Origin of the sequence: Tenacibaculum litopenaei, from assembly GCF_964514025.1 — a bacterium.
Classification (GTDB): Bacteria; Bacteroidota; Bacteroidia; order Flavobacteriales; family Flavobacteriaceae; genus Polaribacter; species Polaribacter litopenaei.
Window position 1 is genome coordinate 228,229 of record NZ_CAZEQT010000003.1, and the last position, 57,671, is coordinate 285,899.

A 57,671-nucleotide genomic window follows, 5' to 3' on the forward strand; every position below is an offset into this window, starting at 1 on the left:
GGATTCAAACCTGCAACCTCTTGAGCCGTAATCAAGTGCACTATTCAGTTATGCTACGAGGCCGTAATTGCGGATGCAAATATATAAAGTATTTTCAATTAATTGCAATAAAAAATGAAAAAACTCAAAGGTTTTTTGTAAGTGATTGATAGGTAGTTTTTTAAATTTTTGCTGCTTGGAGTGTTCTTCTCAAGACTACCGTAAATAAAGGTCGTGGAACTAGAAATTTTACAGGGGGTTTACTTTAATTCGTTTAAAAGAAGGATGTCGTGGGTAGCATAAACAAGGGAGGTTTAGGAAATGGCTATTTTTAATCCTAAGACGATCATGACTATGCCACTTAGTTTATTTAACCAATGCAGGTAGTAGGGGTTTTCTAAAAGTTTTTGATTAAAACTTCCGGCAAATAAGGTTAAAATAGAATACCATACGATTCCAATTATTGCATAAGTAAGTCCTAATACTAAAAATGGAATAGGCTTGTCTAATTCATTCGGAGCGACAAATTGAGGAAAGAACGCTAAAAAGAATAATGCAACTTTCGGATTTAATACATTGGTTATACATCCGCTCCAAAAATCGTTTTTAGTACTGTGTTTTGATGTTAAGGGTACTTTTTTAGTATGGGGGGTTCGATTGTTGTACTTCGTGTAGCCCAAATGTATCAAGTAGGCCGCTCCTAAAATTTTTATACAAGTAAAGATGAAGGTAGAGGCAGCCAAAAGAGTTGATAATCCGATAGCAGTAAATAGTGTATGTGCTATGATTCCTGTGTTTATACCTAGGGTGGCATAGAGTCCTGATTTTATTCCTTGGTTAATTGATTTGTCTAAAACGAAAAAAGTATCGATTCCTGGAGTCATGATAAAGAACAAAGCGGTAATCATAAAAGTAGTCAAATTATCGATATTCATGGTGTGGTATCATTTAGAATGGATAGAATGTTTTTGACAAAGGAACAGCTTTGTAGTCCTTTTTAAAATACATATTTTTGATAGACTAATGCTAAAATTGCATTAAATATGACAATACAACAGATACGCTATTTTTTAGTACTCAGTGAAGAACTCCATTTTTGGAATACAGCAGATAAGGTTTTTATTTCACAATCTTCCTTGAGTAGACAGATAAAAGCATTGGAAGACGAGCTGCAGATTCAGCTTTTTGAGCGAGATAAACGCAATGTGAAACTGACCAATGCAGGGAAGTTTTTTCAAGAGCATTGGTCAAATGTTTTAAAGGAGTTTGATCAGGTGCTGCAGCAAGGAAAAAAGATTGATGAGGGAAAAGCGGGGACTATTGCAATTACCTATCCTGGATCTATAGCCTATGATTTTTTACCTAGCTTTTTGGAGGTTTTACACAGTGAATTGCCAGAGTTGAAAATAGAACTCATCGAACCAACGGATGAGAGTCACGAAAAGCTACTGATAGATTTTAAAACAGACATCGCTTTGGGGAGGGAGAAGTTTGATAATGCAAATATTGAATCTCGGATATTGTATTCAGAGCCTATGTGCTTGGTGGTACCCAAAAATCATCGATTTAGTACCGGTGATTTCACAGGTATAGAGGATGAGAAGTTTATTATTTCGGGTTTACATCAAGCAACGTTTTTTGCCGCTTCCTTACGATCGTGGTTTTCGAAAAAGGGTTTTGAGCCTAAAACGGTTATTGAGTCAGACTTTGGAGGTATGATTATAAATCTGGTTTCTAAAGGGCTCGGTATTTCTGTATTGCCTTTGTCGTTTAAATCCTCTCAGTTAGAGAATGTAGTTTTTATAGAACTTGAAGAAACTATTGATTTGTTTATTAGCTGGCGAAAAAAAGAGTTGAATAATACGGTGAAGAAAGTAATCGAGTTAGCTGATAAAGCCTGTGAGTTAGGAGGCTATAGAAATTCATAAATACAAGAGTTGAGTTCTGTTGATTTATTCGTGACCTCGGCAAGGGCTGAATGTTCATTAGAGGTCTAGTAGACCTCTAATAATGAAGAGCCAGACGGTGCGTTGGAGAATCCTGCCGAAAGGTTAGTAATGGGTATGCAGGATTAACTAGGTTTTTCCTGACAAAGCTCTCTCTTGAAAATAGAAAGCCTGTCACTTCGTTGTTATTTTTCTTACTACTCCATCAGTAAAATAAATTTTCTGCTGTCTTCGTTTGAAAAATGCATCCTAACGGATGAGCTTTCTGCTTATTGAAAAATCTGTAGGATTAACCAGGTTTTTCCTAAGTGAATTTTCTTTTGAAAATAGAAAGCCTCTCACTTCGTTGTTATTTTTCTTACTACTCCATCAGTAAAATAAATTTTCTGCTGCCTTCGTTTGAAAAATGCATCCTAACGGATGAGCTTTCTGCTTATTGAAAATTCTGTCGGATTAACGTTATTTATCCTGACAAAGCTCCGCTTTGAAAATCAACAAAAGAATCTTCGTTTCACTCAAATAAAAAAGCAAGCTCTTTTATTTGAGCTTGCTTCAGATTCAACTTTTTGTTGATTTATTCGTGACCTCGGCAAGGGCTGAATGTTCATTAGAGGTCTAGTAGACCTCAAATAATGAAGAGCCAGGTGGTGCGATGGAGAATCCTGCCGAAAGGTTGGTAATGGGTATGCAGGATTGGCTTTGCCTTTCCTGGTTGAGCTCTCTCTTGAAAATAGAAAGTCCCTTACGCGTAGCGTAATTTTTTTAAGTTATTACACTTTATCCAAAACTAAGGTTTTGCATTCGCTTTCTAATATAAAAAAAATCCATCCTAAAAAGGATGGACTTTCTGCTTGTTGTGACCTCGGCAAGGGCAGAATGTTCATTCGAGGTCTAGTAGACCTCAAATAATGAAGAGCCAGGTGGTGCGTTGGGGAATCCTGCCGAAAGGTTGGTAATGGGTATGCAGGATTAACTAGGTTTTTCCTGACAAAGCTCTCTCTTGAAAATAGAAAGTCCCTTACGCGTAGCGTAATTTTTTTAAGTTATTACGCTCTATCCAAAACTAAGGTTTTGCATTCGCTTTATAACATAAAAAAAATCCATCCTAAAAAAGGATGGACTTTCTGTTTGTTGTGACCTCGGCAGGATTCAAACCTGCAACCTCTTGAGCCGTAATCAAGTGCACTATTCAGTTATGCTACGAGGCCGTGCTAATTGCGGGTGCAAATATAGAACTATTTTTTAGTTTGTGAAAATTATTTTGAGATTTCTTCTCTGAAATTTTCAATGATTTCGCTAGATTTCTCAATGTCAGTATGTAACACAAGTAGCTCTACGGAGGGTCCGGTGGTACCAAATCCTGCTAATCGTCCAGATTCTTTCTCGTCTTTCACCATGGTGGTGATATCTTGATCTTTTAATAAGTGGTTTAATCGGTTTACTAAGATTCCCGATCCAGTGAAAACTTTGATGTACTCTTCCATATTAATAGTTTTATTTTAGTGAATTCATGGTAACATAGGTCCTCCAGCCAATTAATGCTAATTGAATTTTGGTGGCCTTTGCAAGGTCAACTCTTCGTTTACTTAATGAAGGTAACATGAGCTTGTTTAGCTTTGCTAATAGGGTGAATAATTGTTTTTTCATTTTTTAATAGTTGATATATCAAAAATAGTGAAAATCAATTAAATACTTTTTTTAGCTTTCAGGCAGGATGCTGCAAACATCCTGCCGAGTACTTGCTTTTCTTTTAGTCGTAGTTAAAACGTTGACTTTTCTTTTTTAACAATTTTTATGACTCCTCTTTATTTGTTGATGTGTTGAGGTTTTTCTTTTTGATAGCTGTTCTTTCTCTTTTACTAGCTTTTTTATAGCAGTTTATTAGTTCATAGCGATACTTTTTCTTTTTCTAACTTTTTCATAGCATTTTATTGGTTCATAGCGGTTCTTTCTCTTCTTATAGCTTTTTCATAGCAGTTTATTAGTTTATAGCGGTTCTTTTTCCTTTTTTAGCTTTTTAATAGCAGTTTATAGTTCATAGCGGTTCTTTTTCTTTTTCTAACTTTTTCATAGTAGTTTATTAGTTCATAGCGGTTCTTTCTCTTTTACTAGCTTTTTCATAGCAGTTTATTAGTTCATAGCGATACTCTTTCTTTTTCTAACTTTTTCATAGTAGTTTATTAGTTCATAGCGGTTCTTTTTCTTTTACTAGTTTTTTCATAGCAGTTTATTAGTTCATAGCGATACTCTTTCTTTTTCTAACTTTTTCATAGCAGTTTATTAGTTCATAGCGGTTCTTTTTCTTTTTCTAGCTTTTTCATAGTAGTTTATTAGTTCATAGTGGTTCTTTTTCTTTTTCTAGCTTTTTCATAGCAGTTTATTAGTTCATAGCGGTTCTTTCTCTTTTATTAGCTTTTTCATAGCAGTTTATTAGTTTATAGCGGTTCTTTTTCTTTTACTAGCTATTTCATAGCAGTTTATGGGTTCATAGCTGGTTCTTTTTCTTTTTCTTTTTCTAGCTTTTTCATAGCAGTTTATTAGTTCATAGCGGTTCTTTCTCTTTTATTAGCTTTTTCATAGCAGTTTATTAGTTCATAGCGGTTCTTTCTCTTTTTCTAGCTATTTCATAGCAGTTTATGGGTTCATAGCTGGTTCTTTCTCTTTTTCCAGTAGCTTAACTTTTGTTACTTTTTCTTATCCATCATTTTCTTTGCTAGTTCAGCTCCGATTAATGATTGTAGCAAATTCCCACTGTTTCCTCCTTTACTTCCTTCTATATAGGTTGCTGGTAGTCGTAAATCCTTTAATTGCTTAGCGACTCCTACAGCTGTTTTATATTCCCATTCTGCGCGTTCTTGAGGTGTTAGTCCAGCGCTTACTAGTTTTGCGTTTTCATAGTATTGTGCGTCGGCAGCTACTTTTTTACTTTTTGCTTTAAATTGTTCAACCTCGTATTGTTTCTTTTCTTTTATTAAGTTGAACTCGGCAACCTTAGCCTCAGTTTCTGCAGCAATAGTTTGTTGAATTTGTGCTTTTTCTAATCGAGCACGTTCTTTGGCTTTTTCAGCCTCTCCCTTGGCTTTTTCTTTTTGCGCACGATAAAATTCACGTTCCGCTTGCTGCTTTTCTAACTGTGTTTGTGCTACCTCTTCCTTTTGTAACTGTAAGCGATTGTCAAATGTTTCTTCCCAATCAATTTCCGTAACTACGGCTTGAACAACAGTTAAACCATACGATTTTAGTGAGTTTCCACGTACACGAACAGGCTCGCCATCTTTCATTTTTATTCGAAATCTCTTTTGCCTCGATTCTTTATTAGGAATGGTGCGTACCACAGTGCTGTCACCAATAATCTCTGGTTTCTCAGAAGCTTTGAATTCTTCCAAAACATACATTCCGTTTTCAAGCTGATCTTGGAAATACCTGTCAAAATCTGCCGCTTGACCTGAAATATAGTCTTGAGCTGCCATGAGCTTACAGGTGTTTTTTATGGATTGATCAATGTTGGGAATAATACGTGAACGTATTAAGTTTTTTTCTGTTTTGTTCCTGTCCGCAACCGATAAAAATTGCTTTTCGTCAGAGATATCGATACTAATTACGATGGAGGTTGCAATTTCTCCTTTCACCGCATCGTTAAATTCCCATTGTCTAGCTTTGTCTACATAGGCATACCTACTTTGGTCTCCCAGTGCTCCTGATTTGTTTGGAATGACGTACTTGATTGGCATTTCAAACTGAATAGGAATGAGGCGTCCCCACATTTTTGTGTTAATCCCTTGTCTGAATACTCCTTTTTGAGTACCCCAAGGATATTGTACGGCGTAGGCTGTACCAGGTTCTGCGTAAAAGAACATGCCTGAAATAGTACTGAGGATGATTCCTAAGAGAGTTATTTGAAGGCTCTTTGCGGCGGTGAACCACTTTAAGTTTTTGTTGTCAGTGAAAATTCCCTTGAGTATGAGGGTGGCAATCCCTGCAATAATTAATAAAAATCCAATTACTGTTAGCATAGTATAGTGATGTTTAATGTTGATTAATTAAAAAAGTCTAAAATGATTGAGATGACAGACATGATAAATTCAATCAGTTTTAAAGCAATAGTGATCATTGGTTTTTGGTTGTTTTTTGGTTAATTATTTTTGGTTATTCCGGAATTGTTTTTCGAATATATGAGAAAGCAAATTCAGTGTCCAAACCTTTTGATAGGAATTAATTGAATTGGATGAATAGTTTTAGGTGAAAAAGTCGATATTGTTTGTTTTTGTAACTATGTATCCTTGGGTTTTGTTTTAAATTGTAGTCTTAAAGTTGTTTTATGGTGTGAAAGTGTAATTAACTAAAGGGGTGAATTTTGCCTGAATTAAAAACTAAAGGAAAATCAAGTGTCAAAAAGTAGTTTTTAGACGGTTTTGATTTTTTTTGTTTTGCTGCGAAGTGATTTTTCTTGCGATTGAAGCTCGCTGAAAAAGTCGTGTTCAGAGGTAGGACCATGAGGTATATTCTGTTCAAAATCCTATCTTCGCAAAAAAAACAAATTTTATGAGTGTTTTATATATCCTACTTGGATTAGTGTTGTTGGTTTTAGGGGGGAATTGGTTGCTGAAAGCAGCAGTTGGGCTTTCTTTAAAATTGAATATACCCAAAATAGTAATAGGAATGACAGTAGTGTCTTTTGCGACCTCTGCTCCCGAATTAATCGTCAGTGTTAAGTCGGCTTTAGATGGAGCAACGGGGTTGGCAGTAGGTAACGTTATTGGATCGAATATTGCAAATATTGCACTTGTATTAGCGGTAACTATCATTTTGTCGCCCATAGATGTGGAAAAGAGTTTTTACAAAACGGATTGGCCCGTGATGATGATTGCCTCGATTTTGTTGTACGTGTTTATCGCTTTTGATAAAACGATACAATCGTATGAAGGGGTGATTTTGTTCAGTACATTACTCGCCTTTCTCGTCTATTTATTGCGTTTTCAAAAGCAGGCTGTCGTTGATGAAATGCCTGAAGATGATGAGGACCTACCTTTGTTTAAAATAGCTTTGTTTTTAATTATTGGAGGACTTGGACTTTGGGGAGGATCTGAATTATTGATTGACGGAGCCAAAACACTTGCTAAAAGTATGGGGGTAAGTGATGCTGTTATTGGAGTAACCGTCGTTTCTGTCGGAACTAGTATTCCTGAATTAGCAGCTTCGATTATTGCCGTAATGAAAAAAGAAAAAGCCATTTCATTGGGGAATCTTATCGGTTCTAATGTATTTAATATTTTAGCAGTGCTGGGAATTACAGCCATGATTACGCCTGTAGAAGTGAAGGCAGATGCAGTAACCTTAATTACAAAAGATATTTTTTGGATGTTGGCAATCTCCTTTGTCATTTTGCCATTGGTGTTTATACCGAAAGGAATGCGTTTAGGATGGCGAGATGGTGTTTTACTACTTGCAGCTTATGTGTTCTTTGTTTACCAAACTATCGCATAAAAAAAATCCTCTGAATTTCTTCAGAGGATTTTTTTTGAGGATTAAAGAGTATTAAATATTAGCACTCTTTACTGTTTCGATAATCCTACCAGCTACCTTGTACGGATCAGCGTTAGAAGCAGGTCTTCTGTCTTCTAACCAACCTTTCCATCCTTGCTCCACTGTAATAATTGGGATACGGATAGAAGCCCCACGGTCAGATACTCCATAACTAAAGTCGTTGATAGAAGCTGTTTCGTGTAGTCCGGTTAATCGTTGGTCGTTAAACTCACCGTAAACGTCGATGTGTTCTTTTGCTACTGGGCGGAAAGCCTCACAAACTTTTTCGTAAGTTTCCTTACTACCGCAAGTTCGTAATAAAGTGTTTGAGAAGTTTGCATGCATCCCTGAACCATTCCAGTCTCCTTTTACTGGTTTTGGGTGGTACTCAATGTAGTAACCGTACTTTTCCGTTAAACGGTCTAATAAGTAACGAGCTACCCAAATTTCATCTCCTGCCTTCTTTGCACCTTTAGCAAACAATTGAAACTCCCATTGTCCTGAAGCTACTTCTTGGTTGATTCCCTCAAAAGTTAAACCAGCCTCGATACACAAGTCAGCGTGCTCTTCTACGAAATCTCTTCCGTGAGTATTTCTACCTCCTACAGAACAGTAGTACAAACCTTGTGGTCCAGGATATCCTCCGATAGGGAATCCTAAAGGAAGTTGAGTGTGTGTGTCCATGATGAAGTATTCTTGCTCAAATCCGAACCAAAAATCATTGTCATCATCGTCAATAGTTGCGCGTGCATTGGTAGGATGTGGCGTACCATCTGCATTTAAAACTTCAGTCATTACTAAAAAACCGTCTTTACGAGCAGGATCTGGATAAATAGCAACAGGTTTTAATAAACAGTCAGAATCTCCACCTTCTGCTTGCTTCGTTGATGAACCATCAAACGACCATACAGGGCAGTCTTCCAATTTCCCACTAAAGTCTTCTACTACTTTAGTTTTACTTCTCATGTTTTGAGTTGGATAGTAACCGTCTAACCAAATGTACTCTAATTTAGATCTTGTCATGAATTTTATTTTTTAATAATAAGCTATTGTTGTTGTGTTGTGTTGTTGATGCAAAAATGATTATTTTTTTAAATACCCCCAAATTTTTATGGGGTTATTTTTTTAAAAATACTTTTTTGGTTGATTACCCCTCTTTTTTTTGGGGTGTTACTTGTTATTTGTTATTTTTGACTGAAATTAAACTCCTTATATATATGTCAGCAGTTCGTTTTGGGGCTTTACAGGAAACTTTGAATAGAAAACCCATTGCAATTATCGAAGAGAAGAGAAGGTCAGCACTTTTTGCTGAAAATGTGTTCGATGAACGAGCCATGTTACAATACATGAGTAAAGAGGCTTATCAAAGTGTTCGTGATGCTATTGAGTTCGGAACGAAAATAGATAGGCGAATTGCTGATCAAATTGCCTTGGGGATGAAAGAATGGGCAGTGTCAAAAGGAGCAACGCACTATACGCATTGGTTTCAACCGTTGACCGGAGCAACCGCCGAAAAACACGATGCCTTTTTTGATACCTTATATAGTGGTGGCGCTATGGAGCGTTTTGACGGTAGTCAATTAGTACAACAAGAGCCAGATGCTTCTTCATTCCCGAATGGGGGAATTCGCAATACTTTTGAAGCACGTGGATATACTGCTTGGGATCCGACATCTCCAGCGTTTCTCTATGGAACCACCCTCTGTATTCCTACAGTATTTGTTGCCTATACAGGGGAGGCTTTGGATAATAAGGCCCCTTTGTTACGCGCTTTGCAGGCTGTTGATGAGGCGGCAACGGCCGTGTGTAAATACTTTGATAAAAATGTAACAAAGGTAAGTGCTACCCTCGGTTGGGAGCAGGAGTATTTCTTAATCGATAAGGCCTTAGCGGCATCACGTCCGGATATCATGTTGACCGGACGTACTTTGTTGGGGCATTCTTCCGCAAAAGGTCAGCAGTTAGACGATCACTATTTCGGGAGCATTCCCTCGCGAGTAATGAATTTTATGCGAGACCTCGAACAAGAGTGTATGTTGCTGGGAATTCCTGTAAAAACTAGGCATAATGAGGTGGCACCCAACCAATTTGAGTTAGCACCCATTTTTGAAGAGGCCAATTTAGCCGTCGATCACAATTCTTTGTTGATGGATTTGATGGAAAAGGTGTCGCAACGTCATCATTTTAAGGTGTTATTTCACGAAAAGCCATTTGCTGGTATCAACGGATCTGGAAAACACAATAATTGGGGCTTGTCTACAAATACAGGGGTTAATTTATTGAGTCCAGGGAAAACTCCTATGAAGAATTTGCAGTTTTTGACCTTCTTTGTGAATACGATTAAGGCGGTACACGATTATGAAGAGCTTATTCGTGCTTCTATCGCTAGTGCAAGTAATGACCACCGTTTAGGGGCCAATGAAGCACCGCCAGCAATTATGTCTGTATTTATTGGAACCCAATTGTCAGAGGTGTTAGACGAGTTGGAAAATGTAACGAAAGGAAAGTTATCGCCTCAAGAAAAGACAGACCTTAAACTGAATATCGTCGGGAAAATTCCGGAGATTTTATTAGATAATACAGACAGAAATAGAACCTCTCCCTTTGCTTTTACCGGAAATAAGTTTGAACTGCGAGCCGTGGGGTCCTGGTCTAATTGTGCTGGGCCAATGACAGTATTGAATACCATCATCGCAAAGCAATTAAAAGAGTTTAAAATTGCAGTTGACGGTCTTGTAGAATCTAAGAGTTTAAAAAAGGATGAGGCCGTTTTTAATGTACTTCGTGAGTACATTAAAGCATCTAAAAAAATTAGATTCGAAGGAGACGGTTATGGAGAAGCTTGGGAAAAGGAGGCCAAAAAACGTGGACTGAGTAATAATAAGACCACTCCAGAGGCACTAAAAGCTAAAGTTTCCAAGAAGTCGATTGCCTTATTCGAAGAAATGAAGGTGATGAATCAAGTAGAGGTAGAAGCGCGTCATGAAATTGAGTTGGAGGAGTACGTGAAGCGCATCCAAATAGAAAGTAGGGTGTTAGCAGATGTGGCCAGAAATCACGTAATACCCATCGCAATTCAGTACCAGAATACCTTGATAACGAATGTTAAAGGACTCAAAGAAATTTTTGAGGAGCACTACGAAACCTATGCTAGTGAGCAAATCAAGTTGATTAAGAAAATTTCCAGCCATATTGCGGAAATGAATTCAAAAATTGAATTGATGACCGAAGAGCGCAAGAGTGCCAATAAACTTAAAGGACAAAAAAATGCAGATGCGTATTGTTATAAGGTGCGTCCTTACTTTGAGGAAATACGCTATCATGCTGATAAATTAGAGTTATTGGTTGATGACAACCTATGGCCTTTAACTAAATACAGAGAATTATTATTTACTAGATAACTTATGAATACAGTACTTACACTTGTTAGAACAACAGCGACAGATCGAGATTTTATGGAATTGGTAGAAAAGTTAAATGCGTATTTGACTACCATTAACGGCAAGGAAGATGCATTTTTCCAGCAGCATAATACACTCGACGCTATTCAACATGTGGTACTGTGTTACAGTGATGATGAAGTGGTGGGCTGTGGAGCTTTTAAAGTCCTGAACAAAGAGACCATCGAAATTAAAAGGATGTATGTTGAGCGAGAACATCGCGGCCAGAATATCGGGACCTATATCTTGAAAGAATTAGAAAAATGGGCTCGAGAACTTCGCTTCGAACACATTATTTTGGAAACGAGTAAAACCATGGCTTCTGCGGTAAATTTGTATCGAAAAAATGAGTATGGGATTATCCCTAACTACGAGCCTTATAAGGAGGTGATGAGTAGTATTTGTTTTAAAAAAGATATAGGCTTGCAAATTCTCAGCTAATAACAAAACAAAAATGCCTACTCCTTTCGGAGTAGGCTCGCAAGATTTTGTGTAAGCTTATGTTTTCCCCTTAAGTATAAGCTGTCATAAAAGTACTATTTCGTTTTTGTTGAACACTAAGGAAAAACACCCTAATAAGTCTGTGTTTTTCTTGTAAGTGGTTAAATAGTAGTTGTTTGTGGTGATTGTTGGAGCTTTGCTTACCATGGGGTTTAGATCGTATTAGACCACTGATTTTCTGTATAATATTCATGCTATACTTTGATAGTTTGCCCTTTTTAAAGTAATTTCGCAAACAACATAACAACAACACAACGAATGAGTCAAGAAGTTTCAAAGCGCTACGCCCAACGCGGGGTGTCAGCTGCTAAAGAAGATGTACACAACGCAATCAAAAATATAGACAAAGGGCTATTCCCAAAGGCCTTTTGTAAAATTGTACCCGACTATTTAACAGGGGATGATGATTATTGCTTAATCATGCATGCCGACGGCGCAGGAACTAAAAGTTCTCTGGCGTATATGTATTGGAAAGAAACAGGTGATCTATCTGTTTGGAAAGGAATTGCGCAAGATGCCTTAATTATGAATATTGACGATTTGCTGTGTGTAGGTGCAACAGATCAGATTATGTTGTCATCGACCATCGGGCGTAATAAAAATTTAATTCCTGGTGAGGTGATTGCAGCCATTATTAATGGAACGGAAGAATTGATCGCTGAATTGAAAGAGTTCGGTGTAACCATTCATTCTACCGGAGGTGAAACGGCAGATGTCGGTGATCTCGTACGTACCATAATTGTCGATTCGACGGTGACTGCGAGAATGAAGCGTGACGCAGTTATCGATAACGCAAATATTCAAGCAGGTGATGTGATTGTAGGTTTGGAATCTTTCGGACAAGCCACTTACGAGAAAATGTATAATGGTGGTATGGGAAGTAATGGATTGACTTCTGCACGTCACGATGTTTTTCACAAATACTTGGCTGAAAAGTATCCGGAAAGTTTTGATGCTTCCGTACCTTCAGAATTAGTGTATTCAGGAAATACGAAGTTAACGGATGCAGTTGATAATGCGCCGATCGATGCTGGTAAATTGGTATTGTCTCCAACGAGAACCTATGCTCCAATTATCAAGGAGATTCTTTCGAAGTACGGATCTGATGATATTCACGGAATGGTACACTGTTCAGGAGGTGCACAAACGAAGATTTTACATTTTGTCAACGAGTTTCACATTGTAAAAGATAATATGTTTGAGGTTCCGCCATTATTCCAATTAATACAAGAGCAGTCTAAAACGGATTGGAAAGAAATGTATCAGGTATTTAATTGCGGACATCGAATGGAGTTGTATGTAAAGCCCGAAGTCGCTGAAGAACTCATCGCTATTTCAGAGTCTTTTAATGTGGCTGCTAAAATAATTGGTAGAGTAGAGGCTTCTGCAGAGAAAAAACTAACGATTACTAGTGAGTACGGAACTTTTGAGTACCAATAGACGAACTAAGATATAAGGTGTAAAACTCCTAAATCACTGTGATTTAGGAGTTTTTTTTATGTTTACAGGAGAAATCTGGAATTAAAATAGGGGTTTTAACTGCTTGTTTTTTAGTGGTTTGCTTAGTTGTTGGGCTGTTGGTTCACAGTAATTTAGCATCACTAACCAATCAAATCAAAGATTATGAAAAAACAAGTATTTTTAGTTTGGATAGCCTTGTGTTCTTTTGGAGCATTACAGGCACAAATATCTTTAGAAGAGGCTTTTAAGCTCCTTCAGGAAAAAGAACTCATTACCAATGAGTATGAACAGTGGGTTTATGCTGCTGAACGACCTCTCAAACAAGGAGAGGAAATCAAAGCATTCAATCAGGTTGTACGCGGGCCTAAGCAAGCTTCCTGGTTTTTCTTCTTAGACGACAATCCGTATGCGAATTGGCAACATCCCTGTCGTTATGTGTTTGTCGGTGTAGAAACAGGAGAGTTACAACTTGTAAAAGGAAGTACACCTCCCGATTGGATACACGAAATGAAGGTCCTTCGCAAAAAGACAAAAACCCCCGAACGCGTGTTGAAATTTATCAAGGAAAACAACATCGCCTGTGGTACCGCATCTAATAAGTACGCAGTAATTATCAGTGGTGGATGGAGTCAAGGAGCAAACCACATACGCTATTGGAATGACTGTTCTTTTGTGTATAGTACGCTTATTAATAAGTACGGATATGACGAGAATAACATATTCGTATTAATGTCAGACGGTTTGAATACGGCTGTAGATATTTCCAATGGAACAAATTCTAACCCCGATTTAGATGGTGATGGAGATAATGATATTCAGTTTTCAGCAACGCATGCAAATATTACTTCTGTGTTTAATACTTTGGGGGCTACTCTAAATGACGAAGATGAATTGTTCATTTTTACTACGGATCACGGTGGTGTTGACAATGCAGGAAGTTCTGCTTGGGATACCTTGTTGTATTTATGGGGAGAAACGATTACCGACGATGAGTTTGCCGTAGAGGTCGACAAGGTGAATGCAGGAAAAATATCTATAGTGATGGAGCAGTGTAATAGTGGTGGATTTATCGACGATCTTTCGGCACCGAACAGGGTAATTGCAACAGCAGCGAAACACACGGAATTGTCGTGGGCGGGACCAACCATCAATACGGACGAATTTGTGTACTATTGGACTTCTGCTGTCAACGAAGCGTTGCCAAATGGTACGGCGGTAGTGTCGGATAGTAACGGTGATACTGTTGTTTCAATGCGTGAAGCGTTTTTGTATGCAGAGACAAATGATTCGCAGAATGAAACACCTCAATACGATGAGAATCCTACAAATTTAGGAGAGCAACTTACGCTTAACGGAACGGGAGATTTGTACATCCGTGACAATGCAACACCTAATCATCCTGTAACTGATACAGGAGTAGAGCCCAATGCCTTTACTGGACCTATGTGGACCAGTCCTGATATTTGGGTACGTCAGAATATGGATAATGGAACCACCCACCAAAATCCAGAATACAAAAATACCAGTCCTAACGGTGTGTATATCCGTGTAAAAAACAGAGGTTGTGCTCCAATTACGGATGCTAAAATACGTTTGTATTATTCAAAGGCGTCAACAGGTTTGTCTTGGCCATTACACTGGGTTAATTTTTATGATTGGGCTAATGGGAATTATATTTTACACGGTGATGAAATTACTTCGGTTCCTGTAGATATTCCCGATGTAATGCCAAATGGAGAGGTGATCGTGGAAATTCCTTGGTACCCACCAAAACCTTCAAATTTTGAATCAGACATCCACCATTTTTGTTTAGTGGCACGAGTTATTTCCCAAATAGACCCTATCGGTACAGAAGGGAGCAGTGTAAATTGGAATACCAAACAAAATAATAATATAGCTTGGAAAAATGTTTCAGTGCACGATACAAATCCGAGTAATAATATCAGTACATCGGTATTTGTTAGAAATATTCACAAGCAGGAGGCGCTGATTAATTTGAGGTTGTTTGACGGCGGATTTGCAAATAAGAAAAGAGCCTTGTTCTTAGAGCACGGAACTATTCAAATGACGATGAGTCCTGAGTTGTTTGAGCGTTGGAAAGGAAATGGGTTTGCAGAAGGTGTAGAGGTTGTTAATGAAAATACTGTGCAGTTTTTAAAGCCAGAAGCGGTATTGGGAAGAATACCTTTAAAACCGGAAGAACGATTTGAGTTGAAATTAGCTTTTAAGTTGAAGAATACCGACATGGCTAAATACCCATTTTTAGTGGATATCATTCAGGAAGGAAAAGAAGGGTTCGAAGGAGGTGAGCGATTTGCACTGACCTATGAAGAAACTAAAAAGCAAGAAACAGATGATCAAGTTCAAATCGGTCAAGGAGTGAAGGGAGTGTACCCTAATCCTGCCAGCGAGTATCTTATTGCGAATTACTATTTGTTGAAGTCAGAGTATGTTCGAGTTACGGCTCAGTCACTGTTTTCGAGAAGAAGTACGACCTTGTACAGTGGGAAATCATCAAAAGGACAGCATCAAAAGCGTTTGGGCTTGAAACACTTGGCTAAAGGACATTATATCGTGACCATTACGGCAGGTGATAGCGTTATCTCAAAACAGCGCATCGTAAAAGAATAGTGTTACCGTTTGAGTATATATGACGGGTGATCTCTGAGGAGATTGCCTGTTCTTTTAAGTGAAAAACGATCACCTTTTGGTGATCGTTTTGTCGTTTATTCCTTGTTTAAAAATTGCTTTAATTCACGGTAATTACTTATGGGAATTGCAGATTTTTCTTTTGGTAAAACCGCTGCAATTTGCGGAGGTATGGCAACTTTGGTAGCCACAGTATGTTCCACAGTATCCAAAAATTTTACAGGATGCGCCGTTTCAAGAAAAACGCAGTAGTCTTCAGGATATTTTTGAAGGTGATCGACTGCGCCTAAATACCCCACTGCACCGTGAGGGTCACTAAGGTATTGGTGTTGGTTAAACAGTACTTTCATAGCTTCTCTTGTAGCATCGTCGCTGTACGAGTAGGATGAAAACTGCTGTTTTAAACGTTCGAAATTGTTGTCGAACAGTTTTTCAATGCGAATAAAATTACTCGGATTCCCTACATCCATGGCATTAGAAATAGTAGCAATTGATGGTTTAGGAGAATAAGTTCCGTGTTTCAAGTATTCGGTTACCGTGTTGTTGCTGTTTGCCGCCGCAACAAAATGTTTTATAGGAAGACCTAGTTTCTGTGCCATAATACCAGCACAGATATTTCCGTAGTTTCCTGACGGTACAGAGAATACGATATCTTCGTGTTGTTGGTACAGTTCTTTATAGGCAAAGAAAAAGTAAAACATCTGCGGTAGCCAACGCGCTATATTAATAGAGTTTGCAGAGGTTAAGGTCGGTTTAATGGCAGTGTCTAAAAATGCTTGTTTTACCATGTCCTGACAGTCGTCAAAAAAGCCGTCTACCTCTAGTGCTTGGATGTTTTGTCCGAGGGTTGTCAATTGCTTTTCTTGAATGTCACTGACTTTTCCGCTAGGGTATAGTATGACTACCTTGACACCTTTGACTCCTAAAAAACCGTGAGCCACAGCACCACCCGTATCACCAGAAGTAGCTACCAAAACAGTTACTTCATCTTCATTATCACGATTAAAATACCCAAGACAGCGAGCCATAAAACGTGCCCCAACGTCTTTAAAGGCCATAGTTGGACCGTGAAACAGTTCTAGGCTTGCTATAGCATTGGTAACCGGTACTACAGGGAAGTCAAAAGCCAATGTTTCTTTGATGATTTTCTGCAGTTCGTCTTTTGGAATTTCATTTCCAACAAACTGAGCAATGGCTCGGTAAGCGATTTCTTCACGACTATAATCGGCTAAATTGTCGATAAATTCTTTAGGAAGAGGACTAATGTCTTCCGGAAAATAGAGCCCTTTATCGGGGGCCAATCCTCGGATTACAGCTTCTTTAAAGCTGACCGCAGGAGCGTTTTGATGTAAACTGTAATATTTCATTGTTGTGTTGTTGTTATTCGTCTATGATTTGGACTCCTCGAGTGTTGATTTTCGAGCTGTATATTTTGTAGGCGATAGCTTTATTTGCATAGCTGGAATCGATAGCTTCGCGAACAGCTTCGGCCTTTTGCTCTCCTTCAACAAGTGCAAATATGGTTGGACCAGCACCTGAAATTCCCGCGCCTAAAGCACCCGCTTCTAAGGCAGCTGTTTTTACGTCCTCGAAATGTGGAATCAAATGTTTGCGCGCAGGTTCTACTATAATGTCTACGAGCGACTTTTGAATGAGCGAATAATCGTTCATAAACAAGCCACTTACCAGTCCGCCTACATTTGCCCACTGGGTTACGGCGTCTTTTAGTGGTACGGTTTCGGGCAATACTGCTCGAGCGTCTTTTGTTTTTACTTCTATTTGCGGATGTATGGCTACCAGGCGTAGACTTTCTGGTACGGGGAGTCGAACAATATCAAGGGGGCTGTAACTGCGAATTAAAACAAATCCACCGTACAGGGCAGCCGCGACATTATCGGCAATAGGACTCCCACATGCTGCTTGTTCTCCAAGCCTTGCGAATTCTGTGAGTTCGAGAATTGAAAAGGGTGCTTCCAAAAGTTGGTTGACACCATAAGCAGCACCCGCAGAGCTGGCAGCACTGCTACCGAGACCACTACCTGGAGTGAAGCCTTTATCGATGCTCATCCGAATCCCAAAAGTAGCTTTAGCGGCTTTTAACATTGCGAGCGCTACTACGCCAGCAGCATTTTCTGTCGCTGCAAGAGGAAGGTTTTCGGCACCGGTAATTTCGGTAATTTCAACGCCCAAAGTCTCCGTTTTTTCAAAATACATCGTATCACCTAAATTCTCAATGGCAAAGCCCATTGAGTCAAATCCGCATGAAACATTGGCTACGGTTGCTGGGGCAAATATTTTTATGTTATCCATGTTGTGTACCTCAATAATTAATTATTTCCTATTCGAATAACATCGGCAAAAATACCCGAAGCTGTTACGTCTGCTCCGGCTCCGGCTCCTTTAATTTGCAGGGGTTGTACCGGATAACGATCTGTGTAAAACAATACGATATTGTCACTTCCTTCCAAATTGTAAAAAGGATGATCAGGGGCTACTGCTTGCAGTCCAACCTTGGCTTTTCCTTCAGCGAACTCAGCGACGTACTTTAGCTTTTTGCCTGCCGTTTGCGCCGACTCGTACAACTTTTGAAAATCAGATTCACATGTTTGTAGGCTTTGGTAAAATGCTTCCAAATTGCTTGCTTCTAGGGCCTCGCTCGGTAAAAAAGAATCGTTTTCAATAGCTTCTAAATCTAATTTATACCCGCTTTCTCGTGCTAGGATTAGTATTTTTCGAGCAACGTCAATACCGCTAAGGTCTATCGTTGGGTCTGGCTCAGTATATCCTTCTTCTTGTGCTTGTTTTACCACATCGTGAAAACTAGTCTCGCCATTAAAATTGTTGAATACAAAATTTAAACTACCGGAAAGCACAGCCTGAATTTTTCGAACCTTGTCACCTGATGCAATCAAGTTTTTAAGTGTGTCGATAATTGGGAGTCCAGCACCTACGTTCGTTTCAAACAAAAACGGAGCATTGTATTTTTTGGATACGCGTTTAAGGGTTTCGTAGTTCTTGAGCTCTGATGCACAGGCAATCTTGTTACAGGTTACCACTGCGATATTGTTGCGGAGGTAACTTTCGTATATTTGAGATACCGATTCGTTGGCAGTATTGTCTATAAATACGGCATTGCGTAAGTTCAGGTCTTTGGCACGTGAGAAAAAGTCGTGGATGCTCGTTTTTTCTCCTTGTGCAAGCAGCGATTCCCAAACAGATAAATCAATTCCCTCTCGATCGAAAACCATGTGTTTAGAATTGGAGATCCCGATAACTCGCAGGTTCATTTTAAACTCTTCACGGAGGTAATTTTGCTGTTGTTGAAGTTGAGCTAAAAAGCGTTTTCCAACATTTCCTACCCCGGTAACAAACAAGTTGAGTTGCTTCATTCGGGCCTCAAAAAATTGTTCATGCAAGGTGTTGAGTCCTTTTTTGGCATCTTTACTATCAATCACAGCCGAGATGTTTTTTTGAGAGGCTCCTTGTGCAATGGCCCTTATGTTGACATTGTTTTTTCCTAAAGCACTAAACATTTGCCCGCTTAATCCTTGGTGGTTTTTCATTTGGTCTCCTACTAAGGCTAAAATTGCGAGGTCAGATTCTACCGAAACTGGTTGTATTTTGTGACGTTCAATCTCCACTTCAAAGGCAGTATTAATAGCGCTTTCAGCTGCGGGGGCATCTTCTTTATAGATCCCGATACATATAGAGTGCTCAGACGATGCTTGAGTGATAAGAACAACATTAATATCGTGGATGGATAAGGTTTCAAAAAGGCGTTTTGAAATGCCTGAAACACCAACCATGCCACTGCCTTCCAAGGTGAGTAGACTGATATTTTCGATGTAGCTAATTCCTTTAACGGGTTGTAGCGCATTGGTGGTTTCACTGATGAGTGTTCCGTGATGGTCCGGTTCAAAAGTATTTTTTATCCAAATAGGAATCTTCCTCTCTAAAACAGGTTGTATGGTTGGAGGGTAGATTACTTTGGCTCCAAAATGAGACAATTCCATGGCTTCTTGGTAGGAAATTTGAGGAATGGGAAATGCCTGCTTAACGATGCTTGGATTAGCGGTAAACATTCCGCTCACATCCGTCCATATCTGTAATTCTTTTGCCTGGACAGCCGCGGCATAGATCGCAGCACTGTAGTCAGACCCTCCTCTTCCTAAGGTGGTAGGAGTTCCTTGGCTAGATTTGGCTATAAAACCTGGAAGTACGGTAACTCTGTTGGGGTGCTTGTCAAAAAAAGCAACGCAATTGGCGTTGGTTTCTTTGAAATTTACCTGAGCTTTTTCAAAACCATTACTGGTAACAATGAGTTCACGACTGTCTTTATAACTCGCATCCATGGTGTTTTTAGCCACTTCAGAAATAATATACGATGATAGTAATTCACCAAATCCACTGATGGTAGCCATGGTTTTTGGAGTGACTTCCCTTAGTAAAAAACAGCCTTCTAGCAAGGTTTTTAATTGCTGGAACAGTTGCGTTACACCTCGGGTAGTTTCCGCTTTTCTGTCGGGCGCAACCAGATCGTCAACAACCTGTAAATGCAGTTGGGAAACGCGATCAAATAGGTCTAAATAATCAGGGTTTTGTGCAGTTGCTAAGCTCGCAGCTGCAATTAAATTGTTGGTCGTTTTTCCAAAAGCTGAAACAACTACAGCTACTTTTTCTTCGGCTGCTACTTTTTGTACGATTTGTACAACTCTTTGGATGTTTTGGCTATTGGCTACTGAAGAACCACCAAACTTTAGAACTTTCATGATAAAAGTGTTTAAGTAAAAAATTGATTTTAAATGTGTTGTAGGTTATTTGTCTATTTTCGAGTTATTCGAAAATACAAATAGGACGTATGATGATATGTATAAAAAGAACCCCCTAAAGGGTGATACCTGTTGTAGTAGTAATAATGGTGCCAACGAAAGTCACCCCGGTAAGGGTGATATCAATAGAGATGATATTTCTTTCGTTATGTATCATGGCGTCAAATATATAGAATTTATGAATTCATAAGCAAAAATTTTTCTTGAATTATTTTTGCGACCGGTTTATTTTGGATTTTACTCTCCAGCCAAGAGAGGATATCGAGGTATAAAAACGCTCGTTTCTCATACGGGTGGTGCTCAAAAACTTTTAGGCGGTCGTAAATTTTTCGAAACTCATTTTTTATTTGATGTGGGTATACATCGCCAAGAGCTTTAATTGACGAAATAAACTCTTTTTGTACTTCTTGAAGATTTTCCATTTTTAATAAAAAGCGATAGGTGTCTTTGAATTGTACTTCTAAATGATAGTCCAAGCCCGATTCGTAATGGGCTATGAGGCTTAATACGCGAGCAAAACACTGAAGGTCTTCTGCTACGTGCAAATTTTTTGATTTGATAATCTTGTTGAGGTAGCCAATACATTCCTTATTTTTCCCCATCCCAAAATACAAACAGGCAATTTTGTAATACATGACAACGATGTGGTGGTTGTCGAGTAGGTTTCTATAGGAATCTATTTTTTCTTCAATAATGGCCACTAAATATTCCCCTTCTTCAAAACTACCTTGCATATAGTGTTTGTGTAAGAGGTTTGCGTAATAATACTGGAAAATTAAAATTTCCGTATTGCTGTTTTTCGGAATTACCTGCTCGTGAATTTGCTGTTCAAACAGTAAAAATTCTTCTTCGAATTTCTGGTAGTGATTAATGAAAAAAAGGCTTTCTAAGAGGTAGTTGACCCCTTTTAAAAAGAAAACTGGATGTACGTTTATTTTTTTTGGATGGCACTTAAAAAGGTTTATCCATTTTTGGGCGTACTTGTAGCTCTGAAGAAAATCTTGTGTCAAAAAACTGTGCCATAAATTGGCTTTGTACAACCAGAGTTTTTCTCGAAATCCCAACAATTTAAAGTCGTATTTCGGAATTCTTGCATTGAAATAGTCATTGACCATTTTTAGTTCTTGATCATTGCGGACGTAGCCTTTTTTTAGTAGAATTCCATAGAGCTGAAGCGACAGGTTTGACAACTTGCTGGTGATTACGTTTTGCTGACTTAGCTCTTTCGCTTGGATGGTTAGTTGGTCGGCTCGTGTGTTAATACTTCTGGTGATGTATTGACTTTCGATAAGTTTTTCAAATTCAACAATTTCATAAGCCATATTCTTTTCTTCACTCTCTAAGGCCATGTTTTTGGCTTTTTCAAGGAGTTTCAAACTCTGTTTGTACAATCCTTTTTGATACAGTACGGTGGCAAAATCTAATTGTTCACGAATTTGAATGCGAATGTTTTTGTGCGATGGATTTAAACGCAAGCTCGTCAGAATTTGTTTGTAGAGATGGGCTTTTAAATTTGAAAGCTGTTGTTTGCTCACAATACCACTTTTGATAATGGCCTTTTCATCGTAGTTTTTTTGCTTTTCTAGCAGCTTAAACAGGGCGAAAAATTTAGCATCTACGTTTCCCTCAAGCCGTCCTATATATAAGTTGAACTGCCTCTTTTCTGATTTAGAAAGCGACTTGATCAAAATGAATAGGGTATCGTTTTGAAGGTTGGTTGATGTAATTGTGTTTCTCATAACTTACTGGTAATCAGTATTTTGTTTTGTTTATTGTTTTGTTAACTTTCGTAAATAGCACTAGCGGATTAGGCTACTTAGAAATTCCAATATATACATTTGATTTTATAATTAAGACAAAAGATTTATAGTTATGTCAAACGATAAAGTCCAAATTTTCGATACGACCTTGCGAGATGGTGAGCAGGTTCCTGGATGCAAATTAGATACGGATCAGAAACTAATTATAGCAGAAAGGTTAGATTTATTAGGAGTGGATGTAATAGAGGCTGGGTTTCCAGTGTCCAGTCCTGGTGATTTTACTTCGGTACATGAAATTGCCAAACTGGTAAAGCATGCGACTGTTTGTGGTTTGACCAGAGCTGTTGAAAACGATATAAATGTAGCAGCTGAAGCTTTAAAAGTAGCGAAAAAACCGCGTATACATACCGGAATTGGTACGAGTGATTCTCACATCAAATTCAAGTTTAACTCAACACAAGAGGCAGTAATTGAGCGCGCTAAGCGAGCCGTTGCCCATGCGAGAAACTTTGTAGGTGATGTCGAGTTCTATGCTGAAGATGCCGGAAGGACAGACAATGCTTTTTTGGCAAAGGTTTGTGAAGAAGTCATTAAGTCAGGAGCCACAGTTTTGAATATTCCCGATACTACGGGTTACTGTTTGCCGGAAGAGTACGGTGAAAAAATTAAGTATTTAAAAGAGCATGTAGCGGGTATTGATAAGGTTACTATTTCTTGTCATTGTCACAACGATTTAGGGTTAGCAACGGCAAACTCTATCGCAGGTGTCATTAATGGAGCAAGACAAATTGAATGTACCATTAACGGTATAGGTGAACGCGCCGGGAATACTGCCTTAGAGGAAGTTGTGATGATTTTAAAGCAACATCCGTATTTGAATCTTCAAACGGATATTGATACGACCCTATTGTACGATACCAGTATGATGGTACGCGAAAAAATGGGAATGATGGTACAAGCTAATAAGGCAATTGTCGGAGCCAATGCCTTTGCTCACAGTTCTGGAATTCACCAAGATGGAGTGATTAAGAATAGAGAAACCTATGAAATTATCAATCCAGCAGAAGTAGGAGTGACGGAAAGTGCTATCGTGTTGACGGCGCGAAGCGGTAGAGCTGCACTGGCCTACAGAGCAAAGAAAATTGGGTACGAATTGACAAAAGTACAATTAGACGCTGCTTACGGAACCTTCTTGAAGTTTGCGGACAAACAAAAAGAGGTGATCGATGATGATATCCATCGAATCATGAGTCAAGTTAATAAAATTTCAAAAATAGCAATAGCCTAATGGGGAAGACATTATTTGATAAAGTATGGGATGCACATGTGGTAGAAACCATTCCGGATGGACCGCAAATACTATACATTGATAAACACCTTATTCATGAGGTTACCAGTCCTCAGGCCTTTAACGAGTTGGAGGATCGAGGGATTCCGATTGCCCGACCTGATAAAATTGTGGCAACAGCCGATCATAATACACCAACAGTCGATCAGCATTTACCTGTAAAAGACGAGTTGTCGAGGAATCAGCTAGAGCAGTTGACAAAAAACTGTGAAAAAAATGGAATTACATTATATGGTTTAGGACATAAGTACAATGGAATCGTACATGTTATGGCTCCTGAATTAGGAATAACTCAGCCGGGAATGACCATGGTTTGTGGAGATAGTCATACTTCGACCCATGGAGCGTTCGGTACCATTGCATTTGGTATTGGAACCAGTCAGGTAGCACAGGTATTTGCAAGCCAGTGTTTACTGCTAGAAAAACCTAAGAGTTTACGAGTTCACGTGAATGGTACACTCAAAAAAGGAGTACTGCCCAAAGATGTGATACTCTATATTATTGCGCAACTCGGTACCAATTCAGGAACTGGATATTTTTGCGAATATGCCGGTAACGTTTTTGAAGAAATGTCGATGGAGGGTAGGATGACCGTGTGTAATATGAGTATTGAAATGGGGGCTCGTGGAGGAATGATTGCTCCAGATCAAACTACTTTTGACTATGTCGAAGGCAAAGAGTTTGCACCAAAAGGAGCTGCATTTAGTGAAAAAGTAGCCTATTGGAAAACCTTAAAAACAGACGATGATGCTGTTTTTGATAAGGAATATTATTTTGATGCAGCAGATATAGAACCTATGCTTACCTATGGGACCAACCCAGGAATGGGAATCAAAATCTCTGATCGAATTCCTGAGTTGAAAGATACATCTTTTGATAAGGCTTTGAATTATATGAACTTCCGAAAAGGAGAGAGTTTAGTGAATACGCCTATAAACTACGTGTTTATCGGAAGTTGTACCAACTCGAGAATTGAAGATTTTAGAGTCGCAGCCGATTATGTGAAAGGAAAGCAAAAAGCGGCCAACGTCAATGCTTGGTTAGTGCCGGGATCGCAGCAAGTGGTGGCGCAAATTAGAGAGGAAGGCCTACATGAGATTTTTGAAGAAGCTGGTTTTCAAATGCGTCAACCGGGGTGTTCCGCATGTTTGGCAATGAACGATGACAAAATTCCAGAAGGAGAATACTGCGTATCCACCTCGAATAGAAATTTTGAAGGACGTCAAGGGCAGGGAGCGAGAACCATTTTGGCAAGTCCACTTATGGCGGCAGCAACAGCCGTAGAAGGTAAAATTATTAACTTTACAAAACACCTCAATTGATGGAGAAATTTCTGAAACTTATTGACACTGCCATCCCTTTGGCAACAGAGAATATCGATACAGATCAAATTATTCCGGCTCGCTTTTTAAAGGCAACGGATAAAGATGGTTTTGGTGACAATGTATTTAGGGATTGGAGGTATACTAAAGAGGGAGATTTGAATACCAATTTTATCCTGAACAATCCCAAATACCAAGGAAGTATTTTAATTGCTGGTGATAATTTTGGTTGTGGTTCAAGCAGAGAACACGCAGCATGGGCTTTATACGGATATGGTTTTAGAGTAGTTATCAGTAGTTTCTTTGCTGATATTTTTAAAGGAAATGCCTTAAATAATGGAATTTTACCTATTCAAGTAAGTCCTGAATTTTTAGAACAACTGTTGGCTTTGATTACGGCCGATCCAACTTCAAGAATTATTGTGGATTTGGAGGAGCAACTGTTGCGTACCGTTGTTGGAAATGTAAAATTTGAAATAGATAGTTATAAAAAGACCTGTTTGTTAAACGGGTACGATGATATTGATTTTTTAGTGAGTAAGAAAAACGAAATCAAATCTTTTGAAGCAACACTTAGCTAAGGAGGATGTTAAAAAAATAGATAATGAAAGCAAATATAACTGTGATACCTGGTGACGGTATCGGACCAGAAGTTACTGCTCAAGCAAAGAAAGCATTGTTGGCAGTTGCAGATACCTTTGATCATACGTTCTTGTTTAAAGAAGCAGCAATGGGAGCCTGTGCCATCGATGCAACAGGAAACCCATTACCAGAGGAAACACTGAGTTTGTGTAGGGCTGGTGATGCCATTTTATTTGGAGCTATTGGTGATCCTAAGTACGACAATGACCCCAATGCCAAGGTGCGTCCGGAGCAGGGACTTTTAAGATTGCGTAAGGAACTTGGACTCTTTTGTAATGTTCGTCCTGTGAAGGCTTATGATGCGCTAATTGAGAATTCTCCTTTGAAAAGAGAGCGTATTGAAGGAACCGATATTAGCATTTATAGAGAATTGACAGGTGGTATTTATTTTGGGATAAAAGAACTTAGCGATGACGGAAAAATAGCCTTTGATGGATGTTCCTACACCGTAGAAGAAATTGAGCGCATTGCTCATTTAGCCTTTCAGGCAGCACAACAACGAAGAAAAAAGTTGACCTTAGTAGACAAGGCAAATGTTCTAGAGACGTCTAGGTTGTGGCGAAAAACAGTGACTGCGTTAGCAGGAAATTATCCGGATGTACAAGTTGATTTTTTGTTTGTTGATAACGCAGCCATGCAATTAATTTTACAACCGAACCAGTTTGATGTTATTTTAACGGAAAACCTATTTGGTGATATCATTTCGGATGAGGCCAGTGTGATTGGCGGATCTATTGGTTTATTGGCTTCGGCTTCTGTAGGGAAAGAGAATGCCTTATTTGAGCCTATTCACGGTTCTTTTCCGCAAGCAAAAGGGAAAGATATCGCAAATCCATTGGCATCAATATTGTCGGCTGCCATGCTATTACAACACCTTGGCCTAGAAAAGGAGGCAGCTGTAGTGGAACGCGCTGTTGAAAAATCGATCGAGTTGGGAATAACCACGGAAGACTTAAATAAGGAAAACCCATTTTCAACAAGTAAGGTCGGGGACTTTATTGCAGATTATATCCAAAATCAAGAGGATACGGATTTAAATTTTCAGAACATCCATATGGGACAAAGTACCATTATATAAATACCCTTCTTAAGAATTAGTTTAACTACAAACAGCGTTATTTCTGAATAGTATTCGGAAATAGCGCTGTTGTATTTCGTTTTGTTTGTTAAAATATTAATAGTCAGTGTTTTAAATTTTGTTTTTCCTGTTTAAAATTAACTTTATGTTGTAGAAATGTTAAAATATTTAAAATTTGTTGAAATCTCATAAAATTAACTTTTTATGTGTTTATAGTTTAAAAAGTTGTGATTTGTTTTCAATTTTATTATTAAATTCGTTCGATTTTAAACCCATTCTACTAATTTAAAGCTAATATTATGAAAGCTACAAAAATGGCCCTTCTATTGGGCTTATCTGTGAGTGTCCTATTCACAGCGTGTTCAAGGGACAATGAACCAACAAATGAACCAAACGCAGCAAACCAAGCAGAAACCCCATGGGTGAAGCCAATTCCACAAAGTGTGGTAGATGCAGCTGCGAAGTTAGAATTAAACGTGAACCATATACGGTATGACAAGTTCTATTTTCCTGATGGAACGTCAGAAGAGCGTTTGTTTTTAGAGGAAGATATTACCATGACTGAAGATCAGTTAATGAAACTTGCTGAATTGCAAGATGCGAGTCCTGGACGTCAATACGCAACAAATAGCCTAGTGTCGCAAGGACGTAATATCTCTATTATCGGGTACACCGGTGGAGGTGGTTTTGGACTGTCGTCGAAAGAGCAAACAGCTCTTCGTTGGGCAGTGGATAACTACAACCGATTGAGCGGTGTATCAATTAGTTTTACTTTGACTTTCGGAACTGACTACCAGAGTAAAGATATGGTAGTTTACCACAATCCTAATCAAAATGGTGCTGGTGGTTCAGCGGGATTCCCAAGTGGAGGAAAGCCTTACAAGTGGGTGCAAATTTACGGGTTGGCAAACTATACGACCAACGTAAATGAGCATGTTATTACCCATGAAATTGGTCACTCAGTAGGTTTTAGACACACAGATTGGTTTAGCCGTCAAAGCTGTGGTCAAAATGTAAACGAAGGATCAGCAGGTGTAGGAGCAAACCACGTGTCGGGTACTCCTACTGGGTACGATTCTACCTCTATAATGCTAGCTTGTTTTAGTTCAGGTGCAGATGGTGAGTTCAATACGAACGACATCAATGCATTGCGAGCAATGTATTAAAAACACAGAAATTGTAAAGAAGGAACCATCGAGTTGTACTCGATGGTTTTTTTATGTAGTCAATTGTTTCATTTTGTCGCGAATAGCGGGCAGGCATAGGTTGTCCTTGCTGCCGATGTGTTGGTGTTTTTTTGTGAGGTCAGGCGAGTAGGTGTCATTGGTGACCTGCGCACCGATACGTTGATAGGCCTCTCTGAAACTGATACCATTTGCTACCAAGGTGTTAATACTATCTACGGTATACAAGTGTTGGTAGGGTTCCTTTTTTAGGTCCGTCGTTTTAACGTGAATATGTTGTATACTGTAGTTGAAAATTTCAAGAACACTGTGCAAGTCGTCAATAGCTTTAAAAGAATTTTCTTTTAGGAGTTGAAAGTCACGATGGTATCCGCTAGGGAGGTTGTTGGTGATTAACAGTGTTTCTGAGTACTGTGCCTGAATTTTGTTACATTTTCCTCTGATAAGTTCGAATACATCTGGGTTTTTTTTGTGAGGCATAATACTACTTCCTGTAGTGAGCTTGTCTGGAAAGCTTATAAAACCAAAATTTTGACTTGTATAAAGGCAAATATCCATGGCAAATCGCGCTAAGGTATTTGCCATGCTACCGAGAACTAAGGCTAAGGTCCTTTCGTTTTTTCCCCTCCCAAGTTGTGCGGCCACCACGTTGTATTTCAAGGTAGCAAATTGTAGTTCATCTGTGGTGAAATTCCTATCTATCGGGAAGGAACTTCCATAACCAGCGGCAGAGCCTAAGGGATTTTGATCGATTATTTTTTTACAGGCTTCCAATAGTATTAAATCGTCGATGAGAATTTCTGCATACGCTGAAAACCACAAACCAAAAGAAGAAGGCATGGCCACCTGTAAGTGGGTGTACCCCGGAAGCGGATGGTCTTTGAACTGCTCAGCAAGTGTGAGTAGGGTGTCGAATAGTGTTTGAGCCTGTTCCTGAAGCAGACTGAGATGTTCTTTGTAATAGAGGTGTAATGCGACGAGCACCTGATCATTACGCGAACGGGCAGTGTGAATTTTTTTTCCAGCTTCACCACAGTGTAAGATAAGTTCGTGTTCTATTTTAGAATGAATATCCTCAAATTCGTCGGTAATGACAAGTGTTCCTTCAGAGAGTTGCTGTGTTAACTTGCCTAAGCCTTGGATCAATGAGTTGAGTTCATCCGTATTAATTAAACCTACTTTAGCGAGCATTCTTGCATGTGCGGCTGAGGCCTGTAAGTCGTATTTTGCAATTGTCAGGTCAATGGTTCTGTCGTTTCCTACAGTAAACTGTTCAATTTTATCATCTATAGTGATGCCTTTTTCCCAGAGTTTCATGAGTGGAATAATTAAATTACGTTGTTTAATAATTGTATGTATTGTTCAATGCCCGCCTCGATTTCACGCAGGTAAATAAATTCGTCAGCAGTATGCGAACGCGTGCTGTCACCAGGACCTAGTTTTAATGAGGGACAGTTCAATACGACCTGATCTGAAAGGGTCGGTGACCCATAGCTCGGCATTCCGAGTTTTTTTCCAGCGAGCACCAATTCGTGATGAGCTGGAATGGACGAGGCGTTGAGGTGTAGTCCCCTAGCAGTCATAGTACACGGAGCGTATTGTTGGAAATAGCGATCGATTTCTTCATTTTGATATCGGTCATTAACGCGAACGTCAACTACGAGGTTTACTTGTGAGGGAATGGCGTTGTGTTGCTTTCCCGCGTTTATTTGACTTACAGTAACTTTTACAGGGCCTAGTACTTCTGATTCTTTTTCGAATTGTACTTGTTGAAACCAACGCAGTACATCTACGGTCTTGTAAATGGGATTGTCGTCATTGGGATGCGCTGCATGACCTGGAGTTCCGCTCACTACAGCGTCGTACACGATTAACCCTTTTTCGGCGATGGCAAGTTTCATTTCTGTAGGTTCTCCTACGATAGCGACATCTATAGGAGGTAGGTTTTGCAGTAGGCTATTCAATCCGTTTGGTCCACTGCTTTCTTCTTCTGCCGTTCCGGCGAAAACCAAGTTGTATTTTAGGTTGGGTTGGGCGTAGAAATACGTGAAGGTTGCTAGTAATGATACCAAGCAGCCACCAGCATCGTTGCTCCCTAATCCGTAAAGCTTACCGTCTTCTCGGATTGCCTGAAAAGGATTTTTAGTATAGCCGTTGTTGGGCTTTACAGTGTCGTGATGTGAGTTTAACAGTAGTGTAGGCAAACTAGGGTTAAAGAATTTGTTCTTTGCCCAAACATTATTATTGATTCGTGTGTAAGCGATTTCGTGTGTTTTACACCAATGTTCTAATAAACTCGCTGTTGCCGATTCTTCAGATGAAAAAGAAGGGGTTTCGATGAGTTGTTCTAACAAGCCAATGGCTTTCGTAGTAAGTGTCTTTAGTGTCATAATTGAACAGTTGTATGTGGGATGTTAGAAAAAAGCATTGCTGGGATTCCAATTTTTACCGCAGTAACACCATGGGTTAAAGCCTCGAAACAGTTGTGTAGTTTAGGGATCATTCCACTAGCGATAATGCCTTCTTGCTGCAGTGAGGTAAAGTCGTCCAAACAGAGTGTTTCTAGCAGGCTTCCCTCGTCGTGAAGATCCTTTAAAACACCTTTTTTTTCGAAACAGTAATAGAGCATTACGTCGAATTCAGCGCTTAAACTACTGGCAATTGCCGCTGCTACGGTGTCGGCATTTGTGTTGAGGAGTTGCCCGTTTTTGTCGTGGGTAACAGCACAAAAGACAGGAGATAACTGCTGTTCTAACAGACTTAGTATTAGTTGAGTGTTTACTTTTGTAATGTCACCTGCAAATCCGTAATCAATATCGGTTACCGGGCGTTTTTGCGCCTCGATACAATTTGCGTCTGCACCGGTGAGTCCGATAGCATTACATTGGGCTCCTTGCAAGGTAGCTACGATATGTTTGTTTAACAATCCGGCGTATACCATGGTGGTTACTTTGAGCATTTCCTCGTCAGTGATTCTTCTCCCTTGATCCATTTTTACAGGAATGCCGAGGTTCTCCGCGAGCGTACTCGCAGTTTTACCTCCTCCATGGATTAGGATTTTTGGGGCGGCTAGTTGTGCGTACTGTTCTAAAAACTCCGTAAGCAGTTTAGGTGAATCGATGATGTGCCCTCCTATTTTTATGATTTTTAATGTTTTCATGAGTTGAGTAATAGTTCTTTAATGACTGCCTGTGCAGCGTAGGTTCTATTGTTTGCTTGTTGTATAACTAGTGACTTTTTACCGTCTAGCACAGCGTCTTCGGTAATTACATTTCTTCGTATGGGCAAGCAATGCATAAACTGTGCTTGATCAAGTTTTTGCTCAGTAAGCATCCAGGAACTGTCTTGGTTTGTAACCTGTCCGTACTGGTTAAAACTGCTCCAGTTTTTTGCGTACACAAAATCCGCTCCTTGAAGTGCTGCTTCCTGATTGTAACTGATAGGCGTGTTTTTAGTTATGTTCGGATCAAGCTCATACCCTTCAGGGTGACAAATGCTAAAGTCAACCGGTTGCTGTTGCATCATCTTGATAAATGAGTTTGCTACAGAGTGCGGAAGGGCTTTAGGGTGGGGTGCCCAAGTGAGTACAACTTTAGGTGTTGATTTTGTCGACATTTCTTTAATAGTGAGTGCATCAGCTAGTGCTTGTAACGGATGAGCTGTGGCACTTTCCATATTGATAATCGGTACTGAGGCGTGTGTTTTGAATCCGTTAATGAGCTGTTCACTGAGGTCTTTTTCCTTGTCAGTAAGACTGGGGAATGCTCGAATCGCTAGAATATCACAGTACTGAGATATTACCTGAGCAGCTTCTTTTACGTGCTCAGCTTTTTCCAGGTTCATGATGCTTCCGTCTTCGAATTCAATAGACCAGGCAGTAGAAATGTTTAAAATGCTCACGTGCATTCCCAGTTGTTCGGCGGCCTGTTGAGTGCTTAATCTCGTTCGTAAACTAGCGTTAAAGAACAGCATGATGAGTCTTTTGTTTTTTCCAATGGCAAGATCTTTAAACGGGTCGTTTTTGAGATTCATTGCCGACTTGATAAGTGATGTTGTAACCTCCTTATCAGGAATATCAATGTAGTTTTTCATGGTGTTAGAGATTTTTTAATTCACTTTTTAGTTTTTGGATAAACAGGTCAATTTCTTCATGCCCAATACAATATGGAGGGAGTATTCTCAGTAGATGAGGGTTTTTTGAACTTCCTGTAAATACTTGCTGATGCTCAATTAATTGTTTCCTTAATTTGCTAATCGGAAAATCAAATTCCAATCCTAACATAAGTCCTCGTCCTTTGATGTGTTTGACCTCAGGGATGGTTTGTACCTGGGCAATGAGGTAGTCCGACATTTTTTGGACCTGTGTTAGTAGGTTTTCAGAGGCCATAATTTCGAGTACGGCTAAACTAGCGGTGCAGGCTAAATGATTCCCTCCAAAGGTGGTTCCTAAGAGTCCATAACTCGCTTTGATTTCAGGACTGATTAGGACGCCGCCAACAGGGAATCCATTTCCCATACCCTTCGCTATGGTAATGATGTCGGGCGTGATCTGGTGTTTTTCAAAGGCAAAGAAATCACCAGTTCTTCCGAATCCCGATTGCACTTCATCTGCAATGAGTATGCTGTTGTGTTCTTTACACAGCGAGGCGAGGCGCTGATAAAAATCGCTAGTCGCTTCTTCTAAACCGCCTACTCCTTGAATGGTTTCAAAAATTACGGCACATATAGCGTGTTGATTGAAGGCTTCTTCTACTGCTGTTAGGTTGCCAAACTCGCAAAACACAACTTCTTGTTGTTGGTTTAAAGGGGCCGTAATTTTGGGATTGTCGGTAGCTGCAACTGCTGCTGAGGTTCTACCGTGAAATCCATTTTTGAAGGCGAGCACTGTTTTCTTTCCATTGTGGAACGAGGCCAGTTTTAAAGCATTCTCATTTGCTTCGGCTCCGGAATTACAAAGGAATAATTGATGTTCTTTGCAAGGAGAAAACTCCTTGAGCTTATCTGCCAATGCAACTTGCAACGGATTTTGAACGGCATTGCTGTAGAAACTAATTTTGCTGAGTTGGTCTTGTAGTTTTTGAACGTATGTAGGATGGGAATGCCCCACAGAGATAACGGCATGTCCACCGTATAAATCGAGGTATTTCAGCTCGTTTTCATCGTAGATGTAGGCTCCTTTTCCTGAAGTTGGAGTTATGTTGTATAATGGGTAAACGTCGAATAGTTTCATGTTTGTTCTTTTTTAATCGTATTAATTTTGTTGAAGGAGCTGAGCATGCCTTGAATTAGCGCTGCACTAAGTCCATTGTTTTCCATGTCGTTAAGGCCTTCTATAGTACAACCCTTTGGAGTCGTTACTTTATCGATTTCTTGTTCTGGATGATTTCCTGTGTGAATCAATAAATTTGCTGCTCCTTGACAGGTGTGCATGGCTAGCATTTGTGCTTCCTTGGCATCGAACCCGAGTTGTATGCCTGCTTGGGTGGTGGCTCTGATAAGCCGCATCCAAAAAGCGATACCGCTAGCGCAGACTACCGTAGCTGCTTGCATTTGGTGTTCAGGGATGAGTAGCGTTGTTCCGAGATGCTCAAAGATGGATGCTGCTTCCTGAATCCGTTCGTTGCCTGGTAAATTAGCGCACAGACACGTCATAGAGGTATTGACTGCAATGGCGGTGTTAGGCATGGCCCTTACAATAGCTGTTTTTGGAGGGCACAGTGCTTCTAATTGCGCTATGCTTACCCCAGTAATTGTTGATATGACAAGGTGTTTAGGACCTAAATGTTCGGCTATGTTTTGCAGTACTGGTTTTAAGTGTTGCGGTTGTACGGCAAGAATTATGATTGCTGACTGCGCAATGGCCAACGCGTTATTGGTAGTCAGGGTTACTTCAGGATAGTGTTGGAATTCATTCAATTCCTCAAGATTGCGTTTCGTGAGGTATAATTGCTCTAGTTGTTCGTTTTTAAGAAGGCCTTTGGCTATTGATTTACCTAGGTTTCCGGCTCCGATGATGGCTGTTTTCATAATGAGTGCTGTGATTAAGTGTTAGAAATAGCTCGCTTTTAATTGCAGACCTGTCGTTTCAGGTAAGTCAAATAGTAAATTCATGTTTTGAACTGCTTGTCCTGATGCACCTTTTAAAAGATTGTCAATGGCACTAGTAATGAGTAGTGTATTGTTGTGCTTATGCAGGTGTATCAGACATTTGTTGGTGTTTACCACTTGCTTTAGGTGCACCGGTGTTGAGGTAACGTGGGTAAAAGGTGCGGAATCGTAGTAACTCTGATACAGGTGCTGCAAATTTGCTTCCGAAGCGTTGATTTCTGTGTAAAGAGTGGCGTATATTCCTCTAGAAAAGTTACCTCTAAACGGCATGAAAAATAGTTGTTCAGTATTTGTGTGTTGTTGAATTTCAGGTAAATGTTGATGGGTGAAAGGTTTGTAATACGAATAATTATTATCTCTCCAAGCGTAATGAGAGGTAGGACTCAGAGAGGTACCTGCTCCTGTTGCGCCTGTTGTCGCTTGAATGTGAACGGGTTTGGTCAGTAATTTTTCGGTGCTCAGTGGAAGTAGTGCTAGCTGGATGGCTGTAGCAAAACATCCTGGATTAGCGATGTTTTTGGCATTTTGAATGTCACTTTTTTGATATTCAGGCAGTCCGTAAACGAAATTGCCGAATTCGGAATTAGCCTGCGCAGTCAGTCTGAAATCATTGCTTAAATCAATGATTTTAGTGTGCTTAGAAAACGAGTGTTCAGCTAAGAATTTTGAGGAGTTTCCATGTCCTAGGCATAGAAAAACACAATCCACATTATCTTGAATAGCACTGCTGAATTTTAGGGAGCAGTCTCCTGTTAAATCCTGATGAATATCACTGATGGCGTTGCCTGCGTTCGAGGTGCTGTATACGAAGCTCAGATGAGCTTTTGGATGGTTGATAAGGATTCTTATGAGTTCTCCTGCTGTATAGCCAGCTCCTCCGATAATACCTACTTCAATCATGATTTTTATTGTTTAACCTGTTGGTGTATTTTGTGTTGATTTGCATTTATTTTGATGAAGCCTTTAGCTTCTTCGGCAGTCCACAAAGTGTTCATCTCTCCGTAGATTCCGTATTTTGAATTCATGAGGTCGAACGGTGATGAAATACCGTTAACGGTGAATCTGTAAGGGTGTAATTCTAAATATACCTCCCCGGTGACGCGTTGCTGACTGTGGGTTAGAAAGGCTTCCAAATCTCTCATTACTGGATCCAAATAATCACCTTCGTGCAGGTGCATTCCGTAGTAATTGGCCAGTTGATCTTTGTGTTGTAATTGCCATTTGCTGAGCACGTGTTTTTCGAGTTGATGGTGAGCTCTAATAATGAGCACTGCTGCAGGAGCTTCGAATCCAACCCTTCCTTTTAACCCGACGATGGTGTCGCCCACATGAATATCTCTACCAATTCCGTAACTAAGTGCTAAGGAATTGAGCTTTTTAATGTTGTCAATGCTATTCCCACGAACCTGATCGATAGCACTGAGTTCTCCGTTTTCAAAGCTCAGCGTAACGGTTGTTTTTTTGTGCTCGTAGCTGACTGGGGTATAGGCTTCTTCTGGCAAAGGATCACGGGAGTTCAGTGTTTCTTTACCACCAATACTCGTGCCCCAAAGTCCTTTGTTTATTGAATACTGAGCTTTGTTCCATGAGAGGTGAATCCCTTGTTTTTTTAGATAGTCAATCTCTTCTTGTCTTGTGAGTTGGAGGTCTCTAATTGGGGTGATGATAGTCAATTCTGGGGCTAAGGTTTGAAAGATCATGTCAAACCTAACTTGATCATTACCCGCTCCAGTACTTCCGTGAGCAAGATGACTTGCACCTATTTTTTTTGCGAAATTTGCAATTGCTATCGCCTGTACGATACGTTCGCTACTTACGGATAGTGGATAGCAATTGTTTTTGAGTACATTCCCGAATATCAAATACTTAATTACCTGTTGGTAATAGTCTTCAGTGGCTTCGATAGTGGTATAGCTTTTCACTCCTAATTGTTTAGCTGTTTTTTCATTGTGTGCCAGTTCTTGAGTGTCAAAACCACCAGTGTTAACGCAAACAGCATGTACTTCATACTGTTGGTTGCTGAGATAGGCTGCGCAGTATGAGGTATCTAATCCTCCGCTATAGGCTAGTACTATTTTTTTCATGTGTTGTTTTTTTTAGTAAAATGTTTTGTTTGAGTCTCTTTAATCGTTGAAATACTTTGTCCTTGATTTTGATTTTCTTAGGGGTTTCTTTTGGGTCAAATAACATGCCTGTACACAAACACATTTTTTGTTGAGTACGTTGTAAAATGTCGTAATTGACACAAGTAGCACAGCCCTTCCAAAATTGTGGGTCTTGGGTGAGTTCAGAAAAGGTAACTGGTCTGTATCCGAGCTGGTTATTCATTTTGATAACCGCTAATCCTGTGGTAATACTGAAAATTTTAGCCTTTGGATACTTGGCTCTCGATAAGTCAAAAATGGCTTTTTTGATTTTTTTGGCCAATCCGGTGCCTCGGTAATCAGGATGAACAATAAGACCGGAATTTGCTACGTATTTGCCGTGTTGCCAACTCTCGATATAGCAAAAACCTGCGAAGTTGTTACCGTCTAAAGCAATGACAGCTTCGTTGTTAATCAGTTTTTTTGCAATGTATTCTGGTTGGCGTTTGGCAATTCCGGTACCTCTAATTTGAGCCGCTTCTTCAATGGTGGCACAAATCAATTCACTGTAGCATACATGTGAATTGTTTGCAATAACTATTTGCATACCAATGTATTTGTGTTAAAAAATATCTAATGAAATCGGGTGATGAGAGAGCAGGGCGCACCTGTGCTCTTAGGCTTCAAGTACCTTTACGGACGCGAAGGACTTGAAGGAAAAAAGGGACTCCGGGAACCTTGAAGGGTTCGGTTTGTAAAATAGGTTGTAAATGTGTGTAAGTTGATTGGAGTCAAAACAATGAATTAAAAATTATACAATACGCAGTGGGTATAGAAGGGCTTAGTGATGTCAATTACGACCGCACTAGCATACTGGGTATTACGAAGTATAATTTTTGTGTTTTCATGATGGGGCAAATCTAAAGATTAAATTTTGATATGGACAAATAATTTGTGTTATTTTTTAGCAATGATTAAAAAATAGTCCTTTTAATATATTGTATAAAAGAGGTTTAGGATATTTTTTTTAGAAATTGTTTGTTTTTTACAAAAAATATTTCAAATCTTTGTAGCACATGAGAAACCGAGTTTTAAATATTATTACTGTCATTATTATTGTCGTTGTGATTTGTTCACAAGGATAGGGAGTAAGTATTTAAAAAATAAAAATATATTGAATAGACTTCCTGAGAAATTAGGAAGTCTTTTTTTTTGATTAAAATGAATTTAGTAAGCAACATCGTCGTAATTATTATTTGTGTCATTATTAGCTCACCACCGAGTTGATACAGATGGTTATTACCCTATAGAAAAGCCTGTGTCAATCCGTTGATACAGGCTTTTTTTTATTGCTGACTGTCATAAAGTTTTTCAGTTAAATAGTTGATTTTTAGATTGTTGGATTTGTTGAAAACGAGATAGGAATCATTCGGTAAAGCAAAAATTAAATAAATACAAAAACCAATAAAATAATTTCGAATTAAAAACACAACACCATGTACTACGATGAAAATACAGTGATATTTTACAATGGAGAATTTGTAAAGGCTACTGAAGCAAAGGTGAGCTTATACAGTCAAACCTTGCATTATGGCAACGGAGTTTTTGAAGGGATCAGGTCCTATGAAACTTCTGAAGGAGCTAAGATTTTCAAAGCAAAGGAGCATTATGAGCGCCTAAAGTTTGGTGCGGAAGTCATGAACATAGATTTTGACTATTCCGTGGCTCAATTAACGGAGTTAACCTATGAACTCTTAGAGCGAAATGGCTTAAAAGATGCTTATATCAGGCCCTTGGTGGTAACCGGAGAAAATATGGGAGTGTTCTCGGCAGAGGGCTCTGATCTAATTATCCAGTGTTGGCAGTGGGGTAAATTGATGGGAGAGCGTTTGTTGCGCGTAAAAACTTCTCGTTTTCAGCGTCCTAATCCCAATGCCTGCTTTGTAGAGGCAAAGGTTACTGGGCATTATATCAACTCTATTTTGGCGAGTAACGAGGTGAAGCGTGCTGGTTATGATGAAGCTCTGTTGTTAGATATGAACGGTCATGTGGCCGAGTGTTCTGGAGCTAATATTTTTATGGAGAAAGACGGTTGTTTATACACTCCACCCAAAGGTCATATCATGGCAGGTATAACACGGGCAACGGTGTTGGAGTTGTGCGAAGAGCTTGGATTTGAAGTGAAGGAGCAGCACTTTACGTTAGCCGATTTGAAGAGTGCGGATAGTGCGTTTTTTACTGGGACGGCAGCTGAAGTTATTGGATTACAATCGATAGATGAATACGAGTTTCCTATGGAGTGGAAATCCTCAAAGGGAAATCAATTAATGAAATTATACAAACAAGAAGTTTTAGGGCTTCGAAAGAAACAAACGGTACTTTAGAAATGGAATTAAACAAGTTTAGTAAACGAGTTACTCAAGACGATACACAGCCCGCGGCACAGGCAATGTTGCACGCCATTGGGTTGTCAAATGAAGATTTAACCAAGCCTTTTGTCGGGATTGCTAGTACAGGTTATGAAGGAAATCCTTGCAATATGCACCTCAATGATTTAGCGAAATTAGTGAAGCAAGGTACTGAAGATGAGGATTTGGTGGGTCTGATTTTTAATACGATAGGAGTCTCTGATGGTATTTCTATGGGAACTCCTGGGATGCGATTTTCATTACCATCGCGTGATGTTATCGCTGATTCCATGGAAACGGTTGTACAGGCCATGTCCTACGACGGTCTCGTCACAGTGGTAGGCTGTGATAAAAATATGCCTGGAGCATTGATGGCAATGCTGCGATTGAACAGGCCTTCCGTATTAGTTTACGGCGGAACTATAGCCTCAGGGTGTCACGAAGGAAAAAAGCTGGATGTAGTTTCTGCTTTCGAAGCTTGGGGTGAAAAGGTAGCCGGTACCATTAACGAACAGCAATATCAATCTGTTATTGAGAAAGCTTGTCCAGGAGCGGGAGCTTGTGGCGGTATGTATACGGCAAATACGATGGCCTCAGCCATTGAAGCACTGGGGATGAGTTTGCCTTATAATTCATCAAACCCTGCAATCAGTAACGATAAAGAACAGGAGTGTGTCGCTGCGGGGAGAGCCCTGAGAGTGCTGCTGGAAAAGGATATCAAGCCTTCGGATATCGTCACTAAGAAATCATTGGAGAATGCAGTGCGTTTGGTAACTGTTATGGGTGGTTCTACGAATGCTGTATTACACTTTTTAGCGATAGCAAAAGCAGCAAATGTCGACTTTACTTTAGCTGACTTTCAACGCATTTCTGATACAACTCCATTTTTAGCAGATTTAAAACCGAGTGGACAGTACCTTATGGAAGACGTTCACAATGTAGGAGGAACGCCAGCAGTACTAAAGTACTTATTGGAGCAAGGGTTGTTGCATGGCGATTGTATGACCGTTACAGGGAAAACCCTGGCAGAGAACTTGATTGAAGTGCCGAGTTTACAAGCAGGTCAGGAGGTAATTAGACCTTTGGAGAATCCTATTAAAGAAACAGGACACTTACGCATGTTGTACGGTAATCTAGCTAGTGAAGGTTCAGTTGCCAAAATAACGGGTAAAGAGGGAGTTGTTTTCAGAGGAAAAGCCAAGGTTTTTGAAGGAGAATACGAAGCAAATGACGGTATTAGAGATGGAAAAGTATCTAAGGGAGATGTGGTAGTAATTCGTTATGAAGGCCCGAAAGGAGGACCGGGAATGCCTGAGATGTTAAAACCAACAGCGGCGATAATGGGAGCTGGCTTAGGAAAAGAAGTCGCATTGATAACCGATGGTCGTTTTTCAGGTGGAACCCACGGGTTTGTCGTTGGGCATATTACCCCGGAAGCACAAGAAGGAGGAGTGATTGGGCTCGTGAAAAACGGCGACATGATTACATTGAACGCAGAGGAAAACACCATCACTTTAGAAGTCAGCGACGAAGAACTCGAACAGAGGAGGAACGATTGGCAAGCTCCACCGTTAAAAGTGAATAGGGGAGTGTTGTATAAGTATGCAAAAACAGTGGCTTCGGCTTCTCGAGGTTGTGTAACAGATGAATTTTAAAAGCAAAAAATAGCAATCAAATCTAGACTGGAAAAAACAACAGTACTATGGCTACAAAAACAAAAGAAAAAACGACAGTAATTAGCGATCAAACAACTCGAATATCGGGAGCAGAAGCTGTAATAAAATGTTTGTTGGCAGAAGGGGTGGATGTATTGTACGGATACCCGGGAGGGGCAATTATGCCTGTATATGATGAGTTTTATAAATACCAACAAGAAATTCATCACGTATTAACACGACACGAGCAAGGAGCAACCCACGCTGCGCAAGGTTATGCTCGCGTGAGTGGAAAGGTAGGGGTGGCTATTGCGACCTCAGGTCCTGGAGCAACCAATTTAATAACTGGAATAGCAGATGCGCAAATTGATTCTACTCCCATGGTTTGTATTACTGGGCAAGTAGCAGAACACTTACTCGGAACTGATGCTTTTCAGGAAACGGATATTATCGGGATTTCGACGCCGGTAACCAAGTGGAACTATCAGATAACCAAGGCTAGTGAAATCCCTGAAATAATGGCCAAAGCATTTTATATCGCAAAATCGGGACGCCCAGGACCGGTATTGATTGATATTACTAAAAATGCGCAGTTTGAAGAGTTTGACTTTGTGTATAAAAAATGTACGTCAATACGCAGTTATACTCCGAAAACGCCTGTGTTAGCCTCAGTGCTACAAGATGCGGCAAGCCTTATCAATGCCGCCAAAAAGCCAATGGTGGTATTTGGACAAGGGGTTATTCTCGGAAATGCTGAAGAGGAATTCAAAGCATTTATCGAAAAGAGTGGGATACCGGCTGCATGGACCATTTTAGGCCTGTCAGCATTACCCACCGCACATCCTTTGAATGTTGGAATGGTAGGAATGCATGGAAACTACGGTCCCAATAAATTAACCAACGAATGCGATGTGTTGATCGCCATAGGTATGCGTTTTGATGACAGGGTAACAGGTGACCTAAATCGCTATGCGAAACAAGCAAAGGTGATCCATTTTGAAATAGATCCCGCTGAAATAGACAAGAATGTGAAAACAGATGTTGCCGTTTTAGGAGATGCTAAAGAAAGCTTAGCGCAAATACTTCCTTTGGTAGCTGATAAATCACATCAATCGTGGTTGGAAGAATTTAAAAAGCACGATGCCTTAGAATTTGATAAGGTGATTAAAGATGTACTGTATCCTGAGAAGGAGGGATTGACCATGGGCGAAGTACTTAAGGAAATTAATCAGGCATCAAAAGGAGAAGCAGTAATTGTATCGGACGTAGGACAGCACCAAATGTTTGCCTGTCGTTATGCCGAGTTCACCAAAAGCAAAAGTAATATCACCTCAGGTGGTCTCGGAACTATGGGCTTCGCCTTACCAGCAGCCATTGGAGCAAAAATGGGGGCGCCCGAGAGAGAAGTTGTTGCGATCATAGGTGATGGGGGGTATCAGATGACCATACAAGAGCTAGGAACCATCCTGCAAACAGGTGCAGCCGTGAAAATTGTGGTTTTAAATAATGAGTTTTTAGGCATGGTTAGGCAGTGGCAGCAGTTGTTTTTTGACAAGCGTTACGCTTCTACTGAAATGGTAAACCCTGACTTTGTAAGCATTGCAAAAGGTTACCACATCGATGCGAATCGCGTAACGAAAAGAGAAGAACTCTCGGCAGCAGTTCAGGAAATGATGCAGTCTCCAAAGGCGTACTTTTTGGAGGTGTGTGTTGAAAAAGAAGATAATGTATTTCCAATGATACCAACAGGATCGTCAGTATCAGATATAAGACTAGAATAATTATGAGTGCAATAGAAACCTATACCATCTCGATTTACACCGAAAATAATGTGGGATTGTTAAATAGAATATCCTCAATTTTTCAAAGAAGACACTTAAATATAGAAAGTGTTAATGTGTCAAAATCCGAAATTAAAAGCGTGTCCAGATTTACCTTGTTGGTGAAATTGACCCAAGATCAGGTGTCAAAAATTATCGGGCAAATAGAAAAGCAAGTAGAAGTAATTAAGGCTTTTTATCATCGTACTGATGAAACCATTTATCAAGAATCATGTCTTTTTAAGTTAAGTACTGATTTACTCATGGGGAACGACGAGATTCAGACGGTTATAAATAGTAGTAAATCGAAAGTTATCAATATCAATAAAGATTTTTTCGTCTTGGAAAAATCAGGTACTAAAGAGGAGGTCGAAGAACTCTATCATTTATTGGATAAACACGGAATAATGCAATTTGTACGTTCAGGTCGAATTGCCATTACAAAAGAAGAAATGAAAGTTTCTGAATTAATTAAATCATTTGAATAAAACAAACAACGAGATAATATCAGTATGGAAAATTATTTTAATCAATTGTCTCTTAGAGAGCAATTAGAGCAGCTAGGGAAATGTAGATTCATGGAATCTGAGGAGTTTGCAAACGGTATCGAAGCTTTAGCGGGTAAAAAAGTGGTGATCGTAGGTTGCGGTGCTCAAGGACTTAATCAAGGACTCAATATGAGAGATTCTGGCTTGTCAGTATCGTATGCTCTGCGTGAACAGGCAATTCAAGAGCAACGTGCGTCCTTCAAAAATGCGACGGAAAACGGTTTTGAGGTGGGAACTTTTGAAGAATTGATCCCTCAGGCAGATGTAGTGTGTAATTTGACGCCTGATAAACAGCATACTAAAGTGGTTTCAACTGTAATGCCATTGATGAAGCCAGGAGCAACCCTTTCGTATTCTCACGGATTTAATGTCGTGGAGGAGGGGATGCAAATACGTGAAGATATAACTGTAATTATGGTGGCTCCAAAATGTCCAGGAACAGAAGTTCGCGAAGAGTACAAACGCGGGTTTGGAGTGCCTACCCTAATTGCTGTACACCCAGAAAATGATCCTGAAGGAAAAGGTTTGGCTCAGGCTAAAGCCTATGCTTATGCCACAGGAGGACACAGGGCTGGGGTTTTGGAATCGTCATTTGTAGCAGAGGTGAAATCTGACTTGATGGGAGAGCAAACGATTTTATGTGGTGTATTACAAACCGGATCAATCTTGAGTTTTGATAAAATGGTTGCAGAAGGAGTGGATCCTAGTTACGCTGCGCATCTCGTACAATACGGATGGGAAGTGATTACCGAGGCGCTCAAACACGGAGGAATTACCAATATGATGGACAGATTGTCGAACCCTGCAAAGATTAAAGCCTATGAGCTAGCTGAAGAGTTAAAAGGATTGATGCGTCCACTTTTTCACAAGCATATGGACGATATCATGTCAGGGAAGTTTTCTAGAACCATGATGGACGATTGGGCTAAAAATGATGAAGATCTGTTGCGTTGGAGAGCAGAAACAGGGGAGAGTGCTTTTGAGAAAACTACGGCTTTTGAGCAAGCATTAGACGAACAAGAGTATTTTGATCATGCAACGCTATTAGTTGCGTTTGTAAAATCGGGAGTGGAACTCGCTTTTGAAACCATGACAGAAGCCGGAATCATTGAGGAGTCGGCGTATTATGAGTCACTACACGAAACACCGTTAATTGCCAATACCATTGCCAGAAAGAAACTGTTTGAAATGAACAGAATTATTTCGGATACGGCAGAATACGGATGTTATTTATTTGACCACGCATGCCGCCCTCTGTTAAAGGAATTTGTAAAAAAACAAGACCTATCCGTAATCGGAAAACCGTATGCACAGTCGAATACCGTCGATAATCAGCAATTAATAGCAGTGAATGCGGCTATACGAAACCATCCTGTAGAAGAGACTGGGAAGAGTTTACGCTTGGCAATGACTGCGATGAAAACAATAAAACCAGAGGTGAAAGAGCCTGTTTTAGTATAGAAATGGAAGTAAAAACAACATTGTATTTTCCTAAATTAAATGCAGTTAAGGAGGCGGCAACTACTTTGAAAGAGGTGGTTGCCCAAACGCCTCTGCTCCAAAATTTTTCGTATTCAAAAAAATACGCTGCTGAAGTTTACTTTAAACGTGAAGATTTGCAGCAAGTACGATCGTATAAAATACGTGGTGCTTACAATAAAATTAGCAGTTTAACACCAGCAGAGCTGGAACGTGGGATTGTATGTGCAAGTGCTGGAAATCACGCCCAGGGCGTGGCTTTTGCCTGTCATAAAAAAAAGATTCAGGGCACTATTTTTATGCCCGCGCCAACACCTAAACAAAAGTTGGAACAAGTAAAGATGTTTGGTGGTGCGTATGTAGATGTTCAACTCATTGGAGATACCTTTGATGATGCGTACAAAGCATCAAAACAGTTTTGTGATACGCATCAAAAAACCTTTGTCCATCCTTTTAACGATAAAAAGATTATCGAAGGACAAGCCACTGTCGGGCTCGAGCTATTAGAGCAGCTATTAGAAGCTCCTGATTACGTCGTGGTTCCAGTAGGTGGTGGTGGACTGGCCTCAGGAGTGTCTACTATGGTTCGCTTACTGTCTCCTTCGACGAAGCTAATAGGAGTAGAACCCTTAGGGGCTCCGTCTATGCAGGCAGCGTTTAAGGCTGGGCACAACCGTAAACTGGCCAGTATCGATAAATTTGTCGACGGTGCAGCAGTGCAGCAGGTGGGTGATTTAACCTATCCCATATGCCAAGAGAATCTAGACGAGCTTTTGACGGTGCCTGAAGGTTTGGTGTGTCAAACAATTTTAGATATGTACAACAAAGAAGCTATTGTGGTCGAGCCTGCGGGAGCATTGACAATTGCTGCACTAGAATTCTTGAAAACGGAAATTAAGGGCAAACGAGTGGTATGTGTGGTCAGCGGAAGTAATAATGATATAGTTCGTACTGCTGAAATCAAAGAGAGAGCTTTGTTGTATCAGGGATTAAAGCATTATTTTATCATACGCTTTCCTCAGCGTGCAGGGGCGCTTAAAGAGTTTGTAAGAGATGTACTAGGAGTGCGTGATGACATTACCTATTTCGAGTATTCCAAAAAGACAAACAGAGAAAATGGTCCTGCCGTTGTAGGGGTAGAATTGGCTTCTCCTACAGATTTGGAGCCTTTAGTTGAACGAATGAAAGCACGTAATTTTTACGGTGAATACCTTAATAACAAACCGGATTTATTTGAATTTTTGGTATAAACCCTTCATAAAAAAGTCGCTATTGCGCAGTTTGTTTTTCTTTAATAAAAAAACCCGAACAATTTGTTCGGGTTTTTATGGTGGTGCCTCCAGGAATCGAACCAGGGACACAAGGATTTTCAGTCCTTTGCTCTACCAACTGAGCTAAGGCACCATTGTTGGTTTGCTTAAGTCTTGCAGCTTTTGGAATAAAACTCGCAACCGAGATTGCGAGCTTTATTTGTGGTGCCTCCAGGAATCGAACCAGGGACACAAGGATTTTCAGTCCTTTGCTCTACCAACTGAGCTAAGGCACCAGTCTGCTGCTTTCGCTAAGCGGATGCAAATATACAACCCTTTTTCAATCTGCCAAAATTTTTGATTAAAAATTTTTGTGTTGTACCTTTGGGTTTTCATAAAAAAGAGACATGTTTTTAATATTGGATATCGGAAATACGAGAGCTAAGTTAGCTGTTTTTGAGGAGGGTAGCTTGAAGCGTTTAGAGGTGGTTTTGACCCCAAAAATTTTTGAAAAAATTTTTGATTTTTTTTCTGAATTCAACATCACACATAGCATTGTTTCGTCTGTAGCCGGATTTTCGGCAGATGAAGTTGCTCGACTTAAGGAACTGTTGAACCCCATTTTTTTGAATGCTGAAACACCAGTGCCATTTCATAATGCCTATGGAACTCCAAAAACTTTAGGAGTAGATAGAATAGCACTTGCCGCTGCAGCCGTGCAGCAGTATCCGGGTAAGAATGTATTGGTTATCGATGCCGGTACCTGTATTACTTATGATTTTATAGATGCTAATAAGAACTATTTAGGTGGGGCTATTGCTCCTGGTATTCGTATGAGGTACAGGTCATTATCGGAGTTTACGGCCAAGTTGCCTTTGTTGGAAACCTGTGCTCCGGATGATTTTATAGGTACAGATACGGCCACTTCTATGCATGTCGGAGTGGTAAATGGAGTATATAATGAAATAAAAGGTCTTGTTAATCAATATAAAGCACGCTATCAACATTTAACAGTTGTTTTAACAGGGGGAGACACAAAATTCTTGTCAGAACAATTTAAAAATGGCATATTTGCCCATCCGAATTTTGTTTTGGAGGGATTACACACTATTTTGATATTTAATATAGCGAATGATTAAGAGGTTATTACTAGGAATATTCGTACTTACAAGTACAGCAATTGTAGCACAGAGAAACAGCGCATCTCCTTATTCTTATTTTGGAATTGGTGAGAACTTTGATCCGTTAACAGTGGAACAATCTTCTATGGGAGGAATTGGTGCTGCGATGAAAGATAGCTATCATTTAAATTTTACGAACCCGGCAGCCATGGCTGATTTGAGGTTTGCAAACTACGCCATTGGTGGAAGTCTTACTTTTTTGAACTTAAAAGAAGGCGCGAACAGTCAATCAGGTAACTCTACGAGTTTACGATACATTGCATTGGGTTTCCCAGTAGGGAAAAAAGCGGGGTTTTCTGCAGGAATACAACCGTTCTCTTCCGTGGGATATGCCTTGATGAATAGAGTCTACACTGGATCAGATTTAACAGAGATTACGCGTTTTACCGGATCGGGAGGAACGAACAGATTGTACGCGAGTTTTGGTATGTATGTGTTTGACGGTTTATCATTAGGTGCAGAGGCGAGTTTTATTTTCGGAACGATTGAAAATAGTATCTTAAATCAGAGAAGTCAGGTAAGTTTGGCAACAAAGTACCATGAAAGATTGTCAATTCGAGGAGGACAATTTAAATTTGGGGCTCAGTATAAGACGGAGTTGAAGAACAAACTTCAATTGTCTACTGGGGCAGCCATAACGTTACAAAGTGATTTGTCTGCTAAAGGAAATGAGCGTTTGTACTCATTGACGTTCAATACCTCTGGGGCAGAGGCGATACGTGATGAATTGTACAACATAAAGAAAGAAGGAACCTTGAGCATGCCAGTAAAAACTGTTTTTGGTGTAGGTTTAGGAAAGGAAAACAAATGGTACGTTGGAATTAACCAAGAATTTAAAGAAGCGGTAAACGTTACGAATGGTTTGAATAATTCGAATAGCTTCCAGTACGAAAGTGGGAACAAATTTGCGATTGGAGGATACTATATTCCAAAGATGAACTCAATTCAAAGCTACTGGGATCGCGTGACCTATAGAGCAGGTCTTCGCTTCGAAAAGATTGGTATTAAGGCAGATGGAACCGGAACTGGGCAAAATTTAACATCAATAAATGATTTTGGCATAAATATTGGAGTTGGATTACCATTGCCAAAACAAATATCTAATGTAAATTTAGGATTTGAATATGGACAGAGGGGAACACTTACGAATAGTTTAATTAAAGAGAACTACTTTAATGTGAAGTTGAGTTTGTCTTTAAATAGTAATAAGTGGTTTGTCAAGAGAAAAATAGATTAATAAAAAACTGATACATGATGAAAAAAATTACGAATTTACTTACAGGAGTATTTTTGTTTGTAGCCGTAAATGGGGTTAAAGCGCAGGCAAGCGAAGAGTGTAATATCAAGTACAACCTGTTTAAAGGAAATGCACTTACAAAAAAGTATGATGCTGCCAGACCGGATTTAGATTACTTGCTAGCTAACTGTCCTAAGTTATCAGTAAATATCTATAAGTACGGGGCAAAGATTGCTAAAAAGACGAAAGATGCTGTTTTAGCAAAGAAAATTTATGAAGGACGTTTAACCTATTTCCCAAATAAGGGAGCTGCTAAAGCGCACAGTGAGTACGCAACGTTCTTAATAGCAAATAAATTAGGTTCAGACGCTGAGATTTTTACAATTTTAGAAAAAGCCTATGCTATTTCTCCTAAGGAGATGAGTGTTAAAAACATTTTTAGATACTTTAAAGCGATCGTAGCGAAGTACAAAGACACAGATCCACAAAAAGTATTTGATACCTATGATGACGTAATGGAGTCTGTAGGAGAAAAATTAGATGACTACAACCAGAAAATTGCCAAGTTACAGGCGAAGGAAGAAGCAGGAACCTTAGATGCTAAAGAAGCAAAGCGCTTAAAAGCATATACAGTAAACTCTACTTCTCTAGGACTAGTAGAAGGAGGATTGGATGCTGAATTAGCTGAAATCGCAACTTGTGAGCGTTTGGTAATGGTGTATTCAAAAGAATACGATGCAAAGAAAACCGATGGAGTTTGGTTAAAAAGAGCGGTTTCGAGAATGTTTAACAAAGAATGTCAAGGAGATCCTTTGTTCGAGAAATTGGCTAAATCATATGCTGATGTAACTCAATCAGCTGATGCATTTAACTTTGTTGCTGCGGTATTAGCTAAAAACGGAGATAACAAAGGTGCTGCTCAAATGAGAAAGAAAGCCTTTGATTTAGAAACAGACCCGTTGAAAAAAGCGAAGCTTAAATTAAGAGAAGCTCAAGGAGCTTCAGGAAGCAGAGCACGTGCATTGGCATTGGAAGCATTGAAGTACAACCCTAATTTAGGTAAAGCGTATTTATACATTGCTAGCTTGTATCAAAAGAGTGCAAACTCTTGTGGTAGCGATGAGTTCGAAAAGAGAATGGTATATGTAGCAGCCCTAAACAAAGCGATGAAAGCGAAACGCGTTGATCCAGGGTGTGGTGCAGGTAGATACATTAAGAGTTATAGAAAGTTTGTTCCTTCTAAGAAGTTAATATTCCAAAAAGGAGTAGCTCCAGGATCATCTCATAAAATTGGATGTTGGATTGGAGAAACGGTAAAAGTACCTGTTAACTAATGACTGTTAGACAACATAATATATTCACGAGCATTGCCATCATTTTGTTGATGGCAATGCTTTTTTCTTGTACCAATTCAAAAAAAGAAGTACAAGACTTTTTAAAAGATAAGAATTTGCCAATTGCGATTGGTAAAGATATTTATCACGTCTATAAAGATTCAGGGCAAATAACCTCTAGGTTAATTACTCCTGTATTGTATGATTTTAGTAATAGAGAACAGCATCCGTACAACGAGTTTCCTAAGGGAATTAAGATAGTAACCTATGAAAACGACGGAAAAGACTCTACCACCATTACAGGGAATTACGCGCTGACCTATAATAAAACCAGAATCTCAGAAATCCGAGATAATGTGGTGATTATCAATCATACCGAGAAATCAAGACTCGAAACCAACCAGTTGTTTTGGGATCAAACCCAACACTATTTTTTTACGGAAGACGGTTTCCGTTTGACCAACCCGACGGATACGATTAATGGATATGGTTTTGAATCTCGTCAAGATTTGTCTAAATTTATCGCCAAGGATATAACCGGTAAAATTTTAACTAAAGAAGAAGATTTATAATGCAAAGCATTTGGAAGTTTTTACAATACGGATACCTGGTAGTGGGAATCATTTTTTTAGTAGAAGGTATTATTGCACTGTCTACTGATGTTACTAGAGCGATGATTATGTTTGGATTATCGGTCTTTATCGTTGTGATATTTTTGTTCAAGCGTCGCTTTAGAAGAAAAATAGAAGCTCGAAATAAACAGCAATAACGATTTTGATTTTATGAGCGTGAATATTGTAATTATTGTAGTGTCTATATTGTTTTCCGCCTTTTTTTCAGGGATGGAAATCGCTTTTGTATCCGCCAATAAATTGCATATTGAGCTCGAAAAGAAACGCGAAGGCCTGTTTGCAAAAATTCTCGCAAAACTCACACGGCGTTCCTCAAAATTTATCGCCACCATGCTTGTCGGTAATAACGTTGCCCTCGTAATTTACAGTTATTTTATGGGCGATTTGTTGATGACTTGGTTTCAGTCGTTTCTACCCTCGCAATACACGCTGTTAAACTACCTGCTTAAAGATTTAAACTTACTGACACAAACCTTGATCTCTACCTTATTGATTTTGGTTACTGCAGAGTTTTTACCAAAGGCAATATTCAGGATTTATGCGAATGAAATGCTGCGTTTTTTCGCAATTCCAGCCTATGTGTTTTATTGGGTTTTTTATTTGGTAACTTGGATCATTACAAAAATTTCTGACTTTTGTTTGAAAGTGTTTTTTAAAGCACAGGAAAATGAAACGCAAACTGAGTTTAGTAAAGAAGAGCTTGGAATGTATATTTCAGAACAGTTAGAAACGGGGGATGATCAGGAAGACATAGATACTGAAATCCAAATTTTCCAAAATGCCTTGGAGTTTCACAAGGTAAAAGCACGTGAAATTATGGTACCGCGTACCGAGATTATCGCTGTCGATATTCACGAATCGGTGACGGTTTTGAAAGAAGAGTTTATTGAAACGGGATTGTCCAAAATTTTAGTGTACAAGAATTCTTTAGACGATATACTGGGCTATGTGAATGCTTTTGAATTGTTTAAGAAACCTAAGAGCATTAAAAGTATACTGCTTCCAGTGGAGTTTGTGCCAGAGTCTATGATTATCAATGATATCCTTAACGTACTGATGAAAAAAAGACGCAGTATCGCTGTAGTTGTAGATGAGTACGGAGGAACTTCAGGAATTATTACTGTGGAAGATATTGTGGAAGAATTGTTCGGTGAAATTGAAGACGAACACGACAGTCAAGAACTTTTGGAAGAGTGTATCACCGAAAATGAGTATCATTTTTCAGCGCGTTTGGAAGTGGATTACTTGAATGAAGAATACCAATTAGCGATCCCTAAAGAAGAAGCTTATGAAACTTTAGGTGGATTTATCATCAGCCACACAGAGAGCTTACCCACGCAAGGAGAGGTTTTCCTTCTCGATAATTTCGAAATTAAAATACTTCATATGAGCGCTGCTAAAATCGATGCGATATATATGCGCGTACTTCAGCCAGAAGATTAATCCTAATTTTTAGTCAAACTTACTCTAAAACAGCTAAAAAAACATTGCATTTTTAAATGTGAAATTGTATTTTCGCACACTGTTAATAAAATAAAATGACGTATGGCAATTTTATCGAAAATTAGAGAACGCTCAATGTTCTTGATTCTTGTTGTAGGTTTAGCACTTTTTGCATTCGTGTTAGACCCTTCTACTATTTCAGATTTCTTTAATTCTACAAAAGTAAATGAAATAGGTTCTGTAAACGGAGAAACTATTTCTCGTCAAGAGTTTTCCAATGCTTTGGAAAATTATAAACAACAAGTGGGCTCTAGGGTTTCAGAAATGCAAGCAGCTAAAACTGTTTGGAATGAGTTAGTACGTCAAAAATTGTACAAGAGTCAATTAGAGGAAGCTGGTATCACCGTTGGTGAGGCTGATATTATGCAAGCAATTTACGATTCTCCTAACATTCAGTCAGATCAGCGTTTCCTTACTTCTGGTATTTTTGATAAAGCAAAGGTAAAAGAGTACTTGGCGACTGTAAAAGAAGCAAATGGACCTGAGTGGAAAGCGTGGCAAAATTATATGGTTTCTCTTCGTGGTACTATTGAAAAAAGAACCTATGACAACTTAGTTGCTGCTGGTTTGGGTGCTTCTTTAAAAGAAGGAGAAACTATGTACATGAACGAAGGAACAAAAGTTTCAGGAAAGTACGTGTATACACCGTTCAGTTCAATTTCTGATTCATTAGTGAAAGTAACTTCTGCTGATATTCAAAAATACATTTCGGAAAGAGCTGCTTCTTACCAAGTAGAATCTTCTAGAGATATTAAGTTCGTTAAGTTTGATGTGACACCGACGTCTGATGACGAGGAAGCTATTAAAAAAGAAGTAGCTGGATTTATCAATAATACGACGAACAACGGTCAGGTTTATGAAGGATTAAAAAATGCAACAGATTACGAGTTGTTTTTAGAAGATGCAAAATCAGATGTTGCATTGAATCCAAACTTCCGCTTTAAAGTAGAAGTACCACAGGTGGTAGCTGAAGAGTTATTTGCAGCTAAAGTTGGTGATGTTGTTGGACCTTATAGACACGCAAACAAATTCAAAATTTCAAAAGTTACTGAGGTAACTCAAATTCCTGATTCAGTTTCAGCGAATCACATATTAATCCCTTATATCGGTGCAGGAACGGCATCGGCAGATACTAAGGATACTGAAGAACAAGCAAAGAGCAAAGCAGATAGCTTGTTGGCAATCATCAAAAAGAGCCCAGCTAAGTTCGCAGAATTTGCAAAGGAGTTTTCATCGGATAAGTCAAATGCTTCAAAAGGAGGAGAATTAGGATGGTTTACCTATACTACTATGGTGCCTGAGTTTAGAGATTTCTGTTTTGAGAATAAGAAAGGTGATTACGGTGTAGTAAAAACTAACTTCGGGATTCACATTATTGAGATCAAAGATCAGAAGAACCCACAAAACGTAATCAAAATGGTTACTTTCGGTAGAGATATCGTACCTTCTGATGCAACTGAAAACGATGTGTATCAAAAGTCTTCAACCTTCACTTTAGCATTAGAGGGAGGTAAGAAATTTGACGAACTTGTAGAAGAAAATAATGTAAAGGCTGTACCAGCTGTTGGTTTAAAGGCTTTAGACGAAAATGTACCAGGATTAGGAAAGCAACGTTCTATCGTTACTTGGGCATTTGATAAAGATGCAAAAGTAGGAGATACGAAAAGATTTGATGTAGAAGGAGGTTATGTAGTTGCTCAGTTAACAGGTAAAACTGCTAAAGGATTAATGCCTGTATCTAAAGTTCCTGCTGATATCCGTACTAAAATTGAAAACCAAAAGAAAGTAGCCTTAATTGAAGGAAAAATGAAAGGGAGTAGTTTAGAGGAAATAGCGAAATCTTCTGGACAGAGTATCAGAACTGCAACCGATGTAAATTTACAATCACCTACGTTATCTGGTGTTGGTTACGAGCCTAAAATTGTTGGAGCGATGATCAATGCAGCACCTAATAAAGTATTTGCTCCAGTAGTAGGAGAAAGAGGAGTGTATGCTTTTGTAATAGACAAAAGAGAATTGCCTACGGCGTTGCCAAACTACAATACATACAGAAAGCGTTTAGCTAACGAGAGAAGAAACAAAACGTATCAAATGTATGAAGCTATTAAGAAGGCTTCTGACATCGATGATAACGTAAGTAGTTTTTACGGAATTACAGAATAAACTGTAACCCGATACCATATAAAAGAAAGCCGAGCATTTGCTCGGCTTTTTTTATTGTTTAACAATTTTAAAACTTTGCTGTCGCCCTGTGGAGCGAACTGTAACGAGGTATATACCACTGCTCAAATGCCCGAGGTCAATAGGTTGATAGTGGCGAGCAGTAAGTGACATGTTATCCTGAATTACTTCCCTACCATTGAGGTCGTACAAGCTAATAGAAATACGTTGTGTTTCATTTGAAGATTTATTCAGTGACTTTATGTGAAGATACTCCTGAATTACGTGATTTTTCAAGCGAAATAAGCTTTGTGAATTTATACGGCTCTCGGTATTTGATGAAATGCCGTTGGCTGGTTTTCCAAGGGTAAAGCCCGATAGTAAACTGCGTCTCAGTGTTGCACTGCGATATTCTATATGAATACTGTAAATCCCGTTTTTAAGCTCGTTGGTACGCAGGAGATATCCTTTATTGTGTGCTTTTTTCGAGAAATTAAGAACGATTGGACGCTCGGTAACAGGTACACCGGTAATTGTAGCCTTACGCGTTATAATACCGTAGATAGTACCCGAAGTACTCGAGGGAACGTTACGGTCGAACTGCAGGCTTAATTGCTGCTGTTTCGGGTCAGACTTAAACATCAATGTCGGGCCGTTTGGATCTTTGATAAACGCCAATCCTTTTGTACCCGCAATGGTTAATGTACGTTCCGGAATTCCGGTGCTTTTCGCAGGGAACTCGTGTCTTGAAAACTGTTCGGGACGAAGTTTTTTGTCGTTAACGATGAGTTCAGTTTTTGAACCGTGATATCTCGGTATAAACGCGATTTCATACGCCTGCTGCTGCTTGTCTAAAGTAATTGTTTGTCCTTGCGCTTTTACGTGTACAATTTGATAATTACTAGTATCATAGGTTGGTTGCTGACGATACGTGCTGGAAGTGACCGGTTTTGAATTACTCGATTTTTGCAATAAGGGTGCAATGTATTTCCATACGTGCTGTCCTAGGGCAATGTCGACGTGATCTAAGCCGAGTTCATTCTTTTTAAATAGCTGATGTCCGTTAGGACGTAAAGAGCTTGAATAAGGCGTTACACCGTCATTAGCTCCTTGTTTTGCATAAATAATCAGTCCGCTGGCGAGCATGGCAGGAGCGAGTAGGGTATGACCTTTAGCAAAACCAGATCCTCCTAGTAAATAGAACTTCTCAGGTTCGTTATTGGGATGTTTGTCAAAATACGGGCGTACTACTTCGCGACAATAGTAGGTTGTAGAAGTAGCGCTACCTTCATTGAGACCTGTTTTTTTCCAGAGCCAGTTAAACCACCATTGTTGAGAAATGTCGGCTAAGTAGGTACCCCAATAGGGGGTTCCCAAGGCGATTACTCTTGATACCTTGTCGTACTTTCCATATTTGTACATGGCTACTTCAGCGGCTTTACCACCATTGCTATGGGCGATAATTTGAACTTGTTGTACTCCGTATTTTTTTGTGATTTTGTCAAGGGCTTGTGCTAGGAGCTTACCATTTTCCCACATGCCTTTACCACGGGTAGTAGCGACAAAAACTACCTGGTAGCCGGCATCGTATGCCTGTTGGTAAAAATCATTATTAGTGAAAAATAATTGGTTTAAATCAATGTATCCGTGATTGAAAACGATGACATTACCGTCAAAATTTGTGGGTGCAGCGCCGTAATGTATGGTCGATTTAAGCAAAGGACCGATAAATAGTGAACTGAGTCGGGAGGGTTCCGGGAGCTGTTTTTCTGCGAACTGTGCGCTAATACCAAAGGATTGTAATAAGAGAGCTAGTACTAATAATAGTTTTAGATTCATTTTATGAAGGGTTTTATGTTAATAAAGTATATAATATATAAAATATTAACAGTAAAACTTACGAATCTTTATTTTTAGAGCAGGTTCTTATACTAGGTTAATAAAAAAAGCAGCTCAATTTGAGCTGCTTTTTTATCTGTGCTTTAAAAAGCTATTAAGCGTTTAAAGGTTTTCCATCCCAAGCAGCTTTCGCAGCTTCTTTAATGGCTTCTGAATAGGTTGGGTGTCCGTGGCAAATACGAGCAACATCTTCTGCTGAAGCTCTGTACTCCATAGCTACTGCTAATTCCATAATAAGGTCAGCAGCTCTGGCACCAACGATATGTGCACCTAATATTTCATCTGTGTTTTTGTCGGCTAATACCTTTACAAATCCGTCTAAATCTCCACTTGCTCTTGAACGACCAAGGGCACGCATTGAGAATTTACCAGCTTTGTAGGCTACACCAGCATCTTTTAATTCTTGTTCTGTCTTACCAACAGCAGCAACTTCTGGCCACGTATAAACAATACCAGGAATTAAGTTATAATCGATATGAGGTTTTTGTCCTGCTAAATACTCAGCTACCACAACACCTTCTTCTTCAGCTTTATGTGCTAACATAGCTCCGCGAACTACGTCACCAATAGCGTAAATATTACTAACATTCGTTTGTAAATGGTCGTTTACATCAATTTGTCCACGCTCGTTTACCTTAACTCCAGCTTTGTCTAGTGCAAGTCCGTCTGTATAAGGACGACGACCTACAGCAACTAAACAATAGTCACCAGTAAAGCTTACTTCCTCACCTTTTTTGTTGGTAGCGGTAACAACAACTTCCTCACCTTTGCGTTCTACAGCACTAACTCCATGACTAACGTGGAATTTCATACCTTGTTTTTTCAATACTTTGGTAAGTTCTTTTGAAACGTCTTTGTCCATGGTTGGCGTAATAGCTGGAGCGTATTCAACAACGCTTACATCAGCTCCTAAACGTTTGTATACAGAACCTAATTCCAAACCGATAACTCCACCTCCAATTACGATTAGGTGTTTTGGAACTTCTTTTAATTTAAGAGCTTCAGTAGAGGTGATAATACGTTCCTTATCTAAAGAGATAAAAGGTAAGGTAGAGGGTTTAGATCCGGTAGCAATGATGATATTCGTCCCTTCAATAACTTCTGAACTTCCGTCGTTTTTAGTTACTTTTACTTGGGTGTTGCTTTCGAATGAACCTAGACCTTCGTATACGGTAATGTCATTTTTGTCCATTAAGTATTTGATTCCACCTGTGGTTTGCTCTACCACTGAGGCTTTGCGATCAACCATTTTACCAAAATCGAAGCTAGGCTTTTCAACACTGATACCGTGCTCTTCAAAATGATGAACAGCATCGTAGTAGTGGTGAGAAGAGTCTAATAAAGCTTTTGATGGAATACATCCTACATTCAAACAAGTACCTCCTAAGGTAGGATATTTTTCTATGATGGCAACTTTTTTTCCTAATTGAGCAGCTCTGATGGCAGAAATATATCCACCAGGCCCAGAACCTATAACGATTACATCGTATTTCATTGTTATCTGATTTTTAAGGTTTTTAACCTAAATTATTGAGTTCTTCTATGAGGACCACAAAGTTACAATTATTTGTGATATTATAGCTCACTACTTTAGAATTACTATTTTTAAAGCGCAAAATTTTAACGTAATGAAAACAATAAAACGAGTAGGGGGTGTAATTGTCGTGGTTTGGCTGATTAGTCATTTTTTTCAACCCGCCAAGAATACTGGGGATTACAAAGCCTTAGCTCCCTTTTATGCGGAGACAAATCCCTCAAAAGAAGTAAAAGAAATTTTAACAAAAGCCTGTTTGGATTGCCATAGCAATACTACACAATACCCTTGGTACAGCGGTATTGTACCAGTGAACTACTGGATGGCTAATCACATTGAAGAAGGGAAAGAGCATTTGAACTTCTCGAATTGGGGTGCGTATTCTTTAAAGCGCAAAGAGCACAAAATGGAAGAAGTGTACGAAGAAGTGGAAGAGCAGCACATGCCTATAAGTTCCTATACCTGGACACATGGAGATGCGAAGTTGTCAGCGGATGAAGTGAATAGCTTGGTGAGTTGGGCGAAGGAAGTGCAGGCAACGTATAAAAAACAATTAACACAGCAGTAGTATTGAAAAAGCACGTCGTTGTTATTGGCTATGTTTGGGTGAGTCCGAAGGCCTCCGCTGCCGGAAGTAGAATGTTACAGCTCATAGCTTTCTTTTTGAGGAATGAGTATACAGTAACTTTTGCGACACCGGCGCAAAAAAATAAAGAAGCATTCGATTTGCAATCTTTAGGAGTAAAGGAAGCGAGTATTGAGTTAAATCACGAGAGTTTTGATGATTTTATCAAAAGGGAAGCTCCCACAGTGGTCCTTTTCGATCGTTATATGATGGAGGAGCAGTTTGGTTGGAGAGTGGCAGAAGCCTGCCCAGAGGCGTTGCGCATACTCGATACAGAAGATTTGCATTGTTTGCGATTGGCCAGACAGCAGGCCGTTAAAAAAGGAAGTCCCTTTGCGGTTGAAAGTTTACTAGAGTCAGATATGGCAAAACGAGAACTTGCGGCCATTTACCGTTCAGATGTCTCGTTGATTATTTCAAGCTATGAAATGACGCTGTTGACGAGTTTGTTCAAGGTGCCGAAATCCCTGTTGTATCACTTGCCGTTTATGTATCCAAAAATGCCTGAGAATACAGGCAATAGTGATTTTGAATCGCGTAAAAACTTCGTTT

At 39.4% G+C, this 57,671-nt stretch carries 46 protein-coding genes and 3 tRNA genes (1 of these 49 running past the window's edge); 26 read left to right on the forward strand and 23 right to left on the reverse strand.

Annotated features, from left to right (window positions below):
- Positions 1 to 293: 293 nt before the first annotated feature.
- A complete protein-coding gene (locus ACKTS5_RS05585) occupies positions 294 to 914 on the reverse strand; it encodes a LysE family translocator (protein ID WP_408042862.1) in 621 nt (206 codons plus the stop codon).
- Positions 915 to 1,022: 108 nt separating this feature from the next.
- Here ACKTS5_RS05585 and ACKTS5_RS05590 point away from each other — a divergent pair, with 108 nt between their 5' ends.
- Entirely contained in the window at positions 1,023 to 1,907 is an 885-nt protein-coding gene (locus ACKTS5_RS05590) for a LysR family transcriptional regulator (RefSeq protein ID WP_408042863.1), read from the forward strand.
- A 1,152-nt stretch (positions 1,908 to 3,059) separates the two neighbouring features.
- On the opposite strand, the gene ACKTS5_RS05595 is transcribed toward ACKTS5_RS05590, so the two are convergent.
- From ACKTS5_RS05595 to ACKTS5_RS05610, 4 genes are all read right to left on the reverse strand, one after another.
- A tRNA-Arg gene (locus ACKTS5_RS05595) sits at positions 3,060 to 3,133 on the reverse strand.
- A 48-nt stretch (positions 3,134 to 3,181) separates the two neighbouring features.
- The gene (locus ACKTS5_RS05600; RefSeq protein WP_408042864.1) at positions 3,182 to 3,409 is read right to left on the reverse strand and encodes a putative signal transducing protein; all 228 of its coding nucleotides are present in this window, start codon (positions 3,407 to 3,409) and stop codon (positions 3,182 to 3,184) included.
- A 10-nt stretch (positions 3,410 to 3,419) separates the two neighbouring features.
- Positions 3,420 to 3,572, reverse strand: a complete 153-nt coding sequence (locus tag ACKTS5_RS05605; RefSeq protein ID WP_408042865.1) for an SsrA-binding protein — start codon at positions 3,570 to 3,572, stop codon at positions 3,420 to 3,422.
- A gap of 1,037 nt (positions 3,573 to 4,609) precedes the next feature.
- The gene (locus ACKTS5_RS05610; protein ID WP_408042866.1) at positions 4,610 to 5,938 is read right to left on the reverse strand and encodes a hypothetical protein; all 1,329 of its coding nucleotides are present in this window, start codon (positions 5,936 to 5,938) and stop codon (positions 4,610 to 4,612) included.
- A 529-nt stretch (positions 5,939 to 6,467) separates the two neighbouring features.
- On the opposite strand from ACKTS5_RS05610, the gene ACKTS5_RS05615 reads away from it, so the two are divergent.
- Entirely contained in the window at positions 6,468 to 7,409 is a 942-nt protein-coding gene (locus ACKTS5_RS05615) for a calcium/sodium antiporter (RefSeq protein ID WP_408042867.1), read from the forward strand.
- A 51-nt stretch (positions 7,410 to 7,460) separates the two neighbouring features.
- On the opposite strand, the gene ACKTS5_RS05620 is transcribed toward ACKTS5_RS05615, so the two are convergent.
- Positions 7,461 to 8,471 carry a glutamine synthetase beta-grasp domain-containing protein gene (locus ACKTS5_RS05620; protein WP_408042868.1) on the reverse strand — a complete coding sequence of 337 codons (1,011 nt, stop codon included), beginning with the start codon at positions 8,469 to 8,471 and terminating at the stop codon, positions 7,461 to 7,463.
- A gap of 194 nt (positions 8,472 to 8,665) precedes the next feature.
- Here ACKTS5_RS05620 and ACKTS5_RS05625 point away from each other — a divergent pair, with 194 nt between their 5' ends.
- The 4 genes from ACKTS5_RS05625 (at position 8,666) to ACKTS5_RS05640 (ending at position 15,481) form a co-directional block, all read left to right on the forward strand.
- Positions 8,666 to 10,849 carry a glutamine synthetase III family protein gene (locus tag ACKTS5_RS05625; RefSeq protein WP_408042869.1) on the forward strand — a complete coding sequence of 728 codons (2,184 nt, stop codon included), beginning with the start codon at positions 8,666 to 8,668 and terminating at the stop codon, positions 10,847 to 10,849.
- 3 nt (positions 10,850 to 10,852) lie between these two features.
- Positions 10,853 to 11,329 (forward strand): GNAT family N-acetyltransferase, encoded by a 477-nt coding sequence (locus ACKTS5_RS05630; RefSeq protein WP_408042870.1) that lies wholly within the window; start codon positions 10,853 to 10,855, stop codon positions 11,327 to 11,329.
- Between the two features lie 318 nt (positions 11,330 to 11,647).
- Positions 11,648 to 12,829 carry an AIR synthase related protein gene (locus ACKTS5_RS05635; protein WP_408042871.1) on the forward strand — a complete coding sequence of 394 codons (1,182 nt, stop codon included), beginning with the start codon at positions 11,648 to 11,650 and terminating at the stop codon, positions 12,827 to 12,829.
- 183 nt (positions 12,830 to 13,012) lie between these two features.
- Positions 13,013 to 15,481: a C13 family peptidase gene (locus ACKTS5_RS05640; RefSeq protein WP_408042872.1), complete on the forward strand. Its 2,469-nt coding sequence runs from the start codon at positions 13,013 to 13,015 to the stop codon at positions 15,479 to 15,481.
- A gap of 95 nt (positions 15,482 to 15,576) precedes the next feature.
- Here the strand turns inward: ACKTS5_RS05640 and thrC are convergent, their stop codons facing one another.
- The 4 genes from thrC to ACKTS5_RS05660 all read right to left on the reverse strand — a co-directional run bounded on the left by thrC (position 15,577) and on the right by ACKTS5_RS05660 (position 22,067).
- Complete coding sequence (gene thrC, locus ACKTS5_RS05645) at positions 15,577 to 16,866, reverse strand: threonine synthase (protein ID WP_408042873.1); 1,290 nt, start codon at positions 16,864 to 16,866, stop codon at positions 15,577 to 15,579.
- Positions 16,867 to 16,879: 13 nt separating this feature from the next.
- Complete coding sequence (locus ACKTS5_RS05650; protein ID WP_408042874.1) at positions 16,880 to 17,809, reverse strand: homoserine kinase; 930 nt, start codon at positions 17,807 to 17,809, stop codon at positions 16,880 to 16,882.
- A gap of 17 nt (positions 17,810 to 17,826) precedes the next feature.
- Complete coding sequence (thrA, locus tag ACKTS5_RS05655) at positions 17,827 to 20,268, reverse strand: bifunctional aspartate kinase/homoserine dehydrogenase I (RefSeq protein ID WP_408042875.1); 2,442 nt, start codon at positions 20,266 to 20,268, stop codon at positions 17,827 to 17,829.
- A 236-nt stretch (positions 20,269 to 20,504) separates the two neighbouring features.
- Positions 20,505 to 22,067, reverse strand: coding sequence for a hypothetical protein (locus ACKTS5_RS05660; protein ID WP_408042876.1), 1,563 nt, complete (start codon positions 22,065 to 22,067; stop codon positions 20,505 to 20,507).
- Positions 22,068 to 22,200: 133 nt separating this feature from the next.
- Here ACKTS5_RS05660 and ACKTS5_RS05665 point away from each other — a divergent pair, with 133 nt between their 5' ends.
- The 5 genes from ACKTS5_RS05665 (at position 22,201) to ACKTS5_RS05685 (ending at position 27,644) form a co-directional block, all read left to right on the forward strand.
- Positions 22,201 to 23,376: a 2-isopropylmalate synthase gene (locus ACKTS5_RS05665; protein ID WP_408042877.1), complete on the forward strand. Its 1,176-nt coding sequence runs from the start codon at positions 22,201 to 22,203 to the stop codon at positions 23,374 to 23,376.
- Positions 23,376 to 24,758 carry a 3-isopropylmalate dehydratase large subunit gene (leuC, locus tag ACKTS5_RS05670; protein WP_408042878.1) on the forward strand — a complete coding sequence of 461 codons (1,383 nt, stop codon included), beginning with the start codon at positions 23,376 to 23,378 and terminating at the stop codon, positions 24,756 to 24,758. The genes ACKTS5_RS05665 and leuC overlap by 1 nt, the downstream gene beginning before the upstream one ends.
- On the forward strand, positions 24,758 to 25,339 hold the full coding sequence (leuD, locus tag ACKTS5_RS05675) for a 3-isopropylmalate dehydratase small subunit (RefSeq protein WP_408042879.1): 582 nt from the start codon (positions 24,758 to 24,760) through the stop codon (positions 25,337 to 25,339). The genes leuC and leuD overlap by 1 nt, the downstream gene beginning before the upstream one ends.
- A gap of 23 nt (positions 25,340 to 25,362) precedes the next feature.
- Positions 25,363 to 26,478 (forward strand): 3-isopropylmalate dehydrogenase, encoded by a 1,116-nt coding sequence (leuB, locus tag ACKTS5_RS05680; protein ID WP_408042880.1) that lies wholly within the window; start codon positions 25,363 to 25,365, stop codon positions 26,476 to 26,478.
- Between the two features lie 299 nt (positions 26,479 to 26,777).
- Positions 26,778 to 27,644 (forward strand): M57 family metalloprotease, encoded by an 867-nt coding sequence (locus ACKTS5_RS05685; RefSeq protein WP_408042881.1) that lies wholly within the window; start codon positions 26,778 to 26,780, stop codon positions 27,642 to 27,644.
- Positions 27,645 to 27,695: 51 nt separating this feature from the next.
- On the opposite strand, the gene argH is transcribed toward ACKTS5_RS05685, so the two are convergent.
- Genes argH through ACKTS5_RS05730 form a run of 9 tightly spaced genes read right to left on the reverse strand, consistent with a single transcriptional unit; the run spans position 27,696 to position 36,461 of the window.
- Positions 27,696 to 28,979: an argininosuccinate lyase gene (gene argH / locus ACKTS5_RS05690; protein ID WP_408042882.1), complete on the reverse strand. Its 1,284-nt coding sequence runs from the start codon at positions 28,977 to 28,979 to the stop codon at positions 27,696 to 27,698.
- A gap of 11 nt (positions 28,980 to 28,990) precedes the next feature.
- Positions 28,991 to 30,052 (reverse strand): M20 family metallo-hydrolase, encoded by a 1,062-nt coding sequence (locus ACKTS5_RS05695; protein WP_408042883.1) that lies wholly within the window; start codon positions 30,050 to 30,052, stop codon positions 28,991 to 28,993.
- Positions 30,049 to 30,822 (reverse strand): acetylglutamate kinase, encoded by a 774-nt coding sequence (argB, locus tag ACKTS5_RS05700; RefSeq protein ID WP_408042884.1) that lies wholly within the window; start codon positions 30,820 to 30,822, stop codon positions 30,049 to 30,051. Before argB ends, ACKTS5_RS05695 begins: the two co-directional genes overlap by 4 nt.
- The gene (locus ACKTS5_RS05705) at positions 30,819 to 31,754 is read right to left on the reverse strand and encodes a Rossmann-fold NAD(P)-binding domain-containing protein (protein ID WP_408042885.1); all 936 of its coding nucleotides are present in this window, start codon (positions 31,752 to 31,754) and stop codon (positions 30,819 to 30,821) included. The genes argB and ACKTS5_RS05705 overlap by 4 nt, the downstream gene beginning before the upstream one ends.
- Positions 31,755 to 31,758: 4 nt before the next feature.
- Entirely contained in the window at positions 31,759 to 32,892 is a 1,134-nt protein-coding gene (locus ACKTS5_RS05710) for an aspartate aminotransferase family protein (RefSeq protein ID WP_408042886.1), read from the reverse strand.
- Positions 32,889 to 33,689, reverse strand: a complete 801-nt coding sequence (proC, locus tag ACKTS5_RS05715; protein ID WP_408042887.1) for a pyrroline-5-carboxylate reductase — start codon at positions 33,687 to 33,689, stop codon at positions 32,889 to 32,891. Before proC ends, ACKTS5_RS05710 begins: the two co-directional genes overlap by 4 nt.
- A 21-nt stretch (positions 33,690 to 33,710) precedes the next feature.
- A complete protein-coding gene (gene argC / locus ACKTS5_RS05720) occupies positions 33,711 to 34,670 on the reverse strand; it encodes an N-acetyl-gamma-glutamyl-phosphate reductase (RefSeq protein WP_408042888.1) in 960 nt (319 codons plus the stop codon).
- A gap of 5 nt (positions 34,671 to 34,675) precedes the next feature.
- Positions 34,676 to 35,854, reverse strand: a complete 1,179-nt coding sequence (gene argG / locus ACKTS5_RS05725) for an argininosuccinate synthase (protein WP_408042889.1) — start codon at positions 35,852 to 35,854, stop codon at positions 34,676 to 34,678.
- Entirely contained in the window at positions 35,829 to 36,461 is a 633-nt protein-coding gene (locus ACKTS5_RS05730) for a GNAT family N-acetyltransferase (protein WP_408042890.1), read from the reverse strand. Before ACKTS5_RS05730 ends, argG begins: the two co-directional genes overlap by 26 nt.
- An 889-nt stretch (positions 36,462 to 37,350) precedes the next feature.
- On the opposite strand from ACKTS5_RS05730, the gene ACKTS5_RS05735 reads away from it, so the two are divergent.
- The 6 genes from ACKTS5_RS05735 to ilvA are packed head-to-tail and all read left to right on the forward strand — an operon-like array spanning position 37,351 to position 45,014.
- Positions 37,351 to 38,238, forward strand: a complete 888-nt coding sequence (locus tag ACKTS5_RS05735) for a branched-chain amino acid transaminase (protein WP_408042891.1) — start codon at positions 37,351 to 37,353, stop codon at positions 38,236 to 38,238.
- Positions 38,239 to 38,240: 2 nt separating this feature from the next.
- Entirely contained in the window at positions 38,241 to 39,917 is a 1,677-nt protein-coding gene (ilvD, locus tag ACKTS5_RS05740; protein ID WP_408042892.1) for a dihydroxy-acid dehydratase, read from the forward strand.
- 47 nt (positions 39,918 to 39,964) lie between these two features.
- Entirely contained in the window at positions 39,965 to 41,698 is a 1,734-nt protein-coding gene (ilvB, locus tag ACKTS5_RS05745) for a biosynthetic-type acetolactate synthase large subunit (protein WP_408042893.1), read from the forward strand.
- A 2-nt stretch (positions 41,699 to 41,700) separates the two neighbouring features.
- Positions 41,701 to 42,225: an acetolactate synthase small subunit gene (gene ilvN / locus ACKTS5_RS05750; protein ID WP_408042894.1), complete on the forward strand. Its 525-nt coding sequence runs from the start codon at positions 41,701 to 41,703 to the stop codon at positions 42,223 to 42,225.
- 24 nt (positions 42,226 to 42,249) lie between these two features.
- Positions 42,250 to 43,746, forward strand: a complete 1,497-nt coding sequence (gene ilvC, locus ACKTS5_RS05755; protein WP_408042895.1) for a ketol-acid reductoisomerase — start codon at positions 42,250 to 42,252, stop codon at positions 43,744 to 43,746.
- 2 nt (positions 43,747 to 43,748) lie between these two features.
- Positions 43,749 to 45,014, forward strand: coding sequence for a threonine ammonia-lyase IlvA (ilvA, locus tag ACKTS5_RS05760; RefSeq protein ID WP_408042896.1), 1,266 nt, complete (start codon positions 43,749 to 43,751; stop codon positions 45,012 to 45,014).
- 78 nt (positions 45,015 to 45,092) lie between these two features.
- On the opposite strand, the gene ACKTS5_RS05765 is transcribed toward ilvA, so the two are convergent.
- Both ACKTS5_RS05765 and ACKTS5_RS05770 read right to left on the reverse strand, forming a co-directional pair.
- A tRNA-Phe gene (locus tag ACKTS5_RS05765) sits at positions 45,093 to 45,168 on the reverse strand.
- Between the two features lie 69 nt (positions 45,169 to 45,237).
- A tRNA-Phe gene (locus ACKTS5_RS05770) sits at positions 45,238 to 45,310 on the reverse strand.
- A 111-nt stretch (positions 45,311 to 45,421) separates the two neighbouring features.
- Here ACKTS5_RS05770 and ACKTS5_RS05775 point away from each other — a divergent pair.
- The 7 genes from ACKTS5_RS05775 to ACKTS5_RS05805 all read left to right on the forward strand — a co-directional run bounded on the left by ACKTS5_RS05775 (position 45,422) and on the right by ACKTS5_RS05805 (position 53,064).
- Entirely contained in the window at positions 45,422 to 46,153 is a 732-nt protein-coding gene (locus ACKTS5_RS05775; protein ID WP_408042897.1) for a type III pantothenate kinase, read from the forward strand.
- Positions 46,146 to 47,432: a hypothetical protein gene (locus tag ACKTS5_RS05780; RefSeq protein WP_408042898.1), complete on the forward strand. Its 1,287-nt coding sequence runs from the start codon at positions 46,146 to 46,148 to the stop codon at positions 47,430 to 47,432. The genes ACKTS5_RS05775 and ACKTS5_RS05780 overlap by 8 nt, the downstream gene beginning before the upstream one ends.
- 14 nt (positions 47,433 to 47,446) lie before the next feature.
- Complete coding sequence (locus ACKTS5_RS05785; protein ID WP_408042899.1) at positions 47,447 to 48,766, forward strand: hypothetical protein; 1,320 nt, start codon at positions 47,447 to 47,449, stop codon at positions 48,764 to 48,766.
- Positions 48,766 to 49,338 (forward strand): LPS export ABC transporter periplasmic protein LptC, encoded by a 573-nt coding sequence (gene lptC / locus ACKTS5_RS05790; RefSeq protein ID WP_408042900.1) that lies wholly within the window; start codon positions 48,766 to 48,768, stop codon positions 49,336 to 49,338. The genes ACKTS5_RS05785 and lptC overlap by 1 nt, the downstream gene beginning before the upstream one ends.
- Positions 49,338 to 49,535: a hypothetical protein gene (locus ACKTS5_RS05795; RefSeq protein ID WP_408042901.1), complete on the forward strand. Its 198-nt coding sequence runs from the start codon at positions 49,338 to 49,340 to the stop codon at positions 49,533 to 49,535. Before lptC ends, ACKTS5_RS05795 begins: the two co-directional genes overlap by 1 nt.
- Before the next feature lie 13 nt (positions 49,536 to 49,548).
- The gene (locus ACKTS5_RS05800) at positions 49,549 to 50,841 is read left to right on the forward strand and encodes a hemolysin family protein (RefSeq protein WP_408042902.1); all 1,293 of its coding nucleotides are present in this window, start codon (positions 49,549 to 49,551) and stop codon (positions 50,839 to 50,841) included.
- Between the two features lie 102 nt (positions 50,842 to 50,943).
- Positions 50,944 to 53,064, forward strand: coding sequence for a peptidylprolyl isomerase (locus ACKTS5_RS05805; RefSeq protein ID WP_408042903.1), 2,121 nt, complete (start codon positions 50,944 to 50,946; stop codon positions 53,062 to 53,064).
- Between the two features lie 51 nt (positions 53,065 to 53,115).
- Here the strand turns inward: ACKTS5_RS05805 and ACKTS5_RS05810 are convergent, their stop codons facing one another.
- Complete coding sequence (locus ACKTS5_RS05810) at positions 53,116 to 54,900, reverse strand: esterase/lipase family protein (RefSeq protein ID WP_408042904.1); 1,785 nt, start codon at positions 54,898 to 54,900, stop codon at positions 53,116 to 53,118.
- Between the two features lie 154 nt (positions 54,901 to 55,054).
- Complete coding sequence (gene lpdA / locus ACKTS5_RS05815) at positions 55,055 to 56,455, reverse strand: dihydrolipoyl dehydrogenase (protein WP_408042905.1); 1,401 nt, start codon at positions 56,453 to 56,455, stop codon at positions 55,055 to 55,057.
- Positions 56,456 to 56,588: 133 nt separating this feature from the next.
- Here lpdA and ACKTS5_RS05820 point away from each other — a divergent pair, with 133 nt between their 5' ends.
- Both ACKTS5_RS05820 and ACKTS5_RS05825 read left to right on the forward strand, forming a co-directional pair.
- Positions 56,589 to 57,062, forward strand: a complete 474-nt coding sequence (locus ACKTS5_RS05820; protein WP_408042906.1) for a heme-binding domain-containing protein — start codon at positions 56,589 to 56,591, stop codon at positions 57,060 to 57,062.
- 2 nt (positions 57,063 to 57,064) lie between these two features.
- Positions 57,065 to 57,671, forward strand: the 5' end (the start) of a protein-coding gene (locus ACKTS5_RS05825; RefSeq protein ID WP_408042907.1) for a glycosyltransferase family 4 protein. The gene runs 623 nt beyond the window's last position; the window shows 607 of its 1,230 coding nt (coding positions 1-607); the start codon lies at positions 57,065 to 57,067; its stop codon lies beyond the right edge, outside the window.

What these genes read in the sequence shown, in the direction of transcription:
- ACKTS5_RS05585 (WP_408042862.1), bottom strand. Translation starts at nt 914, where the DNA reads ATGAATATCGATAATTTGACTACTTTTATGATTACCGCTTTGTTCTTT.
- ACKTS5_RS05590 (WP_408042863.1), top strand. Translation starts at nt 1,023, where the DNA reads ATGACAATACAACAGATACGCTATTTTTTAGTACTCAGTGAAGAACTC.
- ACKTS5_RS05600 (WP_408042864.1), bottom strand. Translation starts at nt 3,409, where the DNA reads ATGGAAGAGTACATCAAAGTTTTCACTGGATCGGGAATCTTAGTAAAC.
- ACKTS5_RS05605 (WP_408042865.1), bottom strand. Translation starts at nt 3,572, where the DNA reads ATGAAAAAACAATTATTCACCCTATTAGCAAAGCTAAACAAGCTCATG.
- ACKTS5_RS05610 (WP_408042866.1), bottom strand. Translation starts at nt 5,938, where the DNA reads ATGCTAACAGTAATTGGATTTTTATTAATTATTGCAGGGATTGCCACC.
- ACKTS5_RS05615 (WP_408042867.1), top strand. Translation starts at nt 6,468, where the DNA reads ATGAGTGTTTTATATATCCTACTTGGATTAGTGTTGTTGGTTTTAGGG.
- ACKTS5_RS05620 (WP_408042868.1), bottom strand. Translation starts at nt 8,471, where the DNA reads ATGACAAGATCTAAATTAGAGTACATTTGGTTAGACGGTTACTATCCA.
- ACKTS5_RS05625 (WP_408042869.1), top strand. Translation starts at nt 8,666, where the DNA reads ATGTCAGCAGTTCGTTTTGGGGCTTTACAGGAAACTTTGAATAGAAAA.
- ACKTS5_RS05630 (WP_408042870.1), top strand. Translation starts at nt 10,853, where the DNA reads ATGAATACAGTACTTACACTTGTTAGAACAACAGCGACAGATCGAGAT.
- ACKTS5_RS05635 (WP_408042871.1), top strand. Translation starts at nt 11,648, where the DNA reads ATGAGTCAAGAAGTTTCAAAGCGCTACGCCCAACGCGGGGTGTCAGCT.
- ACKTS5_RS05640 (WP_408042872.1), top strand. Translation starts at nt 13,013, where the DNA reads ATGAAAAAACAAGTATTTTTAGTTTGGATAGCCTTGTGTTCTTTTGGA.
- thrC (WP_408042873.1), bottom strand. Translation starts at nt 16,866, where the DNA reads ATGAAATATTACAGTTTACATCAAAACGCTCCTGCGGTCAGCTTTAAA.
- ACKTS5_RS05650 (WP_408042874.1), bottom strand. Translation starts at nt 17,809, where the DNA reads ATGGATAACATAAAAATATTTGCCCCAGCAACCGTAGCCAATGTTTCA.
- thrA (WP_408042875.1), bottom strand. Translation starts at nt 20,268, where the DNA reads ATGAAAGTTCTAAAGTTTGGTGGTTCTTCAGTAGCCAATAGCCAAAAC.
- ACKTS5_RS05660 (WP_408042876.1), bottom strand. Translation starts at nt 22,067, where the DNA reads ATGAGAAACACAATTACATCAACCAACCTTCAAAACGATACCCTATTC.
- ACKTS5_RS05665 (WP_408042877.1), top strand. Translation starts at nt 22,201, where the DNA reads ATGTCAAACGATAAAGTCCAAATTTTCGATACGACCTTGCGAGATGGT.
- leuC (WP_408042878.1), top strand. Translation starts at nt 23,376, where the DNA reads ATGGGGAAGACATTATTTGATAAAGTATGGGATGCACATGTGGTAGAA.
- leuD (WP_408042879.1), top strand. Translation starts at nt 24,758, where the DNA reads ATGGAGAAATTTCTGAAACTTATTGACACTGCCATCCCTTTGGCAACA.
- leuB (WP_408042880.1), top strand. Translation starts at nt 25,363, where the DNA reads ATGAAAGCAAATATAACTGTGATACCTGGTGACGGTATCGGACCAGAA.
- ACKTS5_RS05685 (WP_408042881.1), top strand. Translation starts at nt 26,778, where the DNA reads ATGAAAGCTACAAAAATGGCCCTTCTATTGGGCTTATCTGTGAGTGTC.
- argH (WP_408042882.1), bottom strand. Translation starts at nt 28,979, where the DNA reads ATGAAACTCTGGGAAAAAGGCATCACTATAGATGATAAAATTGAACAG.
- ACKTS5_RS05695 (WP_408042883.1), bottom strand. Translation starts at nt 30,052, where the DNA reads ATGACACTAAAGACACTTACTACGAAAGCCATTGGCTTGTTAGAACAA.
- argB (WP_408042884.1), bottom strand. Translation starts at nt 30,822, where the DNA reads ATGAAAACATTAAAAATCATAAAAATAGGAGGGCACATCATCGATTCA.
- ACKTS5_RS05705 (WP_408042885.1), bottom strand. Translation starts at nt 31,754, where the DNA reads ATGAAAAACTACATTGATATTCCTGATAAGGAGGTTACAACATCACTT.
- ACKTS5_RS05710 (WP_408042886.1), bottom strand. Translation starts at nt 32,892, where the DNA reads ATGAAACTATTCGACGTTTACCCATTATACAACATAACTCCAACTTCA.
- proC (WP_408042887.1), bottom strand. Translation starts at nt 33,689, where the DNA reads ATGAAAACAGCCATCATCGGAGCCGGAAACCTAGGTAAATCAATAGCC.
- argC (WP_408042888.1), bottom strand. Translation starts at nt 34,670, where the DNA reads ATGATTGAAGTAGGTATTATCGGAGGAGCTGGCTATACAGCAGGAGAA.
- argG (WP_408042889.1), bottom strand. Translation starts at nt 35,854, where the DNA reads ATGAAAAAAATAGTACTAGCCTATAGCGGAGGATTAGATACCTCATAC.
- ACKTS5_RS05730 (WP_408042890.1), bottom strand. Translation starts at nt 36,461, where the DNA reads ATGCAAATAGTTATTGCAAACAATTCACATGTATGCTACAGTGAATTG.
- ACKTS5_RS05735 (WP_408042891.1), top strand. Translation starts at nt 37,351, where the DNA reads ATGTACTACGATGAAAATACAGTGATATTTTACAATGGAGAATTTGTA.
- ilvD (WP_408042892.1), top strand. Translation starts at nt 38,241, where the DNA reads ATGGAATTAAACAAGTTTAGTAAACGAGTTACTCAAGACGATACACAG.
- ilvB (WP_408042893.1), top strand. Translation starts at nt 39,965, where the DNA reads ATGGCTACAAAAACAAAAGAAAAAACGACAGTAATTAGCGATCAAACA.
- ilvN (WP_408042894.1), top strand. Translation starts at nt 41,701, where the DNA reads ATGAGTGCAATAGAAACCTATACCATCTCGATTTACACCGAAAATAAT.
- ilvC (WP_408042895.1), top strand. Translation starts at nt 42,250, where the DNA reads ATGGAAAATTATTTTAATCAATTGTCTCTTAGAGAGCAATTAGAGCAG.
- ilvA (WP_408042896.1), top strand. Translation starts at nt 43,749, where the DNA reads ATGGAAGTAAAAACAACATTGTATTTTCCTAAATTAAATGCAGTTAAG.
- ACKTS5_RS05775 (WP_408042897.1), top strand. Translation starts at nt 45,422, where the DNA reads ATGTTTTTAATATTGGATATCGGAAATACGAGAGCTAAGTTAGCTGTT.
- ACKTS5_RS05780 (WP_408042898.1), top strand. Translation starts at nt 46,146, where the DNA reads ATGATTAAGAGGTTATTACTAGGAATATTCGTACTTACAAGTACAGCA.
- ACKTS5_RS05785 (WP_408042899.1), top strand. Translation starts at nt 47,447, where the DNA reads ATGATGAAAAAAATTACGAATTTACTTACAGGAGTATTTTTGTTTGTA.
- lptC (WP_408042900.1), top strand. Translation starts at nt 48,766, where the DNA reads ATGACTGTTAGACAACATAATATATTCACGAGCATTGCCATCATTTTG.
- ACKTS5_RS05795 (WP_408042901.1), top strand. Translation starts at nt 49,338, where the DNA reads ATGCAAAGCATTTGGAAGTTTTTACAATACGGATACCTGGTAGTGGGA.
- ACKTS5_RS05800 (WP_408042902.1), top strand. Translation starts at nt 49,549, where the DNA reads ATGAGCGTGAATATTGTAATTATTGTAGTGTCTATATTGTTTTCCGCC.
- ACKTS5_RS05805 (WP_408042903.1), top strand. Translation starts at nt 50,944, where the DNA reads ATGGCAATTTTATCGAAAATTAGAGAACGCTCAATGTTCTTGATTCTT.
- ACKTS5_RS05810 (WP_408042904.1), bottom strand. Translation starts at nt 54,900, where the DNA reads ATGAATCTAAAACTATTATTAGTACTAGCTCTCTTATTACAATCCTTT.
- lpdA (WP_408042905.1), bottom strand. Translation starts at nt 56,455, where the DNA reads ATGAAATACGATGTAATCGTTATAGGTTCTGGGCCTGGTGGATATATT.
- ACKTS5_RS05820 (WP_408042906.1), top strand. Translation starts at nt 56,589, where the DNA reads ATGAAAACAATAAAACGAGTAGGGGGTGTAATTGTCGTGGTTTGGCTG.